The organism is Serratia sp. PL7, assembly GCF_945957435.1.
The window spans coordinates 398856-455436 of the sequence record NZ_CAMFLB010000001.1; the positions used below are offsets into that span (position 1 = coordinate 398856).

General features: G+C 62.2%; 55 protein-coding genes and 1 tRNA gene (2 of these 56 only partly in view). 37 read left to right on the forward strand and 19 right to left on the reverse strand.

Annotated elements, in window-relative coordinates:
* A protein-coding gene (gene amiA / locus N6G83_RS01905; RefSeq protein ID WP_260514492.1) for an N-acetylmuramoyl-L-alanine amidase AmiA crosses the window boundary here: on the reverse strand, positions 1–247 show its start. Its footprint begins 596 nt before the window's first position; the window shows 247 of its 843 coding nt (coding positions 1–247); the start codon lies at positions 245–247; the stop codon falls past the left edge of the window.
* A 334-nt stretch (positions 248–581) separates the two neighbouring features.
* Here amiA and N6G83_RS01910 point away from each other — a divergent pair, with 334 nt between their 5' ends.
* The 7 genes from N6G83_RS01910 to N6G83_RS01940 all read left to right on the forward strand — a co-directional run bounded on the left by N6G83_RS01910 (position 582) and on the right by N6G83_RS01940 (position 7000).
* Positions 582–1952 (forward strand): MFS transporter, encoded by a 1371-nt coding sequence (locus N6G83_RS01910; RefSeq protein WP_260514497.1) that lies wholly within the window; start codon positions 582–584, stop codon positions 1950–1952.
* A gap of 16 nt (positions 1953–1968) precedes the next feature.
* Positions 1969–2367: a hypothetical protein gene (locus N6G83_RS01915; protein ID WP_025303469.1), complete on the forward strand. Its 399-nt coding sequence runs from the start codon at positions 1969–1971 to the stop codon at positions 2365–2367.
* 46 nt (positions 2368–2413) lie between these two features.
* Entirely contained in the window at positions 2414–3490 is a 1077-nt protein-coding gene (locus N6G83_RS01920) for an ABC transporter substrate-binding protein (protein ID WP_212637287.1), read from the forward strand.
* 42 nt (positions 3491–3532) lie between these two features.
* On the forward strand, positions 3533–4543 hold the full coding sequence (locus tag N6G83_RS01925; protein WP_043143129.1) for a FecCD family ABC transporter permease: 1011 nt from the start codon (positions 3533–3535) through the stop codon (positions 4541–4543).
* The gene (locus N6G83_RS01930) at positions 4530–5297 is read left to right on the forward strand and encodes an ABC transporter ATP-binding protein (protein WP_043143131.1); all 768 of its coding nucleotides are present in this window, start codon (positions 4530–4532) and stop codon (positions 5295–5297) included. Before N6G83_RS01925 ends, N6G83_RS01930 begins: the two co-directional genes overlap by 14 nt.
* Before the next feature lie 102 nt (positions 5298–5399).
* Positions 5400–6275, forward strand: coding sequence for a glyoxalase III HchA (gene hchA / locus N6G83_RS01935; RefSeq protein ID WP_043143133.1), 876 nt, complete (start codon positions 5400–5402; stop codon positions 6273–6275).
* Positions 6272–7000 carry a PA1136 family autoinducer-binding transcriptional regulator gene (locus N6G83_RS01940; protein WP_260514504.1) on the forward strand — a complete coding sequence of 243 codons (729 nt, stop codon included), beginning with the start codon at positions 6272–6274 and terminating at the stop codon, positions 6998–7000. The genes hchA and N6G83_RS01940 overlap by 4 nt, the downstream gene beginning before the upstream one ends.
* Here the strand turns inward: N6G83_RS01940 and N6G83_RS01945 are convergent.
* Complete coding sequence (locus N6G83_RS01945) at positions 6997–7887, reverse strand: LysR substrate-binding domain-containing protein (protein WP_197824107.1); 891 nt, start codon at positions 7885–7887, stop codon at positions 6997–6999. The genes N6G83_RS01940 and N6G83_RS01945 overlap by 4 nt on opposite strands.
* Before the next feature lie 129 nt (positions 7888–8016).
* On the opposite strand from N6G83_RS01945, the gene N6G83_RS01950 reads away from it, so the two are divergent.
* Both N6G83_RS01950 and N6G83_RS01955 read left to right on the forward strand, forming a co-directional pair.
* On the forward strand, positions 8017–8589 hold the full coding sequence (locus N6G83_RS01950) for a hypothetical protein (RefSeq protein ID WP_197824106.1): 573 nt from the start codon (positions 8017–8019) through the stop codon (positions 8587–8589).
* Positions 8590–8824: 235 nt separating this feature from the next.
* Positions 8825–9280, forward strand: coding sequence for a hypothetical protein (locus N6G83_RS01955; protein WP_147823997.1), 456 nt, complete (start codon positions 8825–8827; stop codon positions 9278–9280).
* A gap of 112 nt (positions 9281–9392) precedes the next feature.
* Here the strand turns inward: N6G83_RS01955 and N6G83_RS01960 are convergent, their stop codons facing one another.
* Positions 9393–10313: an AraC family transcriptional regulator gene (locus tag N6G83_RS01960; protein WP_260514509.1), complete on the reverse strand. Its 921-nt coding sequence runs from the start codon at positions 10311–10313 to the stop codon at positions 9393–9395.
* Positions 10314–10418: 105 nt separating this feature from the next.
* Between N6G83_RS01960 and N6G83_RS01965 the strand changes: the two genes are divergently transcribed.
* Positions 10419–11252 (forward strand): oxidoreductase, encoded by an 834-nt coding sequence (locus tag N6G83_RS01965; RefSeq protein ID WP_197813478.1) that lies wholly within the window; start codon positions 10419–10421, stop codon positions 11250–11252.
* Between the two features lie 97 nt (positions 11253–11349).
* Here the strand turns inward: N6G83_RS01965 and N6G83_RS01970 are convergent.
* The 3 genes from N6G83_RS01970 to dpiA form a co-directional block, all read right to left on the reverse strand.
* A tRNA-Asn gene (locus N6G83_RS01970) sits at positions 11350–11425 on the reverse strand.
* A gap of 114 nt (positions 11426–11539) precedes the next feature.
* Positions 11540–14629, reverse strand: coding sequence for a beta-galactosidase (locus N6G83_RS01975; protein WP_260514511.1), 3090 nt, complete (start codon positions 14627–14629; stop codon positions 11540–11542).
* A gap of 102 nt (positions 14630–14731) precedes the next feature.
* Positions 14732–15418 carry a two-component response regulator DpiA gene (dpiA, locus tag N6G83_RS01980; protein WP_149570539.1) on the reverse strand — a complete coding sequence of 229 codons (687 nt, stop codon included), beginning with the start codon at positions 15416–15418 and terminating at the stop codon, positions 14732–14734.
* Between the two features lie 313 nt (positions 15419–15731).
* Here dpiA and citC point away from each other — a divergent pair, with 313 nt between their 5' ends.
* From citC to dhbA, 13 genes are all read left to right on the forward strand, one after another.
* Positions 15732–16802 (forward strand): [citrate (pro-3S)-lyase] ligase, encoded by a 1071-nt coding sequence (gene citC, locus N6G83_RS01985; protein ID WP_004940809.1) that lies wholly within the window; start codon positions 15732–15734, stop codon positions 16800–16802.
* Positions 16802–17110: a citrate lyase acyl carrier protein gene (gene citD / locus N6G83_RS01990; RefSeq protein WP_019452464.1), complete on the forward strand. Its 309-nt coding sequence runs from the start codon at positions 16802–16804 to the stop codon at positions 17108–17110. Before citC ends, citD begins: the two co-directional genes overlap by 1 nt.
* Positions 17094–18014, forward strand: a complete 921-nt coding sequence (citE, locus tag N6G83_RS01995; RefSeq protein WP_033651847.1) for a citrate (pro-3S)-lyase subunit beta — start codon at positions 17094–17096, stop codon at positions 18012–18014. The genes citD and citE overlap by 17 nt, the downstream gene beginning before the upstream one ends.
* Positions 18014–19519 carry a citrate lyase subunit alpha gene (citF, locus tag N6G83_RS02000; protein WP_060433538.1) on the forward strand — a complete coding sequence of 502 codons (1506 nt, stop codon included), beginning with the start codon at positions 18014–18016 and terminating at the stop codon, positions 19517–19519. The genes citE and citF overlap by 1 nt, the downstream gene beginning before the upstream one ends.
* A gap of 3 nt (positions 19520–19522) precedes the next feature.
* Complete coding sequence (gene citX / locus N6G83_RS02005; protein ID WP_049204979.1) at positions 19523–20071, forward strand: citrate lyase holo-[acyl-carrier protein] synthase; 549 nt, start codon at positions 19523–19525, stop codon at positions 20069–20071.
* On the forward strand, positions 20052–20936 hold the full coding sequence (gene citG, locus N6G83_RS02010; RefSeq protein WP_193402893.1) for a triphosphoribosyl-dephospho-CoA synthase CitG: 885 nt from the start codon (positions 20052–20054) through the stop codon (positions 20934–20936). Before citX ends, citG begins: the two co-directional genes overlap by 20 nt.
* A gap of 25 nt (positions 20937–20961) precedes the next feature.
* Positions 20962–22425, forward strand: a complete 1464-nt coding sequence (locus N6G83_RS02015) for an anion permease (protein ID WP_004940821.1) — start codon at positions 20962–20964, stop codon at positions 22423–22425.
* Positions 22426–22571: 146 nt separating this feature from the next.
* Positions 22572–23801, forward strand: a complete 1230-nt coding sequence (agp, locus tag N6G83_RS02020; protein WP_049295954.1) for a bifunctional glucose-1-phosphatase/inositol phosphatase — start codon at positions 22572–22574, stop codon at positions 23799–23801.
* Between the two features lie 119 nt (positions 23802–23920).
* Entirely contained in the window at positions 23921–24211 is a 291-nt protein-coding gene (locus N6G83_RS02025; protein ID WP_015378435.1) for a nucleotidyltransferase family protein, read from the forward strand.
* Entirely contained in the window at positions 24208–24579 is a 372-nt protein-coding gene (locus N6G83_RS02030) for a DUF86 domain-containing protein (RefSeq protein WP_043143151.1), read from the forward strand. The genes N6G83_RS02025 and N6G83_RS02030 overlap by 4 nt, the downstream gene beginning before the upstream one ends.
* The gene (locus tag N6G83_RS02035; RefSeq protein ID WP_197835825.1) at positions 24572–25306 is read left to right on the forward strand and encodes a 4'-phosphopantetheinyl transferase; all 735 of its coding nucleotides are present in this window, start codon (positions 24572–24574) and stop codon (positions 25304–25306) included. The genes N6G83_RS02030 and N6G83_RS02035 overlap by 8 nt, the downstream gene beginning before the upstream one ends.
* A 189-nt stretch (positions 25307–25495) precedes the next feature.
* Positions 25496–26686 (forward strand): isochorismate synthase MenF, encoded by a 1191-nt coding sequence (locus tag N6G83_RS02040; protein ID WP_049295950.1) that lies wholly within the window; start codon positions 25496–25498, stop codon positions 26684–26686.
* Positions 26687–26788: 102 nt separating this feature from the next.
* Positions 26789–27547 carry a 2,3-dihydro-2,3-dihydroxybenzoate dehydrogenase gene (gene dhbA, locus N6G83_RS02045; RefSeq protein ID WP_089181686.1) on the forward strand — a complete coding sequence of 253 codons (759 nt, stop codon included), beginning with the start codon at positions 26789–26791 and terminating at the stop codon, positions 27545–27547.
* 1 nt (position 27548) lies between these two features.
* On the opposite strand, the gene rarD is transcribed toward dhbA, so the two are convergent.
* Positions 27549–28427 (reverse strand): EamA family transporter RarD, encoded by an 879-nt coding sequence (rarD, locus tag N6G83_RS02050; protein ID WP_060447888.1) that lies wholly within the window; start codon positions 28425–28427, stop codon positions 27549–27551.
* A 139-nt stretch (positions 28428–28566) separates the two neighbouring features.
* Between rarD and alkB the strand changes: the two genes are divergently transcribed.
* Complete coding sequence (alkB, locus tag N6G83_RS02055) at positions 28567–29214, forward strand: DNA oxidative demethylase AlkB (RefSeq protein WP_260514516.1); 648 nt, start codon at positions 28567–28569, stop codon at positions 29212–29214.
* On the opposite strand, the gene N6G83_RS02060 is transcribed toward alkB, so the two are convergent.
* On the reverse strand, positions 29197–30132 hold the full coding sequence (locus tag N6G83_RS02060) for a LysR family transcriptional regulator (RefSeq protein WP_025303449.1): 936 nt from the start codon (positions 30130–30132) through the stop codon (positions 29197–29199). The two genes, alkB and N6G83_RS02060, sit on opposite strands and share 18 nt — an antisense overlap.
* Positions 30133–30217: 85 nt before the next feature.
* Here N6G83_RS02060 and N6G83_RS02065 point away from each other — a divergent pair, with 85 nt between their 5' ends.
* Positions 30218–30847, forward strand: coding sequence for an alanyl-tRNA editing protein (locus N6G83_RS02065; RefSeq protein WP_260514518.1), 630 nt, complete (start codon positions 30218–30220; stop codon positions 30845–30847).
* A gap of 15 nt (positions 30848–30862) precedes the next feature.
* Here the strand turns inward: N6G83_RS02065 and N6G83_RS02070 are convergent, their stop codons facing one another.
* Positions 30863–31105: a hypothetical protein gene (locus N6G83_RS02070; RefSeq protein WP_025303447.1), complete on the reverse strand. Its 243-nt coding sequence runs from the start codon at positions 31103–31105 to the stop codon at positions 30863–30865.
* Positions 31106–31346: 241 nt separating this feature from the next.
* Between N6G83_RS02070 and N6G83_RS02075 the strand changes: the two genes are divergently transcribed.
* The 8 genes from N6G83_RS02075 (at position 31347) to N6G83_RS02110 (ending at position 40952) form a co-directional block, all read left to right on the forward strand.
* Positions 31347–32906 carry a TIGR04028 family ABC transporter substrate-binding protein gene (locus N6G83_RS02075; protein ID WP_226905719.1) on the forward strand — a complete coding sequence of 520 codons (1560 nt, stop codon included), beginning with the start codon at positions 31347–31349 and terminating at the stop codon, positions 32904–32906.
* 9 nt (positions 32907–32915) lie between these two features.
* Complete coding sequence (locus N6G83_RS02080) at positions 32916–33860, forward strand: ABC transporter permease (protein WP_049208728.1); 945 nt, start codon at positions 32916–32918, stop codon at positions 33858–33860.
* Positions 33857–34747 (forward strand): ABC transporter permease, encoded by an 891-nt coding sequence (locus N6G83_RS02085; protein ID WP_089196033.1) that lies wholly within the window; start codon positions 33857–33859, stop codon positions 34745–34747. The genes N6G83_RS02080 and N6G83_RS02085 overlap by 4 nt, the downstream gene beginning before the upstream one ends.
* The gene (locus N6G83_RS02090; protein ID WP_049295943.1) at positions 34744–36402 is read left to right on the forward strand and encodes a dipeptide ABC transporter ATP-binding protein; all 1659 of its coding nucleotides are present in this window, start codon (positions 34744–34746) and stop codon (positions 36400–36402) included. Before N6G83_RS02085 ends, N6G83_RS02090 begins: the two co-directional genes overlap by 4 nt.
* Complete coding sequence (locus N6G83_RS02095; RefSeq protein ID WP_043143170.1) at positions 36399–37442, forward strand: putative FMN-dependent luciferase-like monooxygenase; 1044 nt, start codon at positions 36399–36401, stop codon at positions 37440–37442. The genes N6G83_RS02090 and N6G83_RS02095 overlap by 4 nt, the downstream gene beginning before the upstream one ends.
* Positions 37439–38551, forward strand: a complete 1113-nt coding sequence (locus tag N6G83_RS02100; RefSeq protein WP_197759387.1) for an alkylhydroperoxidase domain protein — start codon at positions 37439–37441, stop codon at positions 38549–38551. Before N6G83_RS02095 ends, N6G83_RS02100 begins: the two co-directional genes overlap by 4 nt.
* A 291-nt stretch (positions 38552–38842) precedes the next feature.
* Positions 38843–39751, forward strand: coding sequence for a sugar glycosyltransferase (locus N6G83_RS02105; protein WP_025303440.1), 909 nt, complete (start codon positions 38843–38845; stop codon positions 39749–39751).
* Positions 39729–40952, forward strand: coding sequence for an O-antigen ligase family protein (locus N6G83_RS02110; protein WP_127146061.1), 1224 nt, complete (start codon positions 39729–39731; stop codon positions 40950–40952). The genes N6G83_RS02105 and N6G83_RS02110 overlap by 23 nt, the downstream gene beginning before the upstream one ends.
* Here the strand turns inward: N6G83_RS02110 and N6G83_RS02115 are convergent.
* The 9 genes from N6G83_RS02115 to N6G83_RS02155 all read right to left on the reverse strand — a co-directional run bounded on the left by N6G83_RS02115 (position 40891) and on the right by N6G83_RS02155 (position 49983).
* The gene (locus N6G83_RS02115; RefSeq protein WP_260514524.1) at positions 40891–41991 is read right to left on the reverse strand and encodes a glycosyltransferase family 9 protein; all 1101 of its coding nucleotides are present in this window, start codon (positions 41989–41991) and stop codon (positions 40891–40893) included. The genes N6G83_RS02110 and N6G83_RS02115 overlap by 62 nt on opposite strands.
* A gap of 144 nt (positions 41992–42135) precedes the next feature.
* A complete protein-coding gene (locus N6G83_RS02120; protein WP_025303437.1) occupies positions 42136–43329 on the reverse strand; it encodes a PotD/PotF family extracellular solute-binding protein in 1194 nt (397 codons plus the stop codon).
* Positions 43330–43358: 29 nt separating this feature from the next.
* Entirely contained in the window at positions 43359–44387 is a 1029-nt protein-coding gene (locus N6G83_RS02125) for a CobW family GTP-binding protein (protein ID WP_164067420.1), read from the reverse strand.
* Positions 44384–44641 carry a hypothetical protein gene (locus tag N6G83_RS02130; RefSeq protein WP_225735623.1) on the reverse strand — a complete coding sequence of 86 codons (258 nt, stop codon included), beginning with the start codon at positions 44639–44641 and terminating at the stop codon, positions 44384–44386. Before N6G83_RS02130 ends, N6G83_RS02125 begins: the two co-directional genes overlap by 4 nt.
* A 68-nt stretch (positions 44642–44709) precedes the next feature.
* Positions 44710–45456, reverse strand: coding sequence for an SDR family NAD(P)-dependent oxidoreductase (locus tag N6G83_RS02135; RefSeq protein ID WP_025303434.1), 747 nt, complete (start codon positions 45454–45456; stop codon positions 44710–44712).
* A 14-nt stretch (positions 45457–45470) separates the two neighbouring features.
* Complete coding sequence (locus tag N6G83_RS02140; protein WP_025303433.1) at positions 45471–46250, reverse strand: SDR family NAD(P)-dependent oxidoreductase; 780 nt, start codon at positions 46248–46250, stop codon at positions 45471–45473.
* A 42-nt stretch (positions 46251–46292) separates the two neighbouring features.
* Positions 46293–47633: an MFS transporter gene (locus N6G83_RS02145; protein ID WP_060447883.1), complete on the reverse strand. Its 1341-nt coding sequence runs from the start codon at positions 47631–47633 to the stop codon at positions 46293–46295.
* 35 nt (positions 47634–47668) lie between these two features.
* On the reverse strand, positions 47669–48550 hold the full coding sequence (locus N6G83_RS02150) for a polysaccharide deacetylase family protein (protein WP_025303429.1): 882 nt from the start codon (positions 48548–48550) through the stop codon (positions 47669–47671).
* Between the two features lie 65 nt (positions 48551–48615).
* Positions 48616–49983, reverse strand: coding sequence for an amidase (locus N6G83_RS02155; RefSeq protein ID WP_089181073.1), 1368 nt, complete (start codon positions 49981–49983; stop codon positions 48616–48618).
* Positions 49984–50329: 346 nt separating this feature from the next.
* Between N6G83_RS02155 and N6G83_RS02160 the strand changes: the two genes are divergently transcribed.
* Positions 50330–51340 carry a GntR family transcriptional regulator gene (locus tag N6G83_RS02160; RefSeq protein ID WP_025303427.1) on the forward strand — a complete coding sequence of 337 codons (1011 nt, stop codon included), beginning with the start codon at positions 50330–50332 and terminating at the stop codon, positions 51338–51340.
* Between the two features lie 79 nt (positions 51341–51419).
* Here N6G83_RS02160 and N6G83_RS02165 read toward each other — a convergent pair whose 3' ends face one another.
* Positions 51420–53333 carry a sigma-54-dependent Fis family transcriptional regulator gene (locus N6G83_RS02165; protein ID WP_142590240.1) on the reverse strand — a complete coding sequence of 638 codons (1914 nt, stop codon included), beginning with the start codon at positions 53331–53333 and terminating at the stop codon, positions 51420–51422.
* A gap of 277 nt (positions 53334–53610) precedes the next feature.
* On the opposite strand from N6G83_RS02165, the gene ssuD reads away from it, so the two are divergent.
* The 3 genes from ssuD to N6G83_RS02180 form a co-directional block, all read left to right on the forward strand.
* Entirely contained in the window at positions 53611–54783 is a 1173-nt protein-coding gene (gene ssuD, locus N6G83_RS02170) for an FMNH2-dependent alkanesulfonate monooxygenase (RefSeq protein WP_049203566.1), read from the forward strand.
* Positions 54783–56162, forward strand: coding sequence for an FAD/NAD(P)-binding protein (locus N6G83_RS02175; protein ID WP_260514528.1), 1380 nt, complete (start codon positions 54783–54785; stop codon positions 56160–56162). The genes ssuD and N6G83_RS02175 overlap by 1 nt, the downstream gene beginning before the upstream one ends.
* 84 nt (positions 56163–56246) lie before the next feature.
* Positions 56247–56581 carry the 5' portion of an LLM class flavin-dependent oxidoreductase gene (locus tag N6G83_RS02180; RefSeq protein WP_260514530.1) on the forward strand. 1072 nt of this gene lie beyond the right edge of the window, so the window shows 335 of its 1407 coding nt (coding positions 1–335); it begins with the start codon at positions 56247–56249; its stop codon lies off the right edge, out of view.

Genomic DNA, 56581 nt, shown 5'->3' on the forward strand with positions numbered 1-56581 from the left:
GAACGACATGTTTTTCCAGCGAACCGGTGTGGCCAATGGCGCCGGAGTCGATGCCGCCATGACCGGGATCCAACATGACCAGGAATCGTTTTCGCGCCCCCTGAGGGCCGTTCTGCTTTTTGGGACGTGGCAGGCCGTGGGCGTGAGCCAGCGGGGAAACGGCGCCGTTCAGCGCCAGGGCCGCCAACCCTGCCAACATCATTCTGCGGCGAGATAACCGGGTGTTCAAAAGGTCCGTCTTAGCCATAAGGTTAACCAGCATAAAAGGAAAGGGTGTTTTTGTTATAACATAACAATTTCACGCGCCGGCGGGGTTGTCTGTTAGCGGCTGTTACTTTTAATGTCATTCCTTAAATTCACTGGTTTTTTATACTGCATTTATTTTGTTTATTGAATGTTTGTATTGATATTAATTTGTTTTGCATTTGTTAATTCTTATTTTGACACACTATTTAATCTAATATTTCAAATGAGATTTATTCTCCTCTTTAACTGATATGTTATAACGTAAATATTAAAACGGATAAAAAGCGGGGTCTTTGCCGCCGGCATGAAGCTACTCACGTTTTTGGAGCGTTAACATGACTTTTAAACACCAGGAAAAAGAGACACTAAATATATTCGCCGTTCTCGCGGTCTCGTTAAGCACGGTCATCGCCATGCTCGACAGTACCATCGCCAACGTGGCATTGCCGGTTATCGCCAAAGATTTCGGCGTTTCCGAATCGGCCTCCATCATGATTATTAATGCCTACCAGTTTGCCGTTGTCGCCTCTTTGATGCCCTTCGCGGCGCTGGGCCGCGCGGTGGGCAATAAAAAGATCTTTATAACCGGGGTGGTGCTGTTCGCTTTTTCATCCTTGGGCTGCGCGCTGTCCACGACGCTGTCGATGCTGACGGCATTCAGGGTGATACAGGGCTTCGGCGCGGCGGCGGTGCTCAGCGTCAATGCGGCGCTGATCAAGGAGATATACCCGGAAAGGCTGCTGGGGCGCGGTCTGGGGATTAATGTGATGGTGGTGTCGGTTTCCGCCGCCGCCGGGCCGTCCATCGCCTCGGCGATACTTTCTCAGACGAGCTGGAACTGGCTGTTTACCATCAATGTTCCCATCGCCTGCCTGTCGCTGCTGCTGAGCCTGATCTTCCTGGCCCCCCGCGAGCGGCGCAGCGTTGGATTCGACAGCGGCGGGGCTCTGTTGGTGTTTGTGCTGTTCATCGCTTTCTCGCTCAGCACGATGAGTATGACCACCCACCATCTGCCGGCGGCGGCGCTCAGCTTTGCGGTATTCGCCGGGCTGGCCGGGTGGCTGTACATCAATCAGAAAAGAAAGGCCAACGCTGCGCTGATCCCGATCGCGATGCTGCATAACCCGACGCTGTCATTGTCTTTGCTGATGTCGATGCTGTCTTACAGCACCCAGCTTTTGGCTTTTGTATCGCTGCCTTTCTATTTCCACAATGTCCTGCAAAGAAACGTGGTGGACATCGGTCTGCTGCTGACCGCCTGGCCGCTGGCCACCATGGCGTCTTCGCTGATTTCCGGCGATTTGGCCAAGAAATACGATCCCAATCTTGTTGCCCTCTCGGGCCTCGCCTGTCTGCTGGCAGGCATGCTGCTGATGGCCAATTTGCCCAGCGATCCGTCGAATGGGGCGATCGTATGGCGCGTGGCGCTGTGCGGCATCGGTTTCGGCCTTTTTCAATCACCGAACAACCTGCTGATCATGACCTCTGTGTCCCATGAAAACAGCAGCATCGCCAGCGGCCTGTTGGGCAGCTCCCGATTGATCGGGCAAATCGTCGGTTCGGCGTTAGTGGCGATTTTCTTCAATATGCGCGGCGCGCAAGCGACGAATATCAGTTTAATGGCGGGGGCGGCATTCTCGTTCCTTTCTCTGGTCGTGAGCTATATGCGCTTCAAGTCCGCCGTTACGTTAAAAACCAGCAAATAGAAGCACGAGGTTTCCCATGCGATTTATCCCATTAGTGCCGTTGGTTATCGGGATGGCGGCGTTTTCCCTTGCCGGCTGTACGACCTACCACGACGTGGCATTGCAACAAAAAGAGGCGGGGCTCAATAGCCCGTATTACCTGCTGCAGCCGCCGGTCTATGTCGGCGACCAGTTGAAATATGGCCTGAAGGACGGCAGCGGCGGCGAGCTGACGGTGGCGAAGGTTGAACCTAAAGACATCGTCGCCGACAGCGGAAAAATCATTCCCCTGGCAGAGCTTTCTTTCCTGCAACGAAAAGACCTTTCCACGGGAAAAACCGCCGCGTTGGTTGGCGGCGGCGCGGTAGCCACCACGGCAATCGTCTTTGTGGCCGGGATAACCATTATGGCAGCAGGCATCGCCGCGTCGGCCTAATACAGCCCATCGACGCGCGCCGCCGAGCGTGCGCGCAGGAGGCACCATGTGCGTAACAGTGAAATTTATCGCCACCGCGCTGCTGGCCCTATTTGCCTTGCCGACGGTGCCTTGCGCCGGCGCCAGCCTGCCGGCGGCGGCCGAGCCGTTGCAAAGCGCGGCGACGCAAACGCTGCCCGGCAGCTACCCGCGGATCGTCATCACCGGCAACTGCCCCTTCGGCGTGATCCTGGCGAACGAGGCGGCCTATCGGCACGTCGTCGGCGTGGGGCCCTGGGCGTTCATGCATGCCGATAGGCATGTGTTGAAGGACATGAAGCCGGATATCGGCAGGATCACGTCCGATTTCATCAATAAAGACTATCGGGTCAACATGGAGTCGTTAATGAATCTGCGGCCCGACATCATTTATTACTACGGCAAAAGCCAGGACGATCGGCTGGAAAGGGCGGGCGTGATGACGGTCGATCTGGACGCCGGCGGGAAGACCAAATACCAGCCGATGGTCACCCAGGTGTATTGGGAAAATACCTTCGCCGACACACTCGGCCTGCCGCGTACGCATAAATTCAAAGACGCCTGGGAAAAGACCCTGAAACAGATCCGCCCCTATGCCGCCGCCATCCGCGCGCAGCACGTCAGGGCGTTGTATCTCGAAGAAAGCGACGGCAGGCAGCTGAAGGTGAGCGGCCCGCATACCTACGGCGACACCTACCTGAAAATGGCCGGCATGGACAATGTCGCCGGGGATTTGCCGGTAAAAGGGGATGCCGGCAGGTACATCAACGTTTCGATGGAGCAGATCATGGCCTGGGATCCGGATGTGATTTTCGTGGTGTTCGGCAGCGCCAAAGCACTGCTGCGCGGGGGGATCCCCGGCCAGGCGTGGGAGACGCTCAGGGCGGTGAAAAACGGCAAGGTTTTCTCGACGCCGGTGGGCATTCACAACTGGGGGGGCCTGTCGGCGGAAACGTCACTGTTGCCGCTGTTTATGATCAACCGGTATGCCCCTGAAGACATTAGCGACAAAACGCTGCGGGAGGAGACGCGTCGCTATTATCAGACGATGTTCTCTTATGCGATCCCGGACCGGTTGCTGGATGAGGTGCTGGCGCAACGCTAGTGCCACGGTTGAATAGCGTGAGTTCGTTGGAGGAGCTTGGGGATGCCGGGCAGAGGAAAATATGTGGCGATCATGGCGGGATTGTTTATTTCGCTCTGTGTGGTCGCCTTCGCATCGCTGTTTGCCGGCCGCTACGCCTTGTCGGCCCATGATGTGGTGCAGATTTTATGGCAGGGGAACATGCCGGGGGAAAACCAGGCCCGCTACTCGGTGATTTTTAACCTGCGCGCGCCGCGGGTGGTGGCGGTGATGCTGGTGGGCGGTGGGTTGGCGGTCGCCGGTGCGACCTTTCAGGCGGTGCTGAAAAACGCGCTGGCCAGCCCGGACGTGCTGGGCACCTCTTCCGCCTCCGCCTTTGGCGCTGCGCTGGGCATTTTGTTGAGTTTGCCTTTTGCCCTGAGTTCCCTGCTGTCGTTTCTTTTCGGCGTGGTGAGCTTGCTGCTGGTGCTGGGCATCTGCCGCCTCAAACGCCGGCAGGATGCACTCACCACGATTTTGTCCGGCATGATTATCGCGTCGCTGTTTATCGCGTTTGTCTCGGTCATAAAATATGTCGCCGATCCGCAGGATACCTTGCCGGCGATCGTCTTCTGGCTGATGGGCAGCTTCGCTTCGGTAGCGAAAGCGCAGGTTTATTGGCTGATCCCGCTGTTTGCGGCGTGTTACCTGACTATCTACCGGCTCAGGTGGAACATGAACATTCTCTCGCTGGGAGACGACGAGGCGCGCATCGCCGGCCTGAATCCGCCTCGGCTGAAGATCCTGTTGCTGATCGCCGCCTCTTTGCTGGTTTCCGCCTCGGTGAGCTTGGCCGGCGTGGTGGGGTGGGTCGGCTTGGTGATCCCGCATTTGGTGAGAAGCGTGTTGGGGTATAACCACGGCCGCCTGATCCCCGCTTCGGCGCTGAGCGGGGCGCTGTTTTTGCTGGTGATCGACAATATCGCCAGAGGGGCCACCTATGCTGAAATCCCGATCGGCATCCTGACCGCGCTGATCGGCGCGCCGCTTTTCGCTCTCCTTTTTATTACGAGCAGCAAACATGATCACAGTTAACCAGCTGACCCTGGGTTTCAAGGGGCGAGAACCCCTTCTCGACAACGTCAGTTTTCATCTGGCGCGGGGCGAGATCCTCAGCGTGCTCGGGCCGAACGGCGCCGGTAAAACCACGTTGCTGAGACACATCGCGGGCCTGTGCCGGCCCCTGTCTGGCGGGTGCAAGATCGGCCTGGTCGACAATCGGCCCGCCCGGTTGGCCTATGTGCCGCAGGCGAAAACGCCGCATTTCGCTTATGGGGTACTCGATTTTGTCACTTTCGGCTGTGCCCGCCAGGCGGGGTGGTTCGCCAGGCCGCGGCGGCAAGATGTCGCCAAGGCGCAGGCGGTGTTGCATGCGCTGGAGATCGCGCCGCTGGCGCAGAAAAATATCAACCAGATCAGCGGCGGGGAACTGCAGATGTGTTATTTCGCCAAGGCGCTGGCGGCGGACCCCGACGTCATGATCCTCGACGAACCGGAGTCGAACCTGGATTTTTACAATCAGGCTAAAATGATCGAGATGCTCTGGCGCCTCGCCAAAGAGCGGCAGATGACGATCGTGCTGAATACGCATTTTCTGCATTATGCCGACCGCATCTCCGACAAGTGCCTGCTGATGAACCAGCGACAGTGCATGTTTGGCGATAAAAACGCCTTGCTGCAAGAGGATATCCTGGAGCGTTACTTCCAGGTACCGGTGAGAAAGTGCCGGTACGAATATGCCGGCGTCAGCGAAGAAACGTTCATTGTCGCGCTACCGCACCCCGCTTGAGCGCCGCCAGCGCGAGGGTGATTGAGGGATATCCCTCATTGCGGCCCCGCCGGCGGTTATTTAAGCTGAAAGAGAAATGCAACGGTGAATATGGAGATAATCATGACTGATTCAGTATCCAACGATCGTAATCCCACCCCGGATGTGGCGGAAGACAACGCATTCTTCCCATCGCCTTACTCCCTCAGCCAGTACACCTCGTCCAAAACCGACTTCACGGGTGCCAGCTACCCGAACGCCTATCGCGGCGGCAAGTGGAAGGTGCTGATGATCGCCTCGCAGGAGCGTTACCTGCTGATGCAAAACGGCAAGTTCTTCTCCACCGGCAACCATCCGGTCGAGATGCTGCTGCCGATGTATCACCTGGATCTCGCCGGTTTCGAGATCGACATCGCCACGCCGTCCGGCGATCCGGTGAAGCTGGAGATGTGGGCGTTCCCGCATGAAGATGAAGCGGTCAAGGCCACCTACGAGAAGTACCGCAGCCAACTCAAGCAGCCGAAAAAGTTGACGGAAGTGGTGAAGGATCTGGATGGCGGCAACTACCTCGGCGTTTTCATTCCCGGCGGCCACGGCGTGCTCAATGATATCCCGTTCAGCGAAGAGGTGAAAAAGACCCTGCACTGGGCGCATGACCACGATCGCTACGTGATTTCGCTGTGCCACGGGCCGGCCGGTTTGCTGGCGGCGGGCATCGGCGAGAACAAAGAGGATTTCCTCTATCGTGGCTATGAGATGTGCGTGTTCCCGGACTCGCTCGATACCGGCGCCAACATCGACATCGGCTATATTCCCGGTCCGATGCCCTGGCTGGTGGGCGAACGCCTGCGCGAGCGGGGCGTGAAGATCGTCAACGCCGACATCACCGGCAAGGTGCATAAAGATCGGCGCCTGCTGACCGGCGACAGCCCGTTGGCTTCCAACAACCTCGGCAAACTGGCGGCAGAGACGCTGCTGGCCGACGTCGCCACGCGATGAGCGACGAGATCGCGCAGCACGCTTTCCAGACGGCGCTGGCGATGGACCACGAGCGAACCCTGTCCGCCATTCAGGGGCGGGTTCGCGCCTTTGCCGCGCCGTTCGGCTTCGATCGCTTTGTGCTGTTTTCCGCTTCCGCCACGGCGGAAGCGGGGATCGAGCATATCTATTGGGTCGAAGGCGACTGGTTCGGCGACGGCGAGGCGGTCGATGCGCTGACCTACGTGCGGCACTGCCCGGTGACCCGGCACATGCTGCGGGCCAGCGAGCCGTTCTTCTGGACCAAAACCCGGGCGCAGCAGGGCGAGCGCTACCGGGTTGTGCGCACGCCGCGCGGCGCCGGTCTGCACGGCGTGCAGATCCCGGTGTTCGGCCCCGCCGGCCTGGAGGGCGCCGTCAGCCTGGGGGGCGAGCGCATCGACACCTCGCCGCCGGTGCGGCTGGCGCTGTCGCTCGTGGGTTCGGCGGCCTTTCTGGCGGCGCGGCGGCTGTTCGAACCGGCAGCCGGTGAGGGGGGGAGCCGGCTGTCGGCGCGCGAGCGCGAAGTGCTGAGCTGGACCGCCATTGGCCGGCGGCAGGCGGATATCGCCGCGATGCTCGGCCTGTCTGAACGCACGGTGGAAAACCACCTGCGCCGCATTCGCCAACGCCTTGGCGCCGCCACCACCGCGCAGGCGATCGGCGTGGCGATCCGCCTGGGGGAGATCGCCCCCGAGCGCCGTTAGCCCGTCGCCATTTGCTGCAGCAACCATTCGCGCAGCGCAATGATATCGGGGCGCTGCGCGGTCTCTTCGGTGGCCACCAGATAGTAGTTGGCGCCGGGTAACGACATCTCGAACGGCGCGGCCAGCACGCCGCGCTGCAACAAATCGCGCGCCAGCAGCCGGCTGGCGATCACCACCCCCTGGCCCGCCACCGCCGCCTGCAGCGCATGGGTTTCGTCGCTGAAGGTCAGCCCGGCTTCCACGTTCAACCCTTCCGGCCCGTAGCGCCGTCGCCAGTTTTCCCAGGTCGGCGCATCGGCGGGCACCTGCCGATGTTCCACGTGAAACAGCGTTACCCGCTGCAAATCCTCGATGCGCTCCAGCGCCAGGGCCGGGCTGGCCACCACGATAAAACGATCCTCATGCAGCAAGGTGCAGTGCAGATCGCTTTCCGGTGTTTCGCGGTAGCGGATGGCGACGTCCACGGTGCGCTGGCTGAGATCGACCCGCTCGACGCTGGTGTGCAGGCGCAGATCGATGGCGGGAAACTCCACCTTGAAATCGGCCAGGCGCGGCACCAGCCAGTGGGTGAGAAAATTGGAGGTGGTGGTGACGGTCAGCGCCGGCGGATGCTGGGCGCGGGTGATTTGGGCGACGGACTGCTCCAGCGCGGCGAAGGCGCGCTGGGTGCCGGCATACAGGATCTCGCCGGTCTCGGTCAGGCTGACGCCCTGCGCGCTGCGCTCGCACACCCGGCATTCCAGCACCGACTCCAGCAGCTTGATCTGGTGGCTGACTGCCGTCGCGCTGACGCCCAGCGCTTCGGCGGCATGTTTAAAGCTGCGGCAGCCGGCCACGGCGTGGAAGGCGCGCAGCGCGCCCAGCGGCGGCAAACGGGTTTTTCTCATGGCTGAATTATTCTCATCCAAGGCTGAAAACTATGAGTTTGTCTGAGCGATTATACAAGAGATAGGCTACTGACATGTGAACAGGGAAATGAATTTATTTCATCATTTCCATCATGTCGGGAGTGAACGATGAGCCTTTATATCAACAACGGTGCCCTGGGCGCCATGGCACACACGGGAGCGGCGGCGAGCGCCCTGGCGCTCAGCGTGCCGGCCGCGGCAGGCGCCTTGCTGCTGAAGACCGAAAATCTGCTGGGCATCGGCGCGACCCTGATGCTGCTAACGGCATTGGCGCTGGCGTTTCTCGGCGGCGCCGCACTGGCCCGTCTACGGCCGCTGCGGAACCGGCCTGCGCTGGCGATTCTTCGCTACGGCTTTTTACTGGCAGCGGTGGGGTGGCTATTGACGCTGCTGATGCTGTTCGGCGGCCATGATTGGCCGGCCCTGCTGCTGGGCATCGCCCTCGGCGGCCTGGGGCAGGGCGTCGCCTACCGCACGGCAGTGGGGGAGAAAGCGGCGTTCGCCGTGGCGTGCAGGCTGACGACGGTGGTGACTATCGTGGCCGTAGTGATTGCCGCTTCGCTGGTGCAAACCTATGCCGCGCCGGGGATAAAGGGAGCCTGTTTCGCGCTGGCGTTGCTTGTCGACCTGGCGCTGCTGGGGGCATTGATGGCGCGGGTTGCGGAGCGGGATGGGGCCTGAGACATTGCGGAGGGATAAAGGCCTGCCTGGGGGCGGGCCTTTTGGTGCTTGTGGAGATTGTTGAGTAGGTGATCCGCCGGGGCAGTTTTGTGCCAGGAGCGGACACCGTAAAAACCAAGCATATTGATTACTTAGCGGCAGTTCAGAATCACGAAAAGCACATTAAAGATTGGCACGAGGTATCAGTAGAGCTTACAGTTGCTGCCATAATTTTTACCAAGCAATTGGGGGGGGAATGGCACGCCGAATTGAATTGCAGGGCATAGCTAATGCTCTTAATGAGAGCTTTGTGAGCCGTAACAACGATTTTAAAGGATACTGGGCTATTGGTCAGTTAAAGTTATTGGCTATCAATAACAAACTCACTACGATAGATTTTTTCCTTACTCCCCCTAAAAGCTTACCGCACTTTAATCTGAGACATTATGTTGAACTCCACTATGTAGGCATGCTTGGACATTTGTTAAGAAAGCAACAAATTCCTGATATTTGGGTCAGTGAAGCTAGTATTACGCTCGATTTTAACGTTAATGCTAAACACGAGCAGTTGAATAAATGCTCAACCGCAGGTGAGCCTTTTCAGTGCCGTTGTCAGATAATTGATGACACTGGTCGCTGTTACTCTTCGGTTGTTTATGGTCGGAGCCAAGTTCACTCATCTGTAAAAGAACTAAAACGACTCGAAAAATAACTGTATAAAAATCAGCTGAAGTTCCACTCCTCGCTCATAGCGGATTTTCTCTCCAAGTGCTGGTCCGCCTGGCGCCAGAAGCGAACTATCGTTTTGCCATACCAAATAAGCCTCAGTGCGATGAAACAAATACCGACGCAGGCTGCGCGGGCGGAATGGCGAAGTGACGCTGCATACGCTTTATCTCCTCTGCCGGTGGCAGGCCAAACAGACGCTTGAATTCGCGGTTAAATTGCGATGGGCTTTCATAGCCAACGGCGTAACTCGCGGCGGCGGCGGTGATTTGTTGGCGCACCATCAGCATCCGTGCCTGGTGCAGGCGTACCGATTTCACATACTGCATTGGCGGCATCTGCGTTATCGCCTTGAAATGGCTATGAAAGGTTGGCACGCTCATGCCGGCCATCATCGCCAGCTGTGTCAGCGTTAACGGCTCCGCGTAAGCGGCATGGATGTGCTGCAACGCTTTACCGATTTTGCCAAACTGCCCCTGCAAGGCCAGCGCGGCACGCATTGCATTGCCCTGTGCGCCTGTCAGCACGCGGAAATAAAGCTCACGCACCCGCGCCGGGCCGAGGATCGCCGCCTCAAGTGGGTTGGTCAGGACGTCAAGTAAGCGAAGTACGGCCATTTTTACCGCGCTGTCCATGGGGCTCGACATCATGCTTTGCGGCGCGACGGGAGGATGCGGGGCGCCATGCTGTTCAATCTGCAACATCAGTTCCGCGGCAAGCTGAAAATCCAGATGCATATAAATCGCCAGCAGCGGATGTGCTGCCGACGCGTCGGTTTCCATCACAAACGGCACCGGCACCGAAACCGCCAGGTAGTGCTGCTCATCATATAAATAGGTCTGTTGACCGAAATAGCCGCGTTTGCTGCCCTGGCAGACGATCACGATCCCCGGATCGTAAAGCACCGGCGTTCTGGCAAGCGGGCGATCGGAACGCAAAATTCGCACATCAGGTAGGGCAGTGAGGTTGTATCCCTCTTGCACCGCAAGTCTATTCATCAGTGCAATCATGTCGGACATCCCACCACCTCATAAAATCAGGCAAGAAAAAGAGAAAATACGGCCTAAAAATACGGCAGGGAAGAGAATACCATGCAACCTTCATGGTTCATGGGAGTTCTTTTTATGGCATCTGCAAAAACGATTTTAATTACCGGCGTCAGCAGTGGCTTTGGTCAGGCGCTGGCGCGAGAAGCCCTCGCCGTGGGGCATCGGGTTGTAGGGACGGTGCGCAACAGCGAAGCACTGCAGGCTTTCGCCGCGCTCGATACGCAGCGGGCTTTTGGCTATCTGCTTGATGTCACGGACGATGAACGTATTGATGAGGTGGTTGGAGAGATAGAGTCCGCCGTCGGTCCGATAGATGTGCTGGTGAACAATGCCGGTTACGGCCATGAAGGCATTCTGGAAGAATCCCCGCTTGCAGAGCTGCGCCGCCAGTTTGACGTCAATGTGTTTGGCGCGGTGGCGATGATCAAAGCCGTGCTACCGGGCATGCGCCAGCGCCGTCGCGGCCACATTATCAATATCACCTCAATGGGCAGTTTCATTACCTTGCCCGGTATCAGCTATTACTGCGGCAGCAAATTTGCACTGGAAGGAATATCAGAAACCTTAAGTAAAGAGCTTGCCCCGTTCAACCTACACGTGACCGCCGTGGCGCCCGGTTCGTTTCGAACGGACTGGGCCGGGCGTTCAATGGTACGCAGCCCTCGCCGTGTCCCTGACTATGACGCGCTATTTGAACCTGTTCGTCAGGCGCGCCAGGAAAAAAGCGGCAAGCAACTCGGCGATCCGGTTAAGGCGGCTCACGCCATGCTGGCATTGATCGAGAGCGGGAACCCGCCCACGCATCTGTTGTTAGGCAGTGACGCATTAAGTTTGGTGCGGCAAAAGCTCGAGGCGCTAGGTAAGGAAATTGAACAATGGGAGAAACTCACCCGTTCAACGGATGGCTGAACGGTGTCGGGTAGAGAGAGTGTAGGGGATCACCGATTATGATCCGCCCAACAGCAAAAAGCCCGCTCAGGTTTCCCTGAGCGGGCTTCTCTAAATATGGCTCCTCTGACTGGACTCGAACCAGTGACATACGGATTAACAGTCCGCCGTTCTACCGACTGAACTACAGAGGAATCGTGTGAACGGGGCGAATAATAGCGAGGCGCCGTCGGCATGTCAAAGGCGGATTACACATTCTGTGACTGTTTGCTTACAGAATGCGCAACCCGTTGAGTTTTTTGGCAGATTTAGCCCTCGGGCGCCCGCTGCAGGCGCAGCTGATAGCGGTAAACGCCGGCGGTGAGCAGGTAATCCCGGTGCACGCTCGGGCTCCAGGAATCGTCGCCGCCCACCCCCATATGGAAGCCGTCCAGATGCAGCCAGGTGCCTGCTTCCGGCTGCAGCAGATGCTGGTGGCTGCAGGCCATCAGCTGTTGCAGGCCGTAGCGGCTGAGCGAGAAGTGGAAGCGGCCGTCGATGCGCCAGCCGCCGTAGCGCAGGCTGCGGGTGTCGCAGCGCAGGCCGTTCTCGCCGGGGAAAATATACGGCGTGTGCAGATCCGCCAGCGGCAGGCGCCAGCGCCCGTGTTGCGCGGCCAGGCAGCGATCCGGGTAGTTCTCGTGCGGGCCCAGGCCCAGCCATTCCGCCTGCGGCTGCACCGTCGCCAGTTGGCAGTGCAGGCCGATGCGCGCCGGCGGCGGCAGGGCGTCGGCCACCTCGACCTCCACGTTCACGCTCACCGCGCCCAACGCGTCGAACAGCCACTGTTTGCGGCTGATCAGCAAAATCTCCCCGTCCACGCCGAACTGGTGTTCGCTCACCACCTGCACGCCGTTTTGCAGCGCATCCGCCTGCAGCCGCGTGCAGCGCTCCTCCAGCCGGTACAGGCCCGCCAGCTTCCAGCGTTCGACCCAGGCGTTGGGATCGATATGGTCCGCTTCGCTGACGCCGATGTCGTTATCGATCGGCGCGCGCGCAAAGCCGTCGCGCAGCGGCGTCAGCAGCTGCGGCTGTTCATTCTGCCACCACTGCGTCAGGTGGCCGCTGCTGCGCTCGAAGCGCCAGCGCTGGTCGCCGTGGGTGAGCGTCAGCCCCTGCTCGTCTTCAGTCAGTGTGGGCGGCAGGCCCTGCGCCGGCGGCGGGGCGGGATGCAGCGCGCGCGGCACCCGCCACTGATCCCAGGCGCAGCGGTGGTGCGCTTCGGACCAGTCGGTGGCCTGCGGCTGCACCACCTCCACGTTCAGCCACAGCTCGCCGGGCTGATGCAGCATCGGCAGCCGGTCGAGCAGGGTGAAGCGAGTGCTGCCCTGCGGCGGCAGCGCCAGATCGAAGCTGCCGCTGGCGCGCTCCACGCCGTCCAGCTCCAGCCGCCAGTTGAGCTGTTCGTTGTCGGTGTGGCGGAACAGGTAATCGCTGGTGACGGTCAGCGTCAGCGAGGCGGCGTCGAAGGCGAAGCGGAACAGCTGCTGGGCCCGCTGCGCTTCGAACAGTGCCGGGTGTGGGGTACGATCCGCGAACACCAGCCCGTTCAGGCAGAACTGGCGATCGTTGGGGGAGTCGCCGAAGTCGCCGCCGTAGGCCCAGAACTCTTGGCCGCGCTCGTCGCGTTTGATCAGCGCCTGATCGACCCAGTCCCAGACAAAGCCGCCCTGCAGGCGCGGATGTGCATGGAACGCGCGCCAGTAGCGCTCGAAACCGCCGAAGCTGTTGCCCATTGCATGGGCGTATTCACACAGGATCAGCGGGCGCTGTTCCTCCGGCAGGCCGATCCACTTGCCGATCGCCCATTTAGGCACCGCCGGGAACGGCTGATCCTGATCCACTCGCGCATACATCGGGCAGATGATGTCGGTAGCGGCGGTGTCGGCGCCGCCGCCTTCATATTGCACCGGGCGGGTCGGATCCTGGCTTTTCACCCAGCGGTACAGCGCGTCGTGGTTTACGCCGTGGCCGGACTCGTTGCCCAGCGACCAGATAATGATGCAAGGGTGGTTGCGATCGCGTTGCACCATGCGGGTGACGCGCTCGCTCATTGCCGGCAGCCACAGCGGATCGTCAGCCAACCGGTTCATCGGCTGCATGCCGTGGGTCTCGATATTGGCTTCGTCCACCACGTACAGCCCGTAACGGTCGCACAGCCGGTACCACAGCGGGTGATTGGGGTAATGCGAGCAGCGCACCGCGTTGAAGTTGTGCTGCTTCATCAGCAGGATGTCGTGGCGCATCGTCGCCTCGTCCATCACCTGGCCGTGGCGCGGATGATGCTCGTGGCGGTTAACGCCGCGGATCAGCAGCGGCTGTCCGTTGAGCTTCAGCAACCCGCCGCTGATTTCTACCTGACGGAAGCCGACGTCATAGGCCTCCACCTCGATAATCTCCCCCTCGGGCGAGAGCAGGGCGACGGTGGCGCGATACAGCGCGGGCGTTTCGGCGCTCCACAGCGCCGGGCGTTCCACCGGCAGGCGCAGCGTGGCGCGATCGTCATAGGCGCCGCGCTCGTCCACGATCTCGCTGCCGAGCGGCTGGGTGCGTTCGGCCACCCGCGCGCCATCGCGCCACAGCTGAACCTGCACCTGCAGCGGGCCGGGCCGGTTGGCGCGCGCCGTCACCACCAGTTCGCCGCGGGTAAAGCTGTCATGCAGCGGCGTGGTGATGCGCACATCACTCAGGTGCGCGGCGGGTTTGTGCAGCAGGCTGACGTCGCGGAAGATGCCGCTCATGCGCCACATGTCCTGATCTTCCAGATAGCTGCCGTCGCACCAGCGCAGCACCATCACCGCCAGCCGGTTTTCACCCGGCCGCAGCCACGGGCTGAGATCGAACTCCGCCGGCAGGCGGCTGTCCTGCGAATAGCCGACCCAGTGGCCGTTGCACCATAAATAGAACGCCGAGTTGACGCCGTCGAAGATAACGCGCGTCTGGCCGGCGGCCAGCCAGGCCGGATCGACGCTGAAGGTGCGCGAGTAGCAGCCGGTCGGGTTGTCTTCCGGCACGCGCGGCGGATCGACCGGGAACGGGTAGCGCACGTTGGTGTAGATCGGCGCATCGTAGCCGGCGAGCTGCCAGTTGCCTGGCACCGTCAGCGGGGCGGCGTCCGGCAGATCCTGCTGCAGCCAGCCTTCCAGTGCCGCCTCTGGGCGCGGGAAATAGCTGAAGCGCCACTCGCCGTTCAGCGACCGGCGGCTGGCGCTGGGGGCATCGTCGCGCGCGTCTTCCACCGTGCGCCAGCTGGCGAACGGCGGGTGAGCGTCCAGCCGGCGGTAGTGGGTGCAGGCCGGGTTTTGCCAGTCACGGCGGGCGAGGATCTCGGTCAGGGAAGCAAGGGGCGCAGCGGGCATCGGCGATCGTCCTGTCGGCTAGGTGATGCTCACCAAGATGCTGACCGGCGCATAAAAAGTAAAGCGGTTACACGCAACCTTGCAAGGGCGATCAAATAACCGTTAATGCGGTTCGCCGGCGCGGTAGATCCGCTGTGGGCGGCCGACCTTGCCGTAAATGATCTCGGCGCGCAGCTGCTGCGCGGCGGTGCAAAACTCCAGATAACGGCGCGCAGTGGTGCGGCTGAGCCCCATTTTTTGCGCAACGCTTTCAGCGGTGTGGCGCGCGGCGGGTTCGGCAAACAGCGCGCGGACCTTGCCCAGCGTCAGCTCGTCGATGCCGGCGGGCAGCGCCGCCTGCTGTTCGCCGCGGGCGTAGGTGTTGAACATCTCGTCGATGCGGCGCTGGTTGAGGCGCGCTTTGTCCTTCAGCGCTTCGCGGCGTTGGCTGAAGCGCTGCAGGGTCTGGCTCAGCCGGTCATAGGCCACCGGTTTGATCAGGTAGTCGAACACGCCGTAACGCAACGCCTCGGCCACGGTGGCCATGTCGCTGGCGGCGGTGATGAACACGATGCCGCCGTGATACCCGCTCAGCGTCAGTTCGCGCAGCAGGGTGATGCCCTGGCCATCGGGCAGAAAGTTGTCCAGCAGGATCAGGTCCGGCTTGAAGCGCTCGGTCATGGCGCGCGCCTGCGCCAGGGTGCCGGCCAGCCAAATCTGGCGGCAGCCGCCGTTCTGGCGGATAAACTCCGCGTGCATTTCCGCCAGCGGCGTTTCGTCTTCAACGATCAGGATGTTCAGCCATTCCATAATGAAACCTACTATTGCAATCAAGATGCTAAATGAATGTAAGTAAACTGCGGCGCCAAATAAAGATTATCTCAATAATAAACACCATAAGATTAATTAAGCAAATAAAGAACATTAAATAACTTATTAACCGGGATTGGTTTGTGAAATAGGTCAATAATCGGCGTTTTTTTTCTGTTTACCATTGCTTTATCGAACGCGAAACGGCGTTTATCTCCATGGTTTTTAAGGTTTTAATTATCCTTGTTGATGTTAATTAAAATGCTTTTTTGTATTTAATTTGTTGTTTGTCAGTTAACCCAGAGAGCGTGTTATGTTAGGCGATGCCGTATTTAATCGGGTAAAGCGATCGGATCATAAAGCGATTTCGGAAATAAGCGCCTTCTTGCGCAGTAACGATCTGAATATCGACACCACGGTTGAAATATTTATTACCGTTACCCAGCACGACAAATTGGTCGCCTGCGGCGGCATCGCCGACAATATTATCAAATGCGTTGCCATCAGTCCGCTGATGCGCGGCGAAGGGTTGGCGCTGGCGCTGGCGACCGAGCTGGTGAACCTGGCCTACGAGCGCCATCACACCCAGCTGTTTATCTACACCAAGGTGCAGAACGAGCCGCTGTTCCGCCAGTGTGGTTTCTATCCGATCGCCACCGTGCCGGGCATCGTGGTGCTGATGGAAAACAGCCCGTGCCGCCTGAAGCGCTACGCCGCCCAGCTGGCGAGCCAGCGCCGGCCGGGCGACACCATCGGCAGCATCGTGATGAACGCCAACCCCTTCACCCGTGGGCATCAGTATCTGGTGCGTCAGGCGGCCAAACGCTGCGACTGGCTGCACCTGTTTCTGGTGAAGGAAAACACCTCGCGCTTCAGCTATGAAGACCGCCGCCGGCTGGTGCTGGCCGGCACCGCCGATATTCCCAACCTCACGGTACACGAAGGCTCGCAGTACGTGATCTCGCGCGCCACCTTCCCCTGTTACTTCATCAAGGATCAGGGCGTGGCCGACGACTGTTACACCGAAATCGATCTGAAGATCTTCCGCCAGTATCTGGCGCCCGCGCTGGGCATTACCCACCGCTTCGTCGGCAACGAGCCGTTCTGCGCGGTAACCGCGAAATACAACCGCGACATGCGTTACTGGCTGGAAACGCCGGCGCTGCCCAGCCCGCCGATCGCGCTGGTGGAAATCGAGCGTTTGCAATATCAGGGCACGGCGATCTCCGCCTCCTGGGTGCGCAAGCTGCTGGCGGCGGGGGACTTCCACGCCGCCGCGCCGCTGGTGCCGCCGGACACCCTGTACTACCTGCAGGATCTGCAAACGCAGCGCCGGGCCAAGGCGGCCCCGCATCCTTTTGAGTCCGCACAATCAGGTGAATGATGAAAATTATCCGAGAAGCAATGGCCGGCACGCTGGAATCCAGCGATGTCATGGTGCGCATCGCGCCCGCCGAGGGGCCGCAGCACGATCTGTTGATCGCCAGCAGCGTGGAAAAACAGTTCGGCGCGGCGATCCGCCACACCCTGCTGGAGGTGCTGCAGCGCTATGAGGTGGAGCCGGTGCAGGTGATCGTCGACGACAAGGGGGCGCTGGACTGCGTGCTGCGCGCCCGGCTGGAAACCGCGCTGATGCGCGCCTGCGAGGGCGGCCAACTGCCGTGGGAGGCGAAAGATGAAAACGCTGAATAAAACCCGGCTGCGCCGCAGCATGCTGTTCGTCCCTGGCGCCAACGCGGCGATGGTCAGCAACGCCTTTATCTACCAGGCCGACGCCCTGATGTTCGATCTGGAAGATTCGGTGATCCTGCGTGAAAAAGACGCGGCGCGCCGGCTGGTGTACCACGCGCTGCAGCATCCGCTGTACCAGGAGGTGGAAACCATCGTGCGCGTCAATGCGCTCGACTCCGCCTACGGCCTGGCGGACTTGCAGGCCGTGGTGCGCGGCGGCGCGGACATCGTGCGCCTGCCGAAGACCGACAGCGCGCAGGACGTTGTCGACATGGAGCGCGAGATTGCCGCCATCGAAGCGGCCTGCGGGCGGCCGGTCGGCAGCACCGGGCTGCTGGCGGCGATCGAATCGGCGCAGGGCATCACCCACGCGGTGGCGATCGCGCACGCTTCGCCGCGTCTTATCGGCATCGCGCTGGGGGCGGAGGACTACGTGCGCAACCTGCGCACCGAGCGCTCGCCGGAGGGCATCGAGCTGCTGTTCGCCCGCTGCTCGCTGCTACAGGCGGCGCGCGCTGCCGGCATTCAGGCGTTCGACACCGTCTACTCCGACGCCAACAACGAAGCCGGCTTCCTGCAGGAAGCGGCGCTGATCAAACAGCTCGGCTTCGACGGCAAATCGCTGATCAACCCGCGCCAGATTGAGCTGCTGCACAACCTGTACGCGCCGACCGCCAAAGAGGTGGCGCACGCGCAGCGGGTGGTGGACGCCGCCGAAGCGGCGGAGCGGGAAGGGCGCGGCGTGGTGTCGCTCAACGGAAAAATGGTCGACAGCCCGGTGATTGAACGCGCCCGGCTGGTGCTGGAGCGCGCCGCGCTGTCCGGCTTGCGGGAAGAACCGGCGCAGCACGGGGAGGAAGCATGATGAACCGCCAACAACGATTGATGACCTTCGCCAACCCGGCGGATCTGCCGGGCTATCAGGACGTGTCCAAAGCCAACCTGCAGGCGCGTAAACCGCGCGATCTCAAGCTGTGCGACTCCTTGCAGGAAGCGGTGCGCCGCAGCGGGCTGCAGGACGGCATGACCATCTCCTTCCACCATGCGTTTCGCGGCGGCGATTTGACCCTCAATCAGGTGATGGAGACGCTGGCGGCGATGGGGTTCCGCAACCTGACGCTGGCCTCCAGCTCGCTGACCGACTGCCATGCGCCGCTGGTTGAGCATATCCGCCACGGCGTGGTGAGCCGCATTTACACCTCCGGGCTGCGCGGCCCGCTGGCGGACGCCGTTTCGCGCGGCCTGCTGGCGGAGCCGGTGCAAATTCACTCGCACGGCGGCCGGGTCAACCTGATCGAATCCGGCGAGCTGAAGATAGACGTGGCCTTCCTCGGCGTGCCGGCCTGCGATGAGTTCGGCAACGCCAACGGCTACAGCGGTGAAGCCTGCTGCGGCTCGCTCGGCTATGCGCGGGTGGACGCCGAGGCGGCGGGCACCGTGGTGCTGCTGACCGAGCAGCTGGTGCCGTATCCGCATCATCCCGCCAGCCTGGCGCAGGATCGGGTGGATCTGATCGTGCAGCTGGAGCGGGTGGGCGATGCCGACAAGATCGGCGCTGACGCCACGCGCATGACCTCGAACCCGCGCGAGCTGCTGATCGCCCGCCGCGCCGCCGAGGTGATCGCCGGTTCCGGCTACTTCAGCGAAGGCTTCTCGCTGCAAACCGGCACCGGCGGCGCCTCGTTGGCGGTGACCCGGTTCCTGGAGGACAAGATGCGCGCCCGTGGCATTCGCGCCGCGTTCGCCCTCGGCGGCATCACTTCGACCATGGTGGATCTGCACGAGAAAGGGCTGATCGGCAAGCTGCTGGACGTGCAGAGCTTCGATCGGGCGGCGGCGACCTCGCTGGCGCGCAACCCGCGCCATATCGAAATCAGCGCCAACCAGTACGCCAACTTCAGCTCCAAGGGCGCCTCTGTCGATCGGCTCGACGTGGTGGTGCTGAGCGCGCTGGAAATCGACACCGGCTTTAACGTTAACGTGCTGACCGGCTCCGACGGCGTGCTGCGCGGCGCGTCCGGCGGCCACTGCGACACCGCCGCCGCCGCGCGGCTGGCGATCATCGTTGCGCCGTTGGTGCGCGGGCGCATCCCGACGCTGGTGGAGCAGGTGACTACCTGCGTCACGCCGGGTTCCAGCATCGACATTCTGGTGACCGACCACGGCATCGCCGTCAACCCGGCGCGGCCGGAGCTGGCGCAGCGCCTGCGGGAGGCCGGCCTCGAGGTGGTGAGCATCGACTGGCTGCGCGCCCGCGCGCTGCAGCTGACCGGCGAACCGCAGCCGATCGCGTTTACCGACAAGGTGGTGGCGGTGGTGCGCTACCGCGACGGCTCGGTGATCGACGTGGTGCATCAGGTGGCGGAGTAAGCGATGGCCGCCGTCGATCCCCAACTGGCCGCCGAACGCGCGGTCAGCCTGCCGGCGCTGCTCACCAGCCGCGAATGCCGCCAAGCGCGCCAGCAGGCGTGGCTGGCGCAGCACGAGTGCACGCTGCTGGTGCTGACGCTGGTGGTGCCCGGCCCGGTGAAGGACAGCGCGTTGACGCGCGGCATCTTCAACCTGGGGTGGGCGGCGCTGCTGCGGCTGTGCGCCGAACAGGGTTGGCCCAGCCCGCAGGCCGAGGCGCTGGCGCTCGCCACCGGTTGCGAAGGGTTTGTGGCGCTGCGCGCCGATGCCCAGCGGGTGAAAGACTGCGCCATGCAGCTGGAGGTGAGCCGCCCGATCGGCCGACTGTGGGATATCGACGTGCTGGATACGCAGGGGCGCATTTTGTCGCGCCGCGACATCGGCCTGCCGGAACGGCGCTGCCTGTTGTGCGGCCAACCGGCCAAGATCTGCGCCCGCCAGCGGCGGCATAGCAGCGAGCAGCTGCTGCATGAAATGGAAAGGATGTTCAACGATGCGATCTCTGCCGATTAATCCACCCGCCCGTCACACCGAGCCGGCCTGCGGCTTCGCCCGCGCCGCTTTCCGCGCGCTGCTGGTGGAGGTCAACCTCACGCCCAAACCGGGGCTGGTGGATCGCCATAACACCGGCGCTCACCGCGACATGGATCTCGGGCACTTCTACCGCAGCGCCCGCGCCATCGGCGTGTGGCTGCCGCGCTTTATCCAACGCGGACGGGAAGACGCGGCTTTGCCGGCAGAGCAGCAGCTGGCGCGGCTGCGGCCGCTTGGCCTGGCCTGCGAAAACCAGATGTTTCGCGCCACCGGCGGCATTAACACCCACAAGGGCAGCGTGTTCTCACTCGGGTTGCTGTGCACCGCCTTCGGCCGCCTGCAGCAGCAGGGCCGCGCCATCGGCGCAGAAGCGCTGTGCGCCGAGGTGGCGGCGATGTGCAGGGGGCTGGTGGAGCGCGAACTGCGGCGCAACAACGCCGGGCAGACCGCCGGCCAGCGGCTGTTCGCCGCGCACGGGCTGAGCGGCGCACGCGGCGAGGCGGAGTCCGGTTTTCGGTTGGTGCTTGACGGCGCGCTGCCGTTGTATCGGCAACGGCTGGCCGCCGATGGCGACGAACAGCGGGCGCTGCTGGACAGCCTGCTGTGGCTGATGGCCCACAACGACGACACCAACGTCGCCTCGCGCGGCGGCCTGCACGGGCTGCGCTGGCTGCGGCGCCGGGCGGCCTGGCTGCTGGCGCAGGGCGGCTCGGCCGGGGAGGCGGGCCTGGCGCGCCTGCAACGCTTCGATGCCGACTGCATCGCCCGTAACCTCAGCCCCGGCGGCAGCGCCGACCTGTTGATAGTGACCTGGCTGCTGGCGCAGCTGGGTGCCCAAGAATAATAACCAAGCCTTCAGGAGAGTCCCAATGTCCCAAACCCAGGAAAAGATCTGGAAAGCGATAGCGCCGCTGGCGGTGCTCGCGATCCTGTTATTGATACCGGTACCCGACGGCATGCCGCCGCAGGCCTGGCACTACTTCGCCATCTTCGTGGCGATGATCGTCGGCATGATTCTGGAGCCGATCCCGGCCACCGCCATCAGCTTTATCGCGGTGACCGTCAGCGTGCTCAGCGCCAACTGGGTGCTGTTCGGCGCGCAGGAGCTGGCGGAGCCGGGCTTCAAGGCCGGTAAAGAGGCGCTGAAATGGGGGCTGGCGGGCTTCTCCAGCACCACCGTCTGGCTGGTGTTCGGCGCCTTTATCTTCGCGCTGGGCTACGAGGCCACCGGGCTGGGGCGGCGCATCGCGCTGTTCCTGGTGAAGTTCATGGGCAAGCGCACGCTGACGCTGGGCTATGCGGTGGTGATCATCGATATCCTGCTGGCGCCGTTCACGCCGTCCAACACCGCGCGCACCGGCGGCACGGTGTTCCCGGTGGTGAAAAACCTGCCGCCGCTGTTCGATTCTTTCCCTAACGATCCCTCCTCGCGCCGCATCGGCGGTTACCTGATGTGGATGATGGTGGTCGGCACCAGCATCAGCTCCTCGATGTTCGTCACCGGCGCCGCGCCGAACGTTTTGGGCATCGAGTTCGTCGGCAAGATTGCCGGGGTGCACATCAGCTGGATGCAGTGGTTCCTGGCGTTCCTGCCGGTCGGCCTGCTGCTGCTGATCATCGCGCCGCTGATCTCCTACTACCTGTACAAACCGGGCGTGACCCACAGCAGCGAAGTGGCCGCCTGGGCGGATACCGCGCTGGGGGAAATGGGCAAGCTGACGCGCAAGGAGTACACCCTGATCGGCCTGGTGCTGCTCAGCCTGTGTCTATGGGTGTTCGGCGGCAAAATGCTGGACGCCACCGCGGTATGCCTGCTGGCGGTGTCGCTGATGCTGGCGCTGCACGTGGTGTCGTGGAAAGAGATCACCAAATACTCCAGCGCCTGGAATACGCTGGTTAACCTGGCGACGCTGGTGGTGATGGCCAACGGCCTGACGCGTTCCGGCTTTATCGACTGGTTCGCCCAGACCATGAGCACCCACCTGGACGGCTTCTCGCCGAACATGACGGTGGTGGCGCTGGTGCTGGTGTTCTACTTCGCCCACTACCTGTTCGCCAGCCTGTCGGCGCACACCGCCACCATGCTGCCGGTGATCCTGGCGGTCGGCAAAGGGCTGCCGGGCGTGCCGATGGAACAGCTGTCGATGCTGCTGGTGCTGTCGATCGGTATCATGGGCGTGCTGACGCCGTACGCCACCGGGCCGGGGGTGATCATCTACGGCTGTGGCTACGTGAAATCGAAAGACTACTGGCGCCTGGGCGGCATTCTCGGCGTGGTGTACATCGCCGCGCTGCTGCTGATCGGCTGGCCGATCATGAGCCTGTGGTACTGAGTTGAAGCCACGCGGCCACCGCCCGGTGGCCGCGGTTACGATCCTTTCCCGTGAACTCTGTCACACACTTGTCACACTAACCCCGCCATCATACGCAGGCAAACGCTAACACCTTAAAAATAATCATTTTCCGGGAGCCTCTGCGGATGAGAAAAAAAACGTTATTGCTGTGCCTGCCTTTGTTATTCACCGGGAATGCGCTGGCGGACGCCGGCGGTTATCAACTGGAGCAGGTGCTGGTGATGAGCCGCCATAACCTGCGCGCGCCGCTGGCCAACAACGGCAGCGTGTTGGCGCAGTCCACGCCGAAGGCCTGGCCGGCCTGGGAAACGCCGGGCGGCCAGCTGACCACCAAGGGCGGGGTGCTGGAAGTGTATATGGGGCACTACTTCAACGCCTGGCTGAAGCAGACCGGCCTGTTGCCGCAAGAGGGCTGCCCGACCGCCGGCAGCGTGTACGTCTACGCCAACAGCCTGCAGCGCACGGTGGCCACCGCGCAGTTCTTCAGCAACGGTGCGTTCCCTGGCTGCGACGTCAGCGTGCACCATCAGGACAAGATGGGCGAGATGGATCCGACCTTCAACCCGATCATCACTGATACCAGCGAAGCCTTCAACCAGCAGGCGCTGGCGGCGATGAACGCCGCGCTGGGATCGCTGAAGCTGGACGCCTCTTACCAACAGCTGGCGAAGATCATCGACTACAAGGATTCCGCCGCCTGCAAGACCGACAAACACTGTGACCTGACCAAAGAAGCCAGCGTGATGAGCGCGGTGCCGGGCAAAGAGCCGGGCGTCTCCGGCCCGCTGCGGGTGGGCAACTCGCTGGTGGACGCCTTTATGCTGCAGTATTACGAAGGTTTCCCGATGAAAGAGGTGGCCTGGGGCAAAATCGCCACCCCGCATCAGTGGAAGCAGCTGGCGCAGTTGAAAGACGGCTATCAGGATTCGCTGTTCACCTCGCCGGTGGTGGCGCAAAACGTCGCCAAACCGCTGCTGACCTACATCAACAACGCGCTGCTGGGCGAGCGCAAACCGGACGCGCCGAAGTTGACGGTGCTGGTCGGCCACGACTCCAATATCGCCTCGCTGCTGTCGGCCATGCAGTTCCAGCCGTATCAGCTGCCGCAGCAGTACGAGAAAACGCCGATCGGCGGCAAACTGGTGTTCCAGCGCTGGCGCGACGCGCAGAACGACCGTGAATTGCTGAAGATTGAGTACGTCTATCAGTCCACCGAACAGCTGCGCAAGGCGACGCCGCTGACGCTGCAAACCCCGCCGCAGCGCGTGACGCTGGCGCTGAAAGGCTGCCCGATCGACAAAGACGGTTTCTGTGCCTGGAGTGATTTCGAAAAGACCATGAAAGGCATCTTGTAATGCCCGGCCTCTCTTCCGATCGCGGGGGAGAGGCATAGGCGCGGCTGCCGGGGGATTGTGCTTGAATCCCCTCAACCGATCACCTAGCATTTCGTTAGGTGTAACGGGGAGAGAAAACCATGCGACCATCCATTGTTCTTGCAGAACATCGCCAGGCGATCCGAAAAACGGTTGGGCTGTTCCCTGCGGCCAATCCGCGGATTTTCGGCTCGGTGCTGCATGGCACCGATCGGGAGGGCAGTGATTTGGATCTGTTGGTCGATGCGTTGCCGGGTGCCACGTTGTTTGATCTGGGAGGGCTGCAGTCGGAACTGGAAGCGCTGCTGGGCATTCAGGTGGATCTGCTGACGCCGCTCGATTTGCCGCCGGCCTTTCGTCAGCAGGTTTTGGCGGAGGCCCAACCGGTATGAAAGATGCGCGGTTGGTCGATTATCTGAGCCACATGCAACAGGCGGCGCAGGATGCCTGTGATTTCGTTGATGGCTTGGCGGCGGCAGATTTTATCGAAGATAAACGCACTCAGCAGGCGGTCATTATGAGCCTGATTATTATCGGTGAAGCCGTGACGAAAATCATGGATGGCAGCCCCGCGTTTACGCAACGCCATCCTGAAATCCCCTGGCGAAACATGCGCGGCATGCGTAATCGCATTGCGCACGGTTATTTTGATATCAACCTTGAAGTGGTCTGGGCGACGGTGCAAACGGCGTTGCCGGAACTGCTTACACAGCTGTTGGCGGTACGCCAGGATGCTGAGAAGTTAAACGACGGTGATTAAGCTTTCTTTGGACAGTGACTCTGGTTCCTGCCGGAGCCCCACTTTTATCCGCAATATCGAATTTTTCACGCCGGACGGCTATCCGGGCCAGGTCGCGCGCTGCCATTTTGCGCTGGCGGAGTATCGCGACGAGCGTTTTCCCGAGGCGGGCTTTGCGCTGCCGGACCACCTGGCGCGCGCGGTGCCGAAACGCCGTGCGGAGTATCTGGCCGGGCGTGTTCTGGCGCGGCAGCTGCTGGCGCCGCTCGGTTTCGCCGACTTCACCCTGGCGCGCGGCGAAGATCGCGCGCCGCAGTGGCCGCCGGGCATCGCCGGGGCGCTGAGCCATAATTCGCATACCGCGCTGTGTGCCGTACACCCTGAGCGCGGGCTGGGTGGCGTTGGGCTGGATGTGGAGACGCTGCTCTCCGACGTGCGGGCGGAGGAGCTGTGGGGGGCGATCGTTTCGGCGGGGGAGCGCGAGGCGTTACTGCGCGAGGCGCTGCCGTTCAACGAACTGCTGACGCTAACGTTTTCCGCCAAAGAGAGCCTGTTCAAGGCGCTTTATCCGCAGGTGCGCTGTTACTTCGATTTTCTCGATGCGCGCATGGTCGCCGTGGATACGCAGCGGCAGACGTTTGTATTAGCGTTGCTTAAGACCTTGACGCCAAATTGCCCCGCCGGCCGCCGGTTTAACGGGCGTTTTTGGCGTGAAGGTGACGATGTCACGACTTTTATTTTTTGCTAAAACATAATAATAACAGTGTGTTATTTCTTGCGGCGCCGTAACGCGGATGTGCCGCGGCGGGCGGAAAGATTCATTCATCGGAGATTGACCCACGGTGGGGTTCCGGTGTAATTTATCCTCCTTTTATAGCTAATGATAATTATTCGCATAAACATTATCATTGGTGGGGCGCAACAAAGGAGTGGTCTTGTGGCGACACTGACGACAGAAAACCAAACCTTCTCCGGGTTTGAGTACGCCGAACAATCGACCTTTTTGTACCGGTCCGAATTCCGGTCCCTCTCCGCCGACGGCGTGTTTGAGCGTATCGAGACGCCGGCGTTCGGCGGCGAGCAGGAAGGCAGCGCGCTGGCGCAGCATATTCGCCAGGCGCTGGCGCGCGCCAAAGCCGCCGGCCAAGAGACGCCGGTGGTGGTGGGCGCCATTCCGTTCGATACGCGCCGGCCTTCCTGCCTGTACGTGCCTGAAAACTGCCAGTTTGTCGCCAACGACAGCTTTACCCGCGCCGCGCGCCCGATGCTGCAACAGCCGCATCGCCTGGCCGCCTGCACCAGCATTCCGGACGAACCGCGCTTCAAGCACGCGGTGGCGGAAGCGGTCAGCCGCTTTAAACAAGGCAAGCTGGACAAGGCGGTGCTGTCGCGCATCCTCGACATCGAGCTGGAGCAGCCGGTGGCGGGTCACCAGATCCTCAATAACCTGATGGTGCAGAACCCGACCGGTTATCACTTTTCCCTGCCGTTGGCCGATGGCGGCGTGCTGATCGGCGCCAGCCCGGAGCTGCTGATCCGCAAGCAGGGCGGCGAGATCCACACCAACCCGCTGGCGGGTTCGGCGCGCCGTCAGGACGATCCGCAGCAGGATCGCCTCGGCAGCGAGCGCCTGATGCGCTCGACCAAAGACAAATACGAACACAAGCTGGTGATCGACGACATCCGTCGGCACCTGGCACCGCTGTGCGCCAGCCTGAGCGTGCCCAGCGGCCCGTCGTTGCTCAGTACCGGCACCATGTGGCATTTGTCCACCCGCATTCGCGGCGAGCTGCTGAACCCGAATCTCAACGTGATGCAGTTGGCCTGTCTGCTGCATCCGACGCCGGCGCTGTGCGGCTTCCCGACCGAGAGCGCCCGCCAACTGATCGCCGATCTGGAACCGTACGATCGCGGCCTGTTCAGCGGCATCGTCGGCTGGTGCGACGCCAACGGCGACGGCGAGTGGGCGATCGTCATCCGCAGCGGCCTGCTGCGCGGCAACCGGGTGCGGCTGTTCGCCGGCGCGGGTATCGTCGCCGCCTCGACGCCGCAGTCCGAGTGGCTGGAAACCGCCGCCAAACTGGGCACCATGCTCAACGCTTTCGGCCTGAACAGCGGCGCGCTGTAGGGCCACTTTGCGGCGCAGCGCGCGCCGCATCCTATCCTTTTCGCAGGAGACAACGATGAACAACAATATGACCCGGCTGTGCGCCCGGATGGCGGTGCGCGCATGAGCATTCAGATGGATTTCACCGGCAAACGCGTGTGGGTGACCGGCGCGGCACGCGGCATCGGCGAGCAGATCTCCCGGCATTTTTTGACGCAGGGCGCCGAGGTGGTGGGGTTTGACCGCGAGTTCGCCAACCCGGATTTGCCTTACCCTTGCGTGACGCTGGACATCAGCCGGCCGGAGCAGGTGGAGGCGGTGTGCCGCCAACAGCTGGTGGAGAACCCGCAACTGGACGTGTTGGTCAACGCCGCCGGCATTCTGCGCATGGGCAATACCGAAGATCTGAGCGTGGATGACTGGCATCAGTGCATCAACGTCAATGCCTCGGGGGCGTTTTACCTGTTCCGTGCCGTGTTGCCGCACTTCAAGGCGCAGCGCAGCGGGGCGATCGTCAGCATCGGCTCCAACGCCGCGCACGTACCGCGCGCGCAGATGGCGGCCTACTGCGCTTCCAAGGCGGCGCTGACCAGCCTGAACCACTGCGTGGGGCTGGAAATGGCGCCGTTCGGCGTGCGGTGCAATCTGGTGTCGCCGGGCTCGACCGACACGCCGATGCAGCGGGGCATGTGGCAAACCGACGATGCGCAGCAACGCACCATCGCCGGCTTCCCCGAGATGTTCAAGCTGGGGATCCCGCTGGGTAAAATCGCTCGCCCGGACGAGATCGCCAACGCGGTGTTGTTCCTGGCCTCCGACCTGGCCAGCCACATCACCATGCAGGACATCGTGATCGACGGCGGCGCCACGCTGGCCGCCTGAGTCAGACCCGCTGGCGGCGCAGCAGGTGCTGCGCGCCTTCCGCCGCCAGCAGCAGCACCGCCAGCCAGATCGCCAGATAGGTTGGCCATTCGCTTTGGCTGATGCTCTCGCCGAGCAGCAGCGCGACGATCACCAGCAGCACCGGTTCCACATAGCTCAGCAGGCCGAACAGGCTGAACGGCAGCAGGCGGCTGGCGAGGATATAACACACCAATGCCACGGCGCTGATGACGCCGAGTAGCGGAATGCGCCAATACAGCTCGGCATTGATCGACAGCGCCGCCGCGCCGCCGTCGCCGAAGGCGAACCAGGCCGCCGCCGGCAGCATCAGCGCCAGCTCGCACCACAGCCCGCCGAGATTATCGGTGCCGAAACGCCGCCGCAAAATAAAGTAGAGCGGATAGCCCAGCGCCACCACCAGCGTCGGCCATGATACGCCGCCCGCCTGATACAGCTCATTGCCCACCCCCACCATGGCGCACGCCACCGCCAGCTTTTGCAGCAGCGACAGCCGATCGCGGTAGATCAAACGGCCCGCCAGCACCATGGTCAGCGGCAGCAGAAAATAGCCGAGCGACACGTCGAGCGCCTTGCCGTGCAGTGGCGCCCACAGGAACAGCCACAGCTGCACCCCCAGCAGCGCCGAGGTGAGCAGGAGGCCCAGCAGGCGCTGCGGCCGTTGGCCGATCCAGGCCAGCGTGTCGCCCACTTTGCGCCAATCGCCGGACAGCGCCATGAACAGCGTCAGGAACGGCAGCGTCAGCAGCGTGCGCCAGCCGTAGACCTGCTCGCCGTTCAGCGGGGTGAGGGTAGAGGTGAAGTAATACATTGCGCCGAACAAGATGGAGGCGACGACCGAAAGAGTAATGCCCTTAATCACACGCATTCCTGGTGAGTGATTGATTTTATGGCGGCTACTGTAGAGAAATTTGTCGCCAACGACAATGGCGTTGCCGGGTGCTGGACAATCGGCGGCGGCGGGTTACAATGACCACTGTGTATTCATACAGGTTATGGCGATGACAATCGATCTTTTTGAAGACGCGCTGCCGCCGCCGTGGCGCGAAGAGATCGCCCCCGGCGCGGTGGTGATGCACGGTTTTGCGCGCGATCACGGGCCGGAGCTGCTGGCGGCGGTGCAGGGCGTCGTGGCCCAGGTGCCGTGGCAGCATTTGACCACGCCCGGTGGGCACGTGATGTCGGTGGCGATGAGCTGGTGCGGCAACGGCTGGACCAGCGACAGCCGCGGCTACCGTTACTCGGAACGCGACGCGCGCAGCGGCAAACGCTGGCCGCCGATCCCGTCTATCCTGATGGCGCTGGCGGACGAAGCCGCGCAGCAGGCGGGCTTCGGCCCCTTCGTGCCGGACTCTTGCCTGATGAACCGTTACGATCCGGGCAGCAAGCTGTCGCTGCATCAGGATAAAGACGAACACGACTTCGGTGCGCCGATCGTCTCGGTGTCGCTCGGGCTGCCGGCGGTATTTCAGTTCGGCGGGCTGCAACGCAGCGACCGGGCGCGGCGCATCCCATTGGCGCACGGCGACGTGGTGGTGTGGGGCGGCCCATCGCGGCTCTGTTTTCACGGCATCCTGCCGGTCAAAGAAGGCTACCACTCGCTGGTGGGGCCGCACCGCATCAACATCACGCTACGCAAGGCGCTTTAGCTGCGGCTCCTGCGCCAGGCAGGTGACGAGATAGTCGATAAACACCCGCAGTTTGGGCGGCAGATACTGGTTAGGCGCGTAAAGTAACCACAGGCCACCGTGATAGCTGCTGAGGAAATCCCATTCCGGCAACACCTGCACGATCTCGCCGTCGTCGAGCGCCTGGCGGGCGGTAAAATACGGCAGGCTGCCGATGCCGATATGCTGTTTCACCGCGTCCAGCCGCACGCCGGTGTGGTTGGCGGCGTAGCGGCCGCGCACGTTGACCGTCACCGTTTTGCCGCTGCGGCGGAACTTCCATTGCGCGTCGCTCGGCGTTTCTCCCAGATAGATGCAGCTGTGCGCCGCCAGATCGTGCGGGTGCTGCGGCGTGCCGTGCTGCGTCAGGTAGTGCGGCGTGGCGCACAGCAGATGGTCTATTCTCATCAACTGGCGGCCGATCAATCCGGGCGACGGGCGATCGGTAATGCGCAGCGCCAGATCGACCCGATCGTCGATCAAATCCATGTAGCGATCTTCCAGCCGCAGCCTCACGTCCACCTTCGGGTAGCGGCGCAGGAACTCCGGCATGTGCGGATGCAGCACGAAGCGGCCCACCGCCTTGGGTACGCTGACGCTGACCAGCCCTTCGGGCTCCGCGGCGCCGCGCCCGCCGATCGCCATGACCGCGTCGGCCGCCGCCAGCAGGGTGCGGCAGTGCGCAAACGCCTCTTCGCCGCTTTCGCTCAGCCGCAGTTTGCGGGTGGTGCGGTGCAGCAGCTGCAGCGCCAGCGCCTGTTCGAGCTTCGCCACGCTGCGGCTGACGGCAGAAGGCGAAGCGCCCAGCTTGCGGGCGGCGGCAGAAAAGCTGCCGCTCTCTACCACCTGAACGAACACGGCCATTTCGGGCAGCAGCGCGTAAGAAAGATTTGTGCTCATGACGCAAAGGTCCATTGTGATGGCGGCGGATTATCCTCCGATTATGACATGAATATAATGGCTCTTCGAACCGAGGAGAAAAATGATGACCGAACGACGTTATTACTACAGCGACGATTTACAGGGCCAGGCACGGGTGTTGAGCTGCGCGCCGGCCGAGGCGGGCGCTTACGCCGTGGAGCTGGACGCCACGCTGTTCCACCCGCAGGGCGGCGGCCAGCCGTCCGATGTGGGAGCGTTAGACGGCGTCGCCGTGCTACGGGTGCAGCAGCAGGGGGATTCCGTGGTGCACTTTACCGCCGCGCCGCTGCCGATCGGGCCGGTCACGATGCAAATCGATGAAGCGCAGCGTCGGCTGCACGCCCGTTGGCACTCCGGCGGGCATCTGATCGGCTGGCTGGGCGAAACCCGGGGGTGGCGGCCGGTCAAGGCGCATCATTGGCCGGGGGAAGGGCGCATCACTTTCGCGCCGGGATCGGATGCGCAGACGATAGAAGCGGACTTTTTGCAGGCGGAGCTGACGCGCTTGATTGCTGCCGATTTACCGCGCCGCCAGCAGGCGGTGGACGGTTTGCGCCAGATCGGTTTCGGCGAGCTGCCCGCCTACGGCTGTGGCGGCACCCATGTCGCCGCGCTGGGCGAGGTGGGCGCGATCGCGATCACCGGCATAAAGATGAAGAAAGGGCAGTTGAATGTGCAGTATGAGCTGGGTTGAATAAGGGAGTGCGGCTCAACGCCCGGCCTGCCGCAGCTGGGTGCAGAATGCGCATTGACATCCCGCTACCGGCACTGCCGCGCAGCTGCCGATGTTCACCGGCTGGGCGTCCATGGCGTGAAAGCCGTAAAACAGATTTTCGATGTTTTGTTCCGCCGCGCGCGCCTGTTCCGGGCGCGGTTCGGGCACTTTTGACTGAAACGCCGCGGCCTTGCCGGCCAACAGGCTGAGAAACAGCAGCGACAGCTGGATTTTCATCGTCGTCTTCCTTTGGCTGAGGTTTTGATACTTTATAACAAAATGCATTCGTCGCCAAGCGACGCGTCTTGTGCGATTTATACCATTGGTTAGCGAAATTAGTTCGTTCAATTCCCCGCCGATTTGGTTTGTTATCTAACCCATAACTTTCAGAAATAATATGGGTGCGGCGCGAATGTTTAAGTTTTCTTTCAAGGCATTAACCGGTGGAATAGCGGTGGCGTTAGGAGGGGCGGCGGCGATGAGCCCGGCGTTGGCGGCGGTGCAGGGCGGCACGCTGATCTACCTCGAACAGCAGGCGCACACCAATCTTTATCCGCCTTCCGGTGGGTTTTACCCCAACGGCGGTATTCTCAATCAGATCACCGATAAGCTGACTTACCAGAACCCCAAGACGCTGGAAATTGAACCCTGGATCGCCGAGTCCTGGAGCAGCAACGCCGACAAAACCGAATATACCTTCAAGCTGCGCCCCGGCGTGACTTTCTCCGACGGCACGCCACTGGACGCCAACGCGGTGGCGAAGAACTTCGACACCTACGGGCTGGGCAACAAGGAGAAACGCCTGCCGGTTTCCGAGGTAATCAATAACTACCAGCGCAGCGAAGTGGTGGATCCGCTGACGGTTAAATTCTACTTCACGCGGTCGTCGCCGGGTTTCCTGCAGGGCACCGCCACTATTGGCTCCGGGCTGGTATCGCTCGGCACGTTGAACCGCAGCTACGACGAACTGGGCGATGCGCGCCATATCATCGGTTCCGGTCCGTTTGTGGTCAGCGGCGAAACGCTGGGGCGTGAGGTCGAGCTCAGCGCCCGCAAGGATTATGACTGGGGGCCGGCCAAATCGCCCCAACAAGGGCGAGCTAATCTGGACGGCATCAAGGTGATCGTCACCGGTGAGGACAGCGTGCGCATCGGTGCGCTGCAGGCCGGGCAGGCGGATTTTATCCGCCAGATCCAGGCCTATGACGAGAAGCAAACGCAGGATCAGGGCTTTATCATTTATGCCGCACCGACGCGCGGCGTCAACGACAGCATCGCTTTCCGGCCGGATAACCCGCTGGTGGCCGATCTGCGCGTGCGTCAGGCGCTGCTGCATGCCACCGACAGCAAACAGATCGTCGATACGCTGTTCTCCGCCAACTACCCGCAGGCCAAATCGGTGATCGCCTCCTCGGCCGCCGGCTTTGTCGATCTGTCCGACAAGCTGAAATTTGACCCGCAGCAGGCTAACCGGCTGTTGGATGAAGCGGGTTGGAAAAAGGGCGGCGACGGGCTGCGGGAAAAGGACGGCAAGAAGCTGGTGCTGACGGTGTATGAATCGTTGCCGCAGCCGCAGAACAAGGCGGTGTTGCAGCTGGTTTCTCAGCAGTGGGGGAAGGTCGGCGCGCGGCTGAACATTCTGGCGGGCGACGCCGGCAGCCGGGTGGCGGATAATCTCGACCCACAGAAAACCCCGGCGACGGTGGTGGAGGTGGGGCGCGCCGATCCGGACGTGATCAAAAGTCAGTTTTATCCAACCAATCGCGATGGGCTGCTGCAGAAGGGCGGTACCAGCAGCAACAGCAATTTTAGCGATGACAAGCTGAACGCCCTGCTGCTCGGCATTGCCTCCGAGGTTGACGCGCAAAAGCGCCTGCAGACAGCCGGTGAGGCGCAAAACTACCTGATTGACCAGGCCTACGTGATCCCGTTTTTTGAGGAGCCGCAGGTGTTCGCCGGCGCGCCTTATTTGAAGGGGGTGAGCTTCGAAGCGGTCGGCCGCCCGAGCTTCTACGGCGCCTGGTTAGAGAAACATTAAGGGGGCGCAATGAAGCGATATCTGGCGGGGCGCATCGGGCAGGCGGCATTGGTGCTGTGGGCGGCCTTTACCCTGTCGTTCCTCCTGCTGCAGGTGCTGCCGGGCGATGCGATCCTGATCAAATTCCAGAACCCGGACATGGGGCTGAGCCCGGCGCAGATCGCCGACATGCGCGCGGCCTATGGCGCGGATGTCCCCTTGTGGCGGCAGTATCTGCATACCCTGGGCAGCGTGCTGCATGGCGATTTGGGCTTCTCAATGCAGGCCGGGGTGCCGGTTACCGCGCTGCTGGCGGCTAATCTGCCCGCCACGCTGCAGTTGGCGGTACTGGGCTTTGCGGTGGCGTTGCTGCTGGCGCTGATTATCGCTTTTGCTTCCAACCTGACCGGCTTCGGCTGGCTGCGTTCGGCGCTGCAGATGCTGCCGTCGCTGTTCGTTTCAGTGCCCACCTTCTGGCTGGGCATTGTGCTGATTCAGCTCTTTTCGTTCCGCCTGAAGCTGATCCCGATCATTAACCCCGGCGAGTGGCAGGGGTTGATTTTGCCGATCGCGACGCTGGCGCTGCCGATCTCTGCGCCGTTGGCGCAAATTCTGATCCGCAGCATCGATGCGGTGCAAACCCAGCCGTTCGTCGCGGTGGCGCGGGCCAAGGGCGCCAGCCGCAGCGGGGTGCTATGGCGGCATGTGGCGCGCAACGCCATGCTGCCGGCGCTGACCATCGCCGGCATGCTGTTCGGCGAACTGATCGCCGGGGCGCTGATCACCGAAACCGTGTTTGGCCGCAGCGGCCTGGGGCAATTGACCCAGCAAGCGGTGGTCAACCAGGATGTGGCGGTGCTGCAGGCGATAGTGCTGATCTCGGCCACCGCTTTCGTCATCATCAATTTGCTGGTGGATCTGCTGTTCCCACTGCTGGATCCGCGGCTGAAAACCCAGGCAGGAGCATCCCTATGAGCAGTATCTCCTTTGAAAAAGCCACGGTTCCTGAGCGCGATCTGTCCGGCGCTGAAAGTGAAGGCGCGCTGCCCGCCAGTCGTCCAAGCCGCCGCCGTGTCCCCCTGACGCTTTTGCTGGCCTGGGCGGTCATTGCGCTGGTGGTGCTGTGGGCGTTGGCGCCGCAGCTGTTTACCGCCTACAGCGGCACCGAAGGCATTGCCGGCGCGCAGCGGCTGGCGCCCGGCGGTGACCATTGGCTTGGCACCGATCAGCTGGGACGCGACCTGTATGCGCGCATGGTGTACGGCGCGTCGCAAACCCTGACCGGCGCGGTAGTGGCGGTGGCGCTGGGGTTGGTGTTCGGCACCGCGCTCGGCCTGATCGCCGGTGCGTTGGGCGGCGTGGCGGACGACGCGGTGATGCGCGTCGTCGATGTGCTGTTGTCGATCCCCGGCCTGCTGCTGTCGCTGAGCATTATCATCCTGCTTGGTTTCGGTACGGTCAACGCCGCCATCGCGGTGGGTGTCACTTCAGTTGCCAACTTTGCCCGTCTGGCACGGGCGGAAGTGGTGCGAGTGCGGCACAGCGATTACGTTGAAGCGGCCTACGGCAGCGGCGGTAGCTTTTGGACGGTGCTGTGGCGGCATATCCTGCCGAACTCGCTGACTTCGGTGATCGCCTTCTCGGCGCTGCAGTTCGGCAGCGCGATCCTGGCGATCGCCACCCTGAGTTTCCTCGGTTACGGCACTCCGCCGCCAACCCCGGAATGGGGGCTGCTGATCGCCGAAGGGCGCAACTACATTTCCACCGCCTGGTGGCTGACCACCTTCCCGGGCATTGTGGTGGTGGCGGTAGTGTTGGCGGCTAACCACATCAGCCGTTCGCTGGGAGGAAAAGCGCGATGAGCATGCAAGCGGCATGGCAACGGGCGGCGCGGCCGCCGGTACTGGCGCTGGACAAGGTTTCCATCGCTTATGAGGGCAACGAAGGCAGGCGAAGGGTGGTGCATGAGGTGTCGTTCACGATTGAGCCGGGCGAGGTGGTGGCGCTGGTTGGCGAATCCGGTTCCGGCAAAACCACCACGGCGCAGGCGATCATCGGCTTGCTGGCCGACAACGGCCACCTTGAACAGGGCACCATCCGGCTGCACGGTACCGATATCGCCGGCTGGTCATCGCGGCGGCTGGATGCGGTGAGAGGGGCGCAAATCAGCCTGATCCCGCAAGATCCCGCCAGCTCGCTCAACCCGGTAAAAACCATCGGCGAGCAGGTGGCGGAGATCGTCAATATTCACCGCCGGTTGCCGCGCGCGCAGGTACAACAGCGGGTGACGGAACTGTTGACTCGCGTCGGGCTGACGCACCCGGAACTGCGGGCGCGCCAGTTTCCGCATCAACTTTCCGGCGGCATGAAGCAGCGGGTATTGATCGCCATCGCTATTGCGCTGCAGCCGGCGTTGATCATTGCCGACGAACCGAGCAGCGCGCTGGACGTGACGGTGCAAAAACGCATTCTCGATCTGATCGACGAGCTGCGGCGCGAATTTGGCACTGCAGTGTTGCTGGTGACGCACGATTTGGGCGTGGCGGCGGAACGCGCCGATCGACTGTTGGTGTTCCGCCACGGCCGGGTGCAGGAACAGGGGGCTACCGCCGAGGTGCTGCGCGCGCCTGCCAGCGCATACACCCGCAAACTGTTTGCCGATGTGCCTTCATTGAGCGGCGCCGTTGCGCCGCCGCCGAAACGCAGCGGGCAGCCGCCGGCGATCGTGGTTCAGGCGCTGGTGAAGGATTTTCGGCTGTCCGGCGGCCAGGGGTTCCGCGCGCTGGATAGTGTGTCGTTTAGCGTGCCGCGCGGCACCACCCATGCGTTGGTAGGAGAGTCCGGGTCGGGCAAAAGCACGCTGGCGCGTTGCCTGCTGGGCTTCGAGCGGCCGGATGCCGGGCAGATCCTGATCGACGGCGTCAACGTTATCGGTCTCAGGGGCGAAGCGCTGCGTCAGTTTCGGCAGCGCATTCAGCTGGTTTATCAGAATCCGTTCAGCTCGCTCGATCCCAAACAGACTCTCTATCGGGTGATTGAAGAACCGCTGCTGAATTTCGCGCCGATCGGCAAACCGGAGCGCGATCGGCGGGTGCGTGAGTTGTTCGAACGGGTTGCGCTGCCGCCCGATTTGCTGAACCGCAGGCCGCACGAGTTGTCCGGCGGCCAGCGTCAGCGGGTGGCGATTGCCCGCGCGCTGGTGCTGCAACCGCGAATATTGGTATTGGATGAGGCCACGTCGGCGCTCGACGTCACGGTGCAGGCGCAGATCCTGCATTTGTTGCAAGAGTTGCAGCAGGAGCGGGACCTGACCTACCTGTTTATTTCTCACGATCTGGCGACGGTGCGGCGGATTTCGCACAGCGTTTCGGTATTGCACCGCGGTGAACGGGTGGACGGCGGCGCCACCGCCGAGCTGTTCGCCATGCCGGGGAGCGATTACACCCGTCAATTGATCGCCGCCATTCCCGGCCGCGCATCGCATGCCGGACAGCCAAAATTCGAGGAGGCGATATGAGCGGAAAAAGACTCGGTTTCTTCACCCGATTGCTGGATCAGGGCAGCGCGCAGGAGCGCTACCGGCTGGCGATCGAACAGATCGTGCACGCCGAACGAGCCGGGTTCGACACCGCTTGGGTGGCGCAGCACCACTTTCATGCTGATGAGGGCGGTCTGCCATCACCGCTGGTGTTTTTGGCGCAGGCGGCGGCACGCACCCGCCGTATCCGGCTGGGCACCGGGGTGATCACGTTGCCGATGGAGTCGGCGCTGCGGGTGGCGGAAGACACTGCGGTGCTGGATCTGTTGTCCGACGGCAGACTGGAGGTGGGCGTGGCCGGCGGCGGCACGCCGTCTTCTTTCGCCGCTTTCGGTCTCGACGCCGGTCAGCGCAACACGGCATTCGCCGAGAATTTGCGCACGTTGCTGAGTGCCTGGCGCGCAGAGGCGTTGGGCGGCGAAGACAACCGGCTGTACCCGGCGGCGCCGCAGCTGGCGCAACGTGTCTGGCAGGCCACGTTCTCGGTGGAGGGGGGGGAACGGGCCGGCCGCGCCGGTGACGGCCTGATGCTGTCGCGCACGCAGCCGCGCCCCGCGGACGCGCCTGACCTGCCGCTGGACGAACTGCAGAATCCGATCATTGACGCTTATCTGGCGGCGCTGCCGCCAGGGGTGGCACCGCGCATCATGGGGTCGCGCACCGCGTTTGTCAGCGAGAACGGCCAGCAGGCGCGCGACTTCGCCACGGCCGGGTTGAGCCGTGGGCTGGAGCGTATGCGCGCCAGCGGCCACCGGTTGGCCGATACGTCGCTCGACGGCCTGATCCGCGCTTTCGACGTGCACTTGGGCACGCCAGATCAGGTGATAGCCTCGTTACAACGGGACAGCGCGCTGGCGCGCGTCACCGATCTGGCGTTTCAGGTGCACTCTATCGATCCACCGCACGCCCATATTCTGCGTTCTATCGATCTTATCGCCCGCCACGTGGCCCCTGAACTGGGCTGGCGGCGCGGCACGCCTGCCGCTGCTTATGAATATCACGTTGAGGAAAAGCTATGACGACATTATCGCACCAGGTCGATCTGCTGGCCGAACTGGCCGAGATTGCGCCGGATTCCACGCTGGCGCAGGCCAGAGCCACCCGTCAGGCGGCGACCGATGCCGTTCAGTCCAGCTATCTGGCGCTGTTTGCGCCTGCGGACGCCGGCGATTTTCCGCTGGCGCAGCGGCTGCGCTTGGCTCAGCGCATCAGTGAATGGCACGGCGAGCCGCGCTTGGCCGCGCACTACGCTGCTCTGCTGGAACGTCAGGGCGACGCGCCGGAAGACGAGCGGCTGCCGGTGGCGTTGGCGCATGCAGAACGTTTGGCGTTTCAACCGGCCAACGCCAACGCCCAGCACTTGCAGGCGCTGCGGCAGGCCGGCTGGTCGCTGGACGCCATCGTCACATTGTCGCAGTTAATCGCCTTTGTCAGTTTCCAAAGCCGCTTGCTGCGGGGCTACCGGCTGTTGGGCGGCAAGACGGACGACGCTGCGGCGCATCAGCCGGTAACGGCCGGCCGCTGGCGTACGGAGCGCACGACGCGAGGCGGCCGTCACGCGCCGCCGGCGTTTACCCGGCAAGAACTGGGGTGGGAGCCGTGGATCGCCGCCAAACCGTTGGTGGAATTCGATGACGCCGGCCGGGCGTTGCTAGAGCGGTTTGGCCACGCCGATTCCGATTACTTCCGCCTGTTGGCGCGCAACCATCCGGTGCTGGAACAACGCACGCTGGCGGACCGGGCGATTTTTTATACCTCCGGCGGGTTGGCGCGGCAGGATCGCGAGCTGGCGGCAACGGTCGCCAGCAAGGTGAACGGCTGCATCTACTGCGCCTCGGTGCATGCGCGCAAGGCGGCGCAGCTGTCGAAGCGCGAAGCCGAGATAGATCGGTTGCTGGCGGTGGCGCCGGGCGGCGCGTTGAGCCAGGGGCAGGATGACGCCTGGCAAGCGCAGATAACCTTTGCCGCCGCACTATCCGCAACGCCGCCGCAGGCCGACGCCGGGCAGCTGGCGGCGTTGCGCGCTCAGGGCCTGGATGAGCTGGCGCTGTTGGATTTGGTGCAGGCGACGGCGTTTTTTGCCTGGGCCAACCGGTTGATGTTGACGCTGGGCGAACCTTATCTCTGATCCTCTTAACCGTTCAGGCGGCAGCGCCGTTGGCTGCCGCCTGAACGCGCTCGGGTATTGCCATTGACGTTATTGTTACGCGCTGTAACAGTTTCTCACCCGATTAACATTTTGACGCATCTTTTGCCGATACGCAGACAGATAATTCAAATTACAAAAATTGCCCGACTAAACGAATATTTAGATACTCGCTGGGCAGCCTGGCCAGTGCTGACACGTTTTTAAATTCTGAGCATACAGAAAGATGCCTCTGTAGGTATCGTCACGCACTCTGGACAGGACATCGCCACCATGGGCTCTTTTTTTAAGCAGATCTACCGCTATTCCCACGCGCGCCCTTATCGGCATAACGAAAACCTCTGGCCCTATGTGAAGATCGCGCGCGGCGAAGGCGGTGAAATCGCCGCCTTATGGTACAAGCACCGGGCGGTGCCGATCGTCCCGCTGAGCGAACTGCGCAGCAGTTGCCGGGGTGAGGTGCTGCTGACGGCTACCGGCCCGTCGGTGAAGGCGCTGCGCTTCGAAAATATTCCCGCCATGCCCGCCATCGGGGTCAACGGCGCCTATTTTCTGCATCGGCAGGTGGATTTTCGCTTCTACGTCATCGTGGACATGGGGTTTATCGACAGCCGCCCAGAGATCGTGCGCGACGTCATTCAACGGCCTGAGCTGACGCTGTTCACCACCGTGCACGGCGTGGCGCGCATTCTCGATCGCTTTGGTCCGGCGGCGATCGGTTGCCGATTGGCGATCGTCGAAGACGCGGCCTGCAAGATTTACCGCCCCCGGATCGACAGCGGCGCGCTGTGGGATCACTACTGCCGGGAAAACGGCGTGGTCTTTGCCGCCGAGAGCCGCATGCTCGGCTTTAGCCAGGATATCCGCTGCGGCATTTTCGATGCCGGCACCGTGGCCTATTGGGCGCTGCAAATCATCGCCTATCTCGGCTTCAGGCAGCTGTTTATCGCCGGACTGGACATGAACAACTTCCACCAGCCGCGCTTTTACGAAACCGAGCAGGATCGCTTGCCGACGTTTCTGGCGGACAAGGTGGCGTCGCTGGTGATCCCCGCTTTTCGACACGCCGGCGCGATCATGAAAAAGCAGCAGATCGCGATTAAAAACCTCTCCCTGCACAGCGCTATCGGCAGCGATATCTTCGAGAAGGTGGACGGCAATGTTTACTTTCAGCAAGCCTGAGCGGTGTTATCGCTTCGGCAGCGCGCTGTTTTTAGCCTTCGCGTTTTTCAGCGCGATCTTTTGCGGGCAGACCCGCGTCAACAACCTGTTTCATTTGGCGGCGCTGCTGTGGCTGGCCGCCGTGTTCACCTGGCCGCCGCTGCGGCGGCAGCTGTGGGCCAATCGTCAGGCGCGCTGGGGCGGCGGGCTGGCGCTGATGTTTTTGCTTTATTATTCCCTCAGTGCGCTGTGGGGCGAGACGCCGGGCGACATGCCGTCGGCCCTGACCCACAGCGCCTATATCCTGCTCTATCTCGCCTGGCTGGTGACGCTGCTCGACGGTGAGCGGCGTCATCAACTGCTGTGGGCGATGCTGGCCGGCATGACGGCGCTGTGCCTGTATCTGACGCTGGTAGACGCCCCGTCGATTTATCATCTGCGGGAAACCACCGCCCGCAATCCGGGGCCGAGCAACGTGATCGATCTGGCCGGTTACGCCGCCATCGCCATTTTGTTGAGCCTGATAATTTTCCGCGATACCGGGCAAAAAGCGGCGCTGTGCTTTATCCCGCCGCTGCTGGCATTCATGGTGCTGACGCAAAGCCGCGGCCCGCTGATCGCACTGGCGCTCGCGGTGGTAGTGGCGATGCCTTATCGACACCGGCCGGGACGGTGGCTGTGGTTTCTGTTGCCCGGTGTGCTGGCTGTGGTTCTTGTCGTCGTTTACAGCGCGATCGGCGAAATGTTGCTGACGCGTTTTGGCGAGCTGTATCAACAGAGCTTTGTTCGCATCAGCATCTGGCGCCACAGCCTGGCGCTGATCGGACAGGCGCCGTTCTTCGGCTACGGCTTTGATAAGCAGCTTAACTTTCTCAATTACACCGGCGAACTGAACCACACCACGCACAGCCTGTACCTCGGCGCGTTGCTGAAGGGCGGCTGCGTGGGGTTCCTGCTGCTGCTGGCGCTGCTGGGATATGGCGCGCGGCTCGCCATCGCGCACTGGCGCGCAGGGCGGCGTTGGGAAGCGGCCATGTTTCTGTTTATGCTGGTGTTCTACAGTTCGCAGGGCATGTTTGTGATCGCCAATCCGGCGGAGTTTTGGTACCTGTTTTGGCTGCCGCTGGCGATGCTGCTGTCGCAGCCTAAGCGGTTGCCGATCAGGGGTGTACCGGCGGTAACGCCGCCAGGGTCTTCTCCAGCACCTGTTCCGCCGCGATGAGGCTGAGCGGTTGGCTGCGCTGGGCCGTATCCAGCGCGGCGCTATCAACCGGCACGTGCATCACCTGATGCCGCTCGCTGTCCTGATAGGGGCCGGTATGCCGCGGGTTAGCGGTGACGAACAGGCTGACGGTGGCGGTTTTCAACGCCACGGCGAGGTGAAGCGGGCCGGTATCGCCGGTCACCAGCACCTGCAGATTGGCGATGGTCGCCAGCAGTTGCGGTAACGTGGTCGCGCCGATATGGCTTACCACCCGCTGTTGCTGTTCCTCACTCAAACCCGCCATAAATTCCCGCTCGAGGCTGCGCTCCGCCTTGCTGCCAATCAACTCGATCTGGCAGTCGGGGGAGTGCGCCAGCAGCCGTTGCGCCAGCTGAACAAAGCGTTCGACCGGCCAACGACGCAGCGTTTCGGAGGCGCCCATCTGAAAGCCGATCGGGATCTTGCCCGTCGGTTTCGCCAGTGCGGGTAGGGCGACCGGGATGAACATGTCAGGATTGTCGGTACGGCATCCCAATTGCCCCACCATATCCAGCTTGCGCTGAATCAAATGGCCGCCGGTGCTGCGGCTGACGCCGGTCAGCCAGCGTTCCATGCCGCTCGGTTTGTTGCCATAAATGTCTTTGAACAGGTATTGGCAGCCGGCGGTGATGGCGACCAGCACGTCATAAGGCGCCTTCGAGTGCAGGATGACCGCCAGCTGCGGCCGGTTTTTTCGCAGGCGCCGGATAACGCCCAACATGTCTTTAGCCTTGTGATCCCAGTAAATTATGTCATGAAAGCAGGGGCTGCCTTCGACCAGCTGCCGGTTTTTGTGGCTGGAGACCAACGTGATTTGCACGCCGGGATAGCGCTCACACAGTGCGCGGATGGCGGGCGTATTGAACATCAGATCGCCGAGGGCACTGGTGGAGAAAATCACGATGCGTTCAAAAGATTGCTGCGGATCGAAGCTCGCTGCGGGCCGGAAATTGCCCGCGATGCGGGTATAGAGACGCAAACCGGCGTTGGCCGCCGCTATTTTCCACTGTTTAGACATTGCCGTTCGCTTCCGCTTGAGTTCGGTGGCCACCGTCTGGCGCCGCGTCGTATCATACAAGCGCGGCCACGGCAGGCCAATGGCCCGCAACAGATTGCGACAGATGCTAACGTTATGCTTGCAATTGCCTTCGGGCGCCGCCGGTCAGGCGCGAAGAAAATCCTGCCAGCGTCGTACCAGATAGTTATGTTCATCCATCACGGAATTCCAGACGGCAATGTGACTCATGCGCTGCTCATAGCTGCCGCCATCGCGGATTTCCCCCTTAGCGATGAGCGGGTTGCCGTAAGCGTCCGGCAAATCTTCACTGGCGGCTTTGCCTGCATACCAGTAATCCCATTCGGCGGCAGACAGGTAAGGCCGGCTGCGCTGAGGATTGGAAATATAGTATCCCTGCCTGGCCATCACTGCGCCCGGCCATCCGGATTGCCACCAGTTAAGGTAAGCATAGGCGGCGTCGAGTGTTTTACCGGTGGCGCAGCGTGAAAGCGACAGACCGCCATACCAGGCGCGGTAGCCTTCACGCGGCGTCGCCAGCCGGTAATCTTTTTGCCGCGAGTGATGACGAAAATACGTTGGCGCCCACAGGCTTTGGATATTGACGCGCGGATCGTCAATCAATCGGCAGGCTTCGTCCTGGCTGGTCCAGAATGCGGCGAAGTGCCCCTGGCGATGCAGCAGGGACAGCGCGTCGGTCAGGCTGTCTATCTCCTCCAGACTGAGGTTGCCAACGTTGGCGAAACGCGCGAGCCCTGCGCCTTGCGCAGCCAGAGCCGCATCCAGTCCGCCCATCGCCGCATCGTCCTGCAGCGCCGACTGGCCGGAAAATGCCGGGTGCAGCAACCATCCCCAGCTTTCTTCTTCTTCGTGCAGCGCGGGCGGCAAGCGAGCTTCATGATAGGCGAAGCTGTCGGCGTTATGCGTCAGCGGCAGCATGCTGATGTGATCGGTGGGCCGGCTGTTCAGACTACGGTCATGTTGCACATACAGGCGGTTTACCGGCACGCTGCCGTCACCCAACCGCCCACCGGGAAACAGGGCGCCGAGTTTAGGTAAATCGTTAATCTCGTCCCAGTAAGCCAACCTCTTAATCTCCAACGGCTGGATGGCTCGCGCCGGCCAGACAAAATCCACGTTGTGAAACCATTGGTCGTAGAGATCGTAACGCTCCGGGTGCATAACGGCGATACGCTGGGCGTCTTGCACATCGTGAATGTGATATTCGATATGCAATCCCAGATCCTGCTCTGCCCGTTGACGCAACAGTTCGAGCAAGGTCACCGAAGTACCCAATACCCGTAACGTGGGGCGACCGCGGGGTGAAGGTGTCGAGGTCATGAGGTGGCAGCTCCGTCAAAGGGGAGCCATCAGAAGGATGGCTGCGTAAAAGGGTGTAGAAAACGTTGAAAAGCGTTCTGCAGCCGCTTGGGGTCAAGGCCGCGCAGAATGAAGACCAACTGCGTGCGCCGCCGGCCGTCCGGCCAGGCGGCAAGATGTTCCGGGGGATGCAGACTGTGCTGCACGCCGTGGATCACCACCGGCGTATCGCTTTCCAGCACGTTCAGCATGCCTTTTATCCGCAGTATAGATTGTCCGTGGCAATGCAGCAGCATCGACAGCCAGACGGTGAAAGCCGACCAGTTTATCTGTTGCTCGAAGGTGATGATACAGGTCTCGGTGGTAGGGTGCGTCTGCTGCCCAGGCTTGCTGTAAGGTGCTGCCCCCTGTTTGGCCGGAACGGCCGGCCAACGCCGAAAACGCGTAGGCACCTGAGGCGAGCATGGGGTATCGAACAGGCTGAGATCGCCATTGGCCAATTGATGACTCATGGCGGTTTGCGCGAGCGGATTCAATTGCTGCAGGTACGCCAGTAACGCAGGCCCTTCGCCGGCCGGCACACGATCGGTCTTACTCAGCACCAGCCAGTCGGCGGCGCTGACCTGGGCCAACCATTCGGGATGATGGTTGGCTTGCTGCCAGGCATGTTCGCTGTCGATCAGCGTGACCATGGTACCGGGGGTGAAATGGTACTGTAACTGCCGGTCTTGCAGCAATGTGGCAAATATCGGTGCCGGATCCGCCAGGCCGGTGGTTTCCAGGATCACTTTGCTGAATGGCGGCACCTCGCCACGTTGACGGCGTTCATACAGCGCCAACAGCGCCTGTTTCAACTCGCCGCGGATCGCGCAGCAGACGCATCCTCCGGGCAACAGCACGGTGTCCGGTGCGATCTCCCCCAGCAGCAAATGGTCGATGCCGACCTCACCGAATTCGTTGACCAGCAGAGCGACATCATCCAGGTTCTGCCCTGCCAGCAAACGTTGAAGCAAGGTGGTTTTGCCGCTGCCCAGGAAACCGCTCAACACGTGTACCGGCAGTTTATCTTCTGGGCTCATGGCGCCTCCGCAGAGATGAGGGCGGTGAGATAGCGTTCATCGAGCGGGTCAATCGGCCGTTTCAGCAGCCGTTCGGCCTCTTGCCAAAGCTGATCCAGGCGGGTAACGATCGCCTGCTGTCCGGTAGCGCCGGCCAGTAGCCAACTGCTGCCGTGGATATCGCTTAGCGTCAGCTTTAAGGGGGCCAGAGCGCGATTCAGTATCGCCAGCTGTTGCAGCCGACGCTGGCGCATGGGCAGGTCAGAATGTCGCAACGGATCGCTCCATTGCGGCGTGTCGTTCAATAGTCCGCAGAGTCCGCACATCGTTCGGGGTTCTCCTATCAGGGCATCACATCGCCGGCGTTGGGCCCCAGCGTTTGGCCGACAAACAGGTTGCCGCCCGGCTCACTGGCCAGCAGCAGCGCCACCGGCGCGATTTCCTCGACCAGGCCGAACCGTCCCAGCGGCAGCTCATTTGCTTTGGCCTCTTTCCAGGCATCGCTGATGCCGGCCACCAACGGGGTCTTGATCGGGCCGGGTGCAATGGCGTTTACCAGCACATTGTCGCAGGCGACTTCAAGCGCCAGCGACTTGGTGAAGCCGATCACCCCGGCCTTGGCGGCGGCATAGTGGCTCAGTTCGGCGCCGCCTTTAATGCCCAATTGCGACGCGATATTGATGATGCGGCCCCAGCGTTGTCGGCGCATATAAGGCAGTGCGTGCTGCGAAGCGAGGAAAACGCTGCGCAGATCGACCGCCATCATCTCGTCCCACATCTCCAGCGTCAGTTCGCTGCAGGGCGCCTGGGTAAGCATGCCGGCGTTATTAACCAGAATGTCGATACCGCCTAACCGTTGCAGGCAGGCCTCCACGCCCCGTCGGGCGCCGTCCGGTTTGCCGACGTCGGCGACGGTGCCATGGCAGGTTGCGCCCTCAGCCCGACAGCGTTCGACGATAACGTTCAGCCCGGTGCCGTCGCGGTCGCTCAGCATCAGCGCTGCCCCCTCCCTGGCAAACAACAGGGCAATCGCGGCGCCTATGCCGCTGGCGGCGCCGGTGATCGTTGCGCGGCGGTGTTTCAGCATCATATTTTCCTCCCCGCTCACTCTGGCCAGCGAACCGTCAGGCCGCCGTCGATAATCAGGCTTTGTCCGGTGATGTACGAGGCCTCGTCGCTGGTCAAGAAACGTATCAGGGCGGCGACCTCCTGCGGCCGTCCTACGCGTCCCAGCGGAATGCCTCGTGCGGCTTTGGCCAGGCCCGCCGGCCCCAGCGAGTGGGTTTCATCCAGCGACTGCGGCGTTTCAATCAAACCGGGGATCACCGCGTTGCAGCGAATGCCGCGTGGGGCCAATTCCACCGCCAGTGAACGACAGATGCCGGGGATGCCGGCTTTAGCGGCGGCGTAGTGAGCATGATCTTGCCAGCCGTAGACCCCACCGGCGATGGAAGATACCGCCACCAGGCTGCCGCCGCCGCGCATCTGGCCGATCGCCGCGCGAAACAGTCGCATCACGCCGCTGAGATCAACATTGAGCATTTCGTGCCACTGTTGGTCGCTCATCTCTTCCAGCGGTGAGCGGCGCAGCAGGCCGGCGTTGGCCACCGCATAATCGACGCGGCCGAAGTGTTCTGCCGCGCGCAGGGCAAAGGCTTCCACCGAGGCGGTGGAGGCCACGTCCAATTCCAGCCACAAGGCATCACCGCCGGCGTTGGCGACGCGCTCCGCCGCTTGCCGATAGTCGTGCGGATCCTGGGGAAAATAGCCGGCGGCGATCCTGATGCCACGGCGGGCATACTCTTCCGCCAGGGTCAATCCTATGCCACTGGCCGCACCGCTGATCAGCGCCACCGGTTGAGATGAAGATAATTTTTCAGTCATAAACGATTCCTCGAACATGAGGGGGCTCCCCCCCTCGAGCACTTAGTGCACGCTGTGCGGCGCCACATGGCGGGCGAATAGCATGATGACGCCGGAAGCGAAGCAGGGTACGGCGCCGAACCACAGCGCGGCGGTTTGCCAGTGGCCGCCGTCGCTGAGTACGGTGGTGGTACCGATGCCGGCGATAATGGCGCCGATCGGCCCCATCGCGCCGATCAGCGCGCCGGCCGTGGCGCGGATGGCGGTAGGGAAGCTTTCGCTGATGAAAAACAGCGCCGCCGCATAGGGGCCGATCAGAAAGAACAAACCGATGCTGTACAGCGCGACGATCGTCGGGAGGTTGCTGGGGCAGAAAAGCATCACGGCGAATGACACCCCGCCGATCATCCAGCCGACGGCGATGGTATTGCGGCGACCGAAACGATCGCCCAACCAGCCGTGCGTCAGGTAGCCGCAATAGCCCACCAGGTTGGACAGCACCAGAATCAGCAGCGAGTTGGCGAAGGAGACGCTGTGCACTTTAGTAAGAACCGTAGTGCCGAGCACGCTGAAGATTTGGATAGCGAACCAGTTGATCAGCACGGCACCGCCCAGCACCAATGTGGCGCGCAGCGAAGCGCCGCGGAATGCGGCTGACAGCCCGGCCTGCTGATGAGCGTCATAATCGACCTGGTAATCGCGAGCGACCTGCCGAGCTTGCTCGATATCACCGAGATGGCGCAGTTGATGAATGTGCTGGTGGATTTGAAACTGCGGAGTCTCTTTCAGTTTCAACGCCAGCAACGCGATGATAAACGACGGCAGCGCGGCGAAAATAAAACTGCCTTGCCAGCCTATGATCGGCATCAGCAATGCTGTCAGCGCCGAAGCGACCAGCGCGCCGACCGGCCAGCCGCCCTGGACCAGACTGTAGATGAATCCCTTGCGGCGATTGAGGGCCGGATCGTCGAGAGCGGCGTAGATCTCGGTGAGGTAGGTGGCGTTAACGGTTTGTTCCGCGTAACCGAGCCCGGCGACGGAACGGATGCCGATCAGCGCGCCTTTCCCCCAGGCACCGCCGATCGCAGTCAGCAGCGAGCAAACGGCGGCTCCCCCGACGGTAACGACGATGCCCAGCCGCCGGCCGAGTTTGTCGACCAACGGGCCGATAGCCAGCGCGATGATCGCGCCGCCTACCGCCACCCAGGTGGCCAGTTCGGCCTGTTCTACTTCGCTCCAGCCAAAGTGATCGCCGATTTCCGGCAGCAATGTGCCGAAAAGAATGAAATCATAGACGGCGAAGACCCAGGCGAAGAAAGCGATCCATGTTGCGAATTTGGCGTCCCTGATGGTTAATTGCTGGGGTTGCCAGCCGTTGACCGTTGTCTTTTTATAGAGGCTCATGTTTGCTGTCACTCATGCGGTGGAAAGCGGCAGTTTCAGACTTTGCGCGGCATGCGGCGCAGGTAGTCGTCGGCGATTTCATCAAAGGTCACGAAGCGAACCCCTTGATGGCTCTGGATGTGTTTGATCAAGCGTTCCAACATCAACAGCACCTGCGGGCGGCCGGAGACGTCGGGGTGGATGGTCATGGTGAAGACGGCGTAGTCGTGCTCGCGGTAGACCCAGTCGAACTGATCGCGCCACATCTCTTCGAGATGGCGAGGGTTGACGAAGCCGTGGCTGTTGGGGGATTTTTTGATGAACATCATGGGCGGCAAATCGTCCAGATACCAGTTGGCTGGGATCTCCACCAAATCGGTCTCTTCACCGCGCACCAGCGGTTTCATCCAGCTGTCGGGATGCTGGCTGTAGTTGATGCGGGTCCAGCTGTCGCCGACGCGGACATAATAAGGGTGGAAGTCGTTGTGCATCAGGCTGTGGTCATACTTGATGCCTTTCTTCAACAACAGTTCGTTAGTGACGTTGCTGAACTCCCACCAGGGCGCGACATAGCCGGTAGGGCGCTTGCCGGATAATTGTGTCACCAGCTCAATACAGCGATCGAGGATTGCCTCTTCTTGCGCCGGGGTCATGGCGATCGGGTTTTCGTGGCTGTAGCCATGCACGCCGATTTCATGCCCGGCATCCGCGACCGCTTTCATCTGTGCCGGGAAGGTTTCGATGGAGTGGCCGGGTATAAACCAGGTAGTGCGCAGGTTGTGATCGGCGAACAGCTTAAGCAAGCGCGGCGCACCTACCTCACCGGCAAACATACCGCGTGAAATATCGTCGGGTGAATCTTCGCCGCCGTAAGACCCCAGCCAACCGGCAACGGCGTCCACATCGACGCCGAATGCGCAAAGTATTTCTTTAGCCATGTTGTTATCTCCTGAGTGTGCGAACAATCGCGAGAGCCGGCCGCAACAGCAGCGGCCTGCGTGGGTTAATTCTGTTGCGTCAACCGATATTCGATACTGAGAGCCATTCGGAGCAGACGCTCATCGTCGCCGGCCGGCAGCGACAGCAGTACGCTGGTCGCCAGACCATCGCCATCATGGCCGGTAGGCATGGCAATCCCCGGCATGTCCAGCAGGCTGCCGGGCATGGTGAGCCGCAACGTGGCCAGATTGGCTTGGGCAAACAGCGCAGCGTCGTTTTCCAGTGCGGCCAGCGGAGGGGCAACGTGGGCGACGGTCGGCGTTATCAGCAGCGCACCGGCCAATTCATCGTGCATTTGCTGCTGCCAGCCGGCGCGCTGGCGCAAAAACTGCGCCAGCAGATCGGCGGGGAGCGTTTCCGCCGCCAGTAAGCGGCTGCGCACGCGCGGATCCATACTCTCGGCCAAGGGGCTGTGCAGACGTTCCCGATGCTGTTCCAGCGCTTCTGCGGCGCCCGGCCACCCTCGTTCGGCTACCCAGATGAGCGCCTGACGCAGCATGGCGACCGGGCGCTCGTCAATATGTGCGCCGGCCGCGCTCAGGCGCGCCAGAGCAGCCTGCAAATTTTGACGGACTGCAGGTTGTACGTGCGGATCGTGCAAGACATCGGGATCGACCCGCAGCGTCATGCCCGTGAGCGGATAGGGCGACAGCGGATGGGACGCGGGTACCAGCACCCGATCGAAAGCGATCGCGTCGCGAACGCTGCGGCAGAGGGGGCCGAGGGTATCCAGGCTGGGGGATAACGGAAAAACGCCGCGTCGACTATAGCGTTGGCTACTGCTGCGGTAGCCAATCAGTCCGTGAAAGGCGGCGGGTATGCGAACGGAACCGGCGGTATCGGTCGCCATGGCTATGGGGACGATACCGCGTGCGACCGCGCTGGCCGAACCGCTGGACGATCCGCCTGGCGCGCGAGCCGTGCCGTGGCGATCCAAGAGCGCAGGGGTGCCAAAATGTGGGTTGAGGCCAAGACCGGAATAGGCGAACTCGCTGAGATTGGTTTTGCCGATGCTGACCAGCCCGGCCTTCTGAAGCTGCGCGATCGTCGCCGCATCGTGTGTCGCCGGCGGGGCGGTGGCTAGGGTCGCGGAACCGGCGCTGGTTTGCGTTGCGGCCATATCGAGCAGATCTTTCACGGCCATGGGAATCCCGTCCAGCTCGCTGAGCGGCGCATTGCTGCGCCAACGCCGGGTCGCTTCAGCCGCTTCGCGACGGGCGCGATCCGGGGTCAGGCAGATGAAAACCGTTGGCGCTTCGGCGGCTGATGACAAAGCGTGTTCCACGAGTTCGCTCGGTGTCAGCGTTCCTTCGCGAAACGCGCTCGTCAGTTGGATGGCATCAGGGAAGGCATGCCCAGGGGTGTGATTCATAGGATGACCTTAAAATGTACCTTTTATTAAAATATACATTTTAAGGTAGCAAGCTGGATGCCAGGTTGTCATTACCATTGATTAAAATTCGTGCTGAGTTGTGATCGAAATGATAAATAACGTGTTATTTAAGCTGAAAATGGTGATGGGGGGCACGTTTTTCGTTGGTCTAGCACGGTATTGAAAATGTATTTTTATTTAAATTAGCCGTTATGGTGCATACCGGGGGGCAATTGCCCTTAGAAAGGGCAATGACGGGATAAGAACGAGTGAGCGCCAATTTGGTGGGTGGAGTGTGCCATAATGCCAGTCACTCCATGGGGAACGGTGGTTGAGTGACGAGCTAATGGAAAAAACGAGAGTGGAGAAAAGCAGCGGTGAAACACGCGCCGGCGCGCGTTATGAAATGATCCGACAAACCTTGGATGAGGCCATTCGTGCGGGGTCGGTGCCCGCAGGGTTGGTATTGCTTGAAGGGCCGCTGGCGGACATGTTCGGTACCAGCAGGGTGCCGGTTCGCAAAGCGTTGGGGCTGCTCCATCAAGAGGGGCTGATAGCGCGTTTCGAAGGCCGAGGTTTCATCGTGACGCCTGAAGGGGGCGAAGTAGAGCCGCAGCGTTTGCCGCTTAACCGAGCCGTGTTGGGATTGTGCCCGCAGGAAGAATTGGTGGATACCCGTAGCACGAGTGAGAAGGTATTCAGCGATTTGCAGGAGGCGTTGTCTACCTGCATGGTGTTTGGTCACTACCAGGTCAATGAAGCCAGCGCGGCGGAATTTTATAATGTCAGCCGCAGCGCCATTCGCGAAGCGTTGATGAGACTGCGCGATCAAGGGCTGGTAGAGAAAGAGCCCTATGCGCAATGGCTGGCCGGGCCACTCACCGCCCGAGAAATCACCGATCATTATGAAATTCGGGCCTGTCTGGAGCCCGCCGCCTTGCTCAAGGCGGCACCCCATCTCTCGCGCCAGCATGTGTTAGACAGCCTGGAACGCCTGACTCAGCTGGAACAAGGCACATTTTCCCTGGCGAGCCTGGAGCGGGTAGAGGAAGACTTGCATATTCATTGTCTGGCGCCGGCGGGGAATAAAACCCTGCTGGGGGTGTTGCGTCAAAGCCAGTCGCCGCTCATCGTCACGCGTATTTTCTACGATATGCTGGGGATTAAGATTGAGGAAGCGATGTTGAATGAACACCGCCTGGTGTTGCAGATGTTGTTGCAGGGCGCTAACGACGCGGCTGCGCTGGGGTTGCAGGAGCATCTGCGCCGCGCACAGATGCGTACCTTGCAACGGCTGAAGGTCATTTCGGTATTGCCGGAACCCGCCTTGCCGCCTTACCTGTTGCGGCTAAGCTAGGTCTACGGTCGCGTTTATTCCGCCCGGGCCTGCGCGGGGCGGCCGATCTCGCCGCGCCGGAGCCTCCGGCGAGAGGGAGTCACATCGGCCAAACCGCCTCGCGCACGGCGATCGCTCTGGGCAGCAGCCCGAGGGCGTAGAAGCGGTCGGCGATGCTTTGCTGCTGGCGGATCACCTGTAAATCCATGGCGCGAACCTCGTGGCTGCGGCGCGACAGCGCGAGTTCCAGTGAGGCGCTCGCCAGCCCCAGTTCGTTGGAAAGGTGACGAGCGGCTTCTCTCGGCTGCGCGGCGATGTAGCGGCCGGTGTGCTGCAGCGCCTGCATCAGCGGCCGCAACAGATCGTCCGAACGCTCGGCGAAGCCGCGGCGCGCCAGGTAGAATTGCTGATTGAGCACCCGCTGGGTGCCGTCGGCGATCACGCGCAGTTCCCCGTTGCGCTGCGCGTCGCTGAGCAGCGGATCCCACATCATCCAGGCGTCCACCGCCTGCAGGTCGGTCGCCGACAGCGGATACTTCGGCGGCGCGTAGACGATACGCACGTCGTTCAACGTCAATCCCTGTTCGTCCAGCATCTGCAGCAATAAATAGTGCACGTTGGAGCCTTTGTTGAGCGCGATGCGTTTGCCGCGCAGATCGGCGGCGCTGCGTATTGGGCTGTCTTGCGGCACCACCATCGCCACGCTCTGCGGCGCAGGCGGCTCAAAACCGACGTACACCAGCGCATTGCCCTGTGCCTGGGCGAAGATCGGCGGCACTTCGCCGGTGGTGCCGAAGTCTATCTCATCGCCGTCGAGCGCGTGCAGCAGCTGCGGCCCGGCGGGAAACTCGCTCCACAACACGCTGATGCGCTGTGTGGCGAAGAGCTGTTCCAGGCTTTGCCGCGCCTTGAGCACCCCGAGGTTGCCGAACTTTTGATAGCCGATGCGCAGTTCGCGTTCGGGCAGAGACGCTGCGGCGATGGCCGGTGAATGTGCGGGTGCGCCGGCGCTGCGACGGCGCGGTTTGATCAGACCAAGATGTGCCAAATGGGTGCGCAGGGTATTGCGGCTGACGCCAAGCAACGCCGCCGCTTGCAGCTGGTTGCCGCCGCTGCTTTCGAAGGCGTTGCGCACCAGCGCATCCAGCACCCGTTGGTAAAGCTGTGCGCTGTCGCCTTGCAACTGCCGCTGCACAAAGCGGTCGATGGCGTCGTCACTGCTGCCGTCGTTATCCGTCAGGCGATGGGTGAGCTGCAGTTGCTGCGGTGCGATCGCCCCCTCCTGGCTCAGCAAGACCGCATTATGCAGCGTGTTCTCCAGCTCGCGCACGTTGCCAGGCCAAGGGTAGTCCAGCAGCGCCTGCTGCGCTTCCGCCGTCAACCGCGGCAGTGGCCGTTCCAGACGGCGGGCGTACAGCGCAAGAAAATGTCTGGCCAGCACCGGAATATCCTCCGGCCGCTGGCGCAAGGGCGGTAAAGTCACCGCCGCCACGTTCAGGCGGTAATAGAGATCTTCACGGAACCGCCGTTGGCGAATCGCGCCGGCCAGATCGACGTGGGTGGCGGCGATGACCCGCACATCGATCTTCAGCGGTTTGCGCGAACCGACGCGGGTGATCTCCCTTTCCTGCAGCACGCGCAGCAGCTTGACCTGCAGCGACAGGTTCAACTCGCCGATCTCGTCCAGCAGCAGGGTGCCGCCTTCCGCCGCTTCGAACCAGCCCTGATGAGTGCCGACGGCGCCGGTGAAGGCGCCTTTCTCATGGCCGAACAGTTCGGCTTCCGCCAGGCTTTCCGTCAGCGCGCCGCAGTTGACCGCCAGGAAAGGTTGATGGCGGCGCGCGCTGTGGTGGTGCAGATAGCGCGCCACCACTTCTTTGCCGGTGCCGGTTTCACCGACGATCAGCACGGTGGCGTCGGTGGGAGCCAGCCGATCGAGCACGCTTTGCAGAGCGAGCGACGCCGGATCGATCAGCACCGGCTTGTCGGCGGCGAACGGTTGGGGATCGTACATGGGCGTCTCCTGTCTACGACGATGGGAAAAAAATCTTATCCCAGCCAATGGGCAGCCGCGAGAGGATAAAAGGCGCACGGTGCTGCATTGGCAACAGCTTTCCGCCGCTGCCTGCTGCCAATGCAGCAGTGTTTTGACGTCGATATTTCATCAATATATTGATATGTATTGGTTTTTTAAAATCTGCAATGTGGCATGCATCCTGCTTTTCTTTTTATAACCAAGCAAAGTTTTTCTATCGATAAATACTGAAAATAGTTATATAGGAAAGGCATAAATGACTGAGTCAGTGAAAGAGCGCATCAACGTTTTCTGGTTTCTGCCGACCCACGGCGACGGCCGCTATCTGGGCACGGCGCAGGGCGGGCGCCCGGTGGACCTGCCTTATTTGCAGCAGGTGGCGCTGGCTGCCGACAACCTCGGCTATTACGGCGTGCTGATCCCAACCGGTAAAAGCTGCGAGGATTCCTGGCTGGTGGCGGCGGCGCTGGCGCCGATCACCCGCCGGTTGCGCTACCTGGTGGCGGTGCGCCCCGGCCTGCAGCCGCCGAGCCTGGCGGCGCGCATGGCGGCGACGCTGGATCGGCTGTCGGACGGACGCCTGCTGATCAACGTGGTGACCGGCGGCGATCCGGTGGAAAACAAAGGGGATGGCATCTTCCTCAGCCATGCCGAACGTTACGAAGTGACACAGGAATTTCTCACGGTGTATCAACGGCTGCTGCAAGGGGAGAAGGTGGATTTCAGCGGTAAGCATATTCGCGTCGAAGGCGCCGAATTGCTGTTCCCGCCGGTGCAGGAAAACGGCCCGCCGCTCTATTTCGGCGGCTCATCGCCGGAAGCGATCGACATCGCCGCTGGGCAGATCGACACCTACCTGACCTGGGGCGAGCCGCTGGCTCAGGTGGCGGAAAAGCTAGCGGTGGTGCGCCAGCGCGCCGAGCGGCAGGGGCGTAAACTCAGCTATGGCATTCGCCTGCACGTTATCGTGCGCGAAACTGAAGACGAAGCCTGGGCGGCGGCCGAGCGACTGATCGCGCATCTGGATGACGACACCATCGCGGCGGCGCAGCAGATCTTTGCGCGCATGGACTCCACCGGCCAGCGCCGCATGAGCGAGCTGCACGGCGGCTCGCGCGAGAGTCTGCGCATCGGCCCCAACCTGTGGGCCGGCGTCGGCCTGGTGCGCGGTGGCGCCGGCACCGCATTGGTGGGCAATCCGCAGCAGGTGGCGGCGCGCATACGTGAGTATCAGGCGCTGGGCATCGACAATTTCATCCTTTCCGGCTATCCGCATCTGGAAGAAGCTCACCGCTTCGCCGAGCTGGTGATGCCGCTGCTGCCGCTGGCGCAGTCGGCTCATCAGACGGCTCGCACGATCAATACCGGCCCGTTTGGCGAAACCATCGGCGGCGATCGTCGTCCCGGCCCGGCGCAGCGGGAGGGCTGATGGCGAAGCGTGCCCATATTATCGTTATCGGCGGTGGTTTCACCGGCGCGGCGCTGGCGATCCAGCTGGCGCGCGGAGCGGTGGATGTCACGGTGATCGAACCGCGCGCCGCGCCGGGCTATGGCGTGGCGTATTCGACCACCGAGCCGACCCACCGCATCAACGTCCCGGCCGATAGGATGCAGCTGGCGGATGAGCCCGCGGGGGATTTTGACCGCTGGTTCCGTCAGGGCGGCGGGCTGACGGCCGATCCGCAGGCGCTATGGCGCGACGGTAAGGCCTATCCGCAGCGCGGCGCCTTCGGCCGCTATGTCGAGGAGCGTTTTCATCAGGCGGCGCAGTCGGGCCAGGCCCGCTTGCGGCACCTGCGCGATCGGGCGCAGTACCTGCAGCCGCAGGCGCAGGGCGCGTCCGTCATCACCGCCGGCGGCGAACGGCTGTGGGGCGATTATGTGGTGTTGGCGACCAGCCATCCGCCGCCCGCGCTGCCGCGGCAGATCGCCCCGGAACTGGCGCGCGACGCGCGGTTAATCGCCAATCCCTGGGCGGAGGGAGCGCTGGATGAGATTGAACCCGGTGAGGCGTTGGCGATCGTCGGCAGCGGGCTGACGATGGCCGATGCGGTGGCGGCGTTGCACCGCCGCGGGCATCGTGGGCCGATTACCGCGTTCTCTCGTCACGGCTTGTTGCCGCGTGCCAATGCCGAAGGGGAGTACCCGACGTGGTCGTTTACCCCGCCATCCGGACTGCGTGATGGGGTGCGGCAGGTGCGCCTTGAGGTGGCGCGCGCCGCTGGGCAACGGGTGCCGTGGCAGGCGGTGTTGGACGAGGTGCGCGCCCAGGGCCAGCGTCTGTGGCAAGCATTGACGCCGACCGAACAGCAGCGCTTTCTGCGGCATCTGCGCGCCTATTGGGACGTGCACCGCTATCGCATTGCACCGCAGGTGAGCACGTTGCTGGCGGAGCAACAGGCGGCGGGCACGCTGCAGGTATTGGCCGCTCGTTTGCGGCGGGCAGAACCCACGCCGCAGGGCGTGCGTTTGACGATTCTGCCGCGCCAGGGCGCAGAGCGGGCGCTGCAGGCGCAGCGGCTGCTGATCGCTACGGGTCCGGCCCATGCCGGCCTGATCGCCGCCAGCCCGTTGCTCAGCTCGCTGGCGGAGCAGGGGGCGCTGCGCGCCGATCCGCAGGGATTGGGGCTGTGGGTCAATGCCGACAGCCAGGCGATCGGCGGCGACGGCCTTGCCAACCCGCGCCTGCTGGTGGCCGGCCCGGCGGCGCGTGGCCGCTTCGGCGAACTGATGGGGCTGCCGCAGGTGGCGGAACACGCCCAAAGCGTCGCGCAATATCTGCTGGCGCGATGTCCGGCTGCAAACTGATCGTCCATTCCCGTTTTTAACACCCTAAGACCCCCCATCCGGCCCGGCTCCGCCCGTGGCCGGCAGATAATTGTGGAGCTCGCTATGTCATCGCAACGTGAAATTCGTCTTAACGCTTTTGATATGAACTGCGTCGGCCATCAGTCGCCGGGGCTGTGGGCGCACCCGCGCGACCGTTCCTGGCAGTATAAGGATCTCGAATATTGGACCGATCTGGCGCGCCTGCTGGAACGCGGCAAGTTCGATGGATTGTTTATCGCCGACGTGCTGGGGATTTACGACGTGCTTAACGGCAGCGGCGACGCGGCGATCCGCCAGGCGACGCAGGTGCCGGTTAACGATCCGCTGGCGCTGGTGACGCCGATGGCGCTGGTTACCGAACATCTCGGCTTCGGGCTGACCGCCTCGCTGTCATTTGA

Coding starts and splice junctions, on each gene's coding strand:
- N6G83_RS01910 (WP_260514497.1), top strand. CDS start 582: ATGACTTTTAAACACCAGGAAAAAGAGACACTAAATATATTCGCCGTT.
- N6G83_RS01915 (WP_025303469.1), top strand. CDS start 1,969: ATGCGATTTATCCCATTAGTGCCGTTGGTTATCGGGATGGCGGCGTTT.
- N6G83_RS01920 (WP_212637287.1), top strand. CDS start 2,414: ATGTGCGTAACAGTGAAATTTATCGCCACCGCGCTGCTGGCCCTATTT.
- N6G83_RS01925 (WP_043143129.1), top strand. CDS start 3,533: ATGCCGGGCAGAGGAAAATATGTGGCGATCATGGCGGGATTGTTTATT.
- N6G83_RS01930 (WP_043143131.1), top strand. CDS start 4,530: ATGATCACAGTTAACCAGCTGACCCTGGGTTTCAAGGGGCGAGAACCC.
- hchA (WP_043143133.1), top strand. CDS start 5,400: ATGACTGATTCAGTATCCAACGATCGTAATCCCACCCCGGATGTGGCG.
- N6G83_RS01940 (WP_260514504.1), top strand. CDS start 6,272: ATGAGCGACGAGATCGCGCAGCACGCTTTCCAGACGGCGCTGGCGATG.
- N6G83_RS01945 (WP_197824107.1), bottom strand. CDS start 7,887: ATGAGAAAAACCCGTTTGCCGCCGCTGGGCGCGCTGCGCGCCTTCCAC.
- N6G83_RS01950 (WP_197824106.1), top strand. CDS start 8,017: ATGAGCCTTTATATCAACAACGGTGCCCTGGGCGCCATGGCACACACG.
- N6G83_RS01955 (WP_147823997.1), top strand. CDS start 8,825: ATGGCACGCCGAATTGAATTGCAGGGCATAGCTAATGCTCTTAATGAG.
- N6G83_RS01960 (WP_260514509.1), bottom strand. CDS start 10,313: ATGTCCGACATGATTGCACTGATGAATAGACTTGCGGTGCAAGAGGGA.
- N6G83_RS01965 (WP_197813478.1), top strand. CDS start 10,419: ATGGCATCTGCAAAAACGATTTTAATTACCGGCGTCAGCAGTGGCTTT.
- N6G83_RS01975 (WP_260514511.1), bottom strand. CDS start 14,629: ATGCCCGCTGCGCCCCTTGCTTCCCTGACCGAGATCCTCGCCCGCCGT.
- dpiA (WP_149570539.1), bottom strand. CDS start 15,418: ATGGAATGGCTGAACATCCTGATCGTTGAAGACGAAACGCCGCTGGCG.
- citC (WP_004940809.1), top strand. CDS start 15,732: ATGTTAGGCGATGCCGTATTTAATCGGGTAAAGCGATCGGATCATAAA.
- citD (WP_019452464.1), top strand. CDS start 16,802: ATGAAAATTATCCGAGAAGCAATGGCCGGCACGCTGGAATCCAGCGAT.
- citE (WP_033651847.1), top strand. CDS start 17,094: ATGAAAACGCTGAATAAAACCCGGCTGCGCCGCAGCATGCTGTTCGTC.
- citF (WP_060433538.1), top strand. CDS start 18,014: ATGAACCGCCAACAACGATTGATGACCTTCGCCAACCCGGCGGATCTG.
- citX (WP_049204979.1), top strand. CDS start 19,523: ATGGCCGCCGTCGATCCCCAACTGGCCGCCGAACGCGCGGTCAGCCTG.
- citG (WP_193402893.1), top strand. CDS start 20,052: ATGCGATCTCTGCCGATTAATCCACCCGCCCGTCACACCGAGCCGGCC.
- N6G83_RS02015 (WP_004940821.1), top strand. CDS start 20,962: ATGTCCCAAACCCAGGAAAAGATCTGGAAAGCGATAGCGCCGCTGGCG.
- agp (WP_049295954.1), top strand. CDS start 22,572: ATGAGAAAAAAAACGTTATTGCTGTGCCTGCCTTTGTTATTCACCGGG.
- N6G83_RS02025 (WP_015378435.1), top strand. CDS start 23,921: ATGCGACCATCCATTGTTCTTGCAGAACATCGCCAGGCGATCCGAAAA.
- N6G83_RS02030 (WP_043143151.1), top strand. CDS start 24,208: ATGAAAGATGCGCGGTTGGTCGATTATCTGAGCCACATGCAACAGGCG.
- dhbA (WP_089181686.1), top strand. CDS start 26,789: ATGAGCATTCAGATGGATTTCACCGGCAAACGCGTGTGGGTGACCGGC.
- alkB (WP_260514516.1), top strand. CDS start 28,567: ATGACAATCGATCTTTTTGAAGACGCGCTGCCGCCGCCGTGGCGCGAA.
- N6G83_RS02060 (WP_025303449.1), bottom strand. CDS start 30,132: ATGAGCACAAATCTTTCTTACGCGCTGCTGCCCGAAATGGCCGTGTTC.
- N6G83_RS02065 (WP_260514518.1), top strand. CDS start 30,218: ATGACCGAACGACGTTATTACTACAGCGACGATTTACAGGGCCAGGCA.
- N6G83_RS02070 (WP_025303447.1), bottom strand. CDS start 31,105: ATGAAAATCCAGCTGTCGCTGCTGTTTCTCAGCCTGTTGGCCGGCAAG.
- N6G83_RS02075 (WP_226905719.1), top strand. CDS start 31,347: ATGAGCCCGGCGTTGGCGGCGGTGCAGGGCGGCACGCTGATCTACCTC.
- N6G83_RS02080 (WP_049208728.1), top strand. CDS start 32,916: ATGAAGCGATATCTGGCGGGGCGCATCGGGCAGGCGGCATTGGTGCTG.
- N6G83_RS02085 (WP_089196033.1), top strand. CDS start 33,857: ATGAGCAGTATCTCCTTTGAAAAAGCCACGGTTCCTGAGCGCGATCTG.
- N6G83_RS02090 (WP_049295943.1), top strand. CDS start 34,744: ATGAGCATGCAAGCGGCATGGCAACGGGCGGCGCGGCCGCCGGTACTG.
- N6G83_RS02095 (WP_043143170.1), top strand. CDS start 36,399: ATGAGCGGAAAAAGACTCGGTTTCTTCACCCGATTGCTGGATCAGGGC.
- N6G83_RS02100 (WP_197759387.1), top strand. CDS start 37,439: ATGACGACATTATCGCACCAGGTCGATCTGCTGGCCGAACTGGCCGAG.
- N6G83_RS02105 (WP_025303440.1), top strand. CDS start 38,843: ATGGGCTCTTTTTTTAAGCAGATCTACCGCTATTCCCACGCGCGCCCT.
- N6G83_RS02110 (WP_127146061.1), top strand. CDS start 39,729: ATGTTTACTTTCAGCAAGCCTGAGCGGTGTTATCGCTTCGGCAGCGCG.
- N6G83_RS02115 (WP_260514524.1), bottom strand. CDS start 41,991: ATGTCTAAACAGTGGAAAATAGCGGCGGCCAACGCCGGTTTGCGTCTC.
- N6G83_RS02120 (WP_025303437.1), bottom strand. CDS start 43,329: ATGACCTCGACACCTTCACCCCGCGGTCGCCCCACGTTACGGGTATTG.
- N6G83_RS02125 (WP_164067420.1), bottom strand. CDS start 44,387: ATGAGCCCAGAAGATAAACTGCCGGTACACGTGTTGAGCGGTTTCCTG.
- N6G83_RS02135 (WP_025303434.1), bottom strand. CDS start 45,456: ATGATGCTGAAACACCGCCGCGCAACGATCACCGGCGCCGCCAGCGGC.
- N6G83_RS02140 (WP_025303433.1), bottom strand. CDS start 46,250: ATGACTGAAAAATTATCTTCATCTCAACCGGTGGCGCTGATCAGCGGT.
- N6G83_RS02145 (WP_060447883.1), bottom strand. CDS start 47,633: ATGAGCCTCTATAAAAAGACAACGGTCAACGGCTGGCAACCCCAGCAA.
- N6G83_RS02150 (WP_025303429.1), bottom strand. CDS start 48,550: ATGGCTAAAGAAATACTTTGCGCATTCGGCGTCGATGTGGACGCCGTT.
- N6G83_RS02155 (WP_089181073.1), bottom strand. CDS start 49,983: ATGAATCACACCCCTGGGCATGCCTTCCCTGATGCCATCCAACTGACG.
- N6G83_RS02160 (WP_025303427.1), top strand. CDS start 50,330: ATGGAAAAAACGAGAGTGGAGAAAAGCAGCGGTGAAACACGCGCCGGC.
- N6G83_RS02165 (WP_142590240.1), bottom strand. CDS start 53,333: ATGTACGATCCCCAACCGTTCGCCGCCGACAAGCCGGTGCTGATCGAT.
- ssuD (WP_049203566.1), top strand. CDS start 53,611: ATGACTGAGTCAGTGAAAGAGCGCATCAACGTTTTCTGGTTTCTGCCG.
- N6G83_RS02175 (WP_260514528.1), top strand. CDS start 54,783: ATGGCGAAGCGTGCCCATATTATCGTTATCGGCGGTGGTTTCACCGGC.